At 53.9% G+C, this 57,671-nt stretch carries 49 protein-coding genes (2 of these 49 cut by a window edge); 20 read left to right on the plus strand and 29 right to left on the minus strand.

Going from position 1 to position 57,671, the window contains the following annotated elements; genetic code table 11:
- Positions 1-109: the end of a peptide-methionine (R)-S-oxide reductase MsrB gene (gene msrB, locus HY913_23605; protein MBI4966285.1), read on the plus strand. Its footprint begins 947 nt before the window's first position; the window shows 109 of its 1,056 coding nt (coding positions 948-1,056); its start codon lies beyond the left edge, outside the window; the stop codon is at positions 107-109.
- On the opposite strand, the gene HY913_23610 is transcribed toward msrB, so the two are convergent.
- Complete coding sequence (locus HY913_23610) at positions 95-1,585, minus strand: hypothetical protein (protein ID MBI4966286.1); 1,491 nt, start codon at positions 1,583-1,585, stop codon at positions 95-97. The two genes, msrB and HY913_23610, sit on opposite strands and share 15 nt — an antisense overlap.
- Before the next feature lie 429 nt (positions 1,586-2,014).
- Between HY913_23610 and HY913_23615 the strand changes: the two genes are divergently transcribed.
- The 4 genes from HY913_23615 to HY913_23630 all read left to right on the plus strand — a co-directional run bounded on the left by HY913_23615 (position 2,015) and on the right by HY913_23630 (position 10,665).
- Positions 2,015-4,834: a PAS domain S-box protein gene (locus tag HY913_23615; GenBank protein ID MBI4966287.1), complete on the plus strand. Its 2,820-nt coding sequence runs from the start codon at positions 2,015-2,017 to the stop codon at positions 4,832-4,834.
- Between the two features lie 474 nt (positions 4,835-5,308).
- The gene (locus tag HY913_23620) at positions 5,309-6,649 is read left to right on the plus strand and encodes a hypothetical protein (protein ID MBI4966288.1); all 1,341 of its coding nucleotides are present in this window, start codon (positions 5,309-5,311) and stop codon (positions 6,647-6,649) included.
- A 660-nt stretch (positions 6,650-7,309) separates the two neighbouring features.
- Complete coding sequence (locus HY913_23625; protein ID MBI4966289.1) at positions 7,310-9,607, plus strand: magnesium chelatase subunit D family protein; 2,298 nt, start codon at positions 7,310-7,312, stop codon at positions 9,605-9,607.
- Positions 9,607-10,665: an ATP-binding protein gene (locus tag HY913_23630; protein ID MBI4966290.1), complete on the plus strand. Its 1,059-nt coding sequence runs from the start codon at positions 9,607-9,609 to the stop codon at positions 10,663-10,665. The genes HY913_23625 and HY913_23630 overlap by 1 nt, the downstream gene beginning before the upstream one ends.
- A 173-nt stretch (positions 10,666-10,838) precedes the next feature.
- On the opposite strand, the gene HY913_23635 is transcribed toward HY913_23630, so the two are convergent.
- The 4 genes from HY913_23635 to mazG form a co-directional block, all read right to left on the minus strand.
- Entirely contained in the window at positions 10,839-11,720 is an 882-nt protein-coding gene (locus HY913_23635; protein MBI4966291.1) for a hypothetical protein, read from the minus strand.
- A 448-nt stretch (positions 11,721-12,168) separates the two neighbouring features.
- Positions 12,169-12,339: a hypothetical protein gene (locus HY913_23640; protein MBI4966292.1), complete on the minus strand. Its 171-nt coding sequence runs from the start codon at positions 12,337-12,339 to the stop codon at positions 12,169-12,171.
- A 54-nt stretch (positions 12,340-12,393) separates the two neighbouring features.
- A complete protein-coding gene (locus tag HY913_23645; protein ID MBI4966293.1) occupies positions 12,394-12,771 on the minus strand; it encodes a hypothetical protein in 378 nt (125 codons plus the stop codon).
- A 73-nt stretch (positions 12,772-12,844) separates the two neighbouring features.
- Positions 12,845-13,693 carry a nucleoside triphosphate pyrophosphohydrolase gene (mazG, locus tag HY913_23650; GenBank protein MBI4966294.1) on the minus strand — a complete coding sequence of 283 codons (849 nt, stop codon included), beginning with the start codon at positions 13,691-13,693 and terminating at the stop codon, positions 12,845-12,847.
- Between the two features lie 240 nt (positions 13,694-13,933).
- On the opposite strand from mazG, the gene HY913_23655 reads away from it, so the two are divergent.
- From HY913_23655 to ybeY, 3 genes are read left to right on the plus strand one after another with little or no spacing between them, the layout of a single operon-like run.
- Positions 13,934-14,938, plus strand: a complete 1,005-nt coding sequence (locus HY913_23655; protein ID MBI4966295.1) for a PhoH family protein — start codon at positions 13,934-13,936, stop codon at positions 14,936-14,938.
- Positions 14,939-14,944: 6 nt separating this feature from the next.
- Positions 14,945-17,437 carry an HDIG domain-containing protein gene (locus tag HY913_23660; protein ID MBI4966296.1) on the plus strand — a complete coding sequence of 831 codons (2,493 nt, stop codon included), beginning with the start codon at positions 14,945-14,947 and terminating at the stop codon, positions 17,435-17,437.
- Positions 17,427-17,777: an rRNA maturation RNase YbeY gene (ybeY, locus tag HY913_23665; GenBank protein MBI4966297.1), complete on the plus strand. Its 351-nt coding sequence runs from the start codon at positions 17,427-17,429 to the stop codon at positions 17,775-17,777. The genes HY913_23660 and ybeY overlap by 11 nt, the downstream gene beginning before the upstream one ends.
- A 41-nt stretch (positions 17,778-17,818) precedes the next feature.
- Here ybeY and HY913_23670 read toward each other — a convergent pair whose 3' ends face one another.
- Positions 17,819-18,028: a hypothetical protein gene (locus HY913_23670; protein ID MBI4966298.1), complete on the minus strand. Its 210-nt coding sequence runs from the start codon at positions 18,026-18,028 to the stop codon at positions 17,819-17,821.
- Between the two features lie 545 nt (positions 18,029-18,573).
- Between HY913_23670 and HY913_23675 the strand changes: the two genes are divergently transcribed.
- Complete coding sequence (locus tag HY913_23675) at positions 18,574-18,807, plus strand: hypothetical protein (protein MBI4966299.1); 234 nt, start codon at positions 18,574-18,576, stop codon at positions 18,805-18,807.
- Positions 18,808-19,013: 206 nt separating this feature from the next.
- Positions 19,014-19,247, plus strand: coding sequence for a hypothetical protein (locus tag HY913_23680; protein MBI4966300.1), 234 nt, complete (start codon positions 19,014-19,016; stop codon positions 19,245-19,247).
- A gap of 245 nt (positions 19,248-19,492) precedes the next feature.
- On the opposite strand, the gene HY913_23685 is transcribed toward HY913_23680, so the two are convergent.
- From HY913_23685 to HY913_23695, 3 genes are all read right to left on the minus strand, one after another.
- On the minus strand, positions 19,493-20,002 hold the full coding sequence (locus tag HY913_23685; protein ID MBI4966301.1) for a ferritin family protein: 510 nt from the start codon (positions 20,000-20,002) through the stop codon (positions 19,493-19,495).
- A 98-nt stretch (positions 20,003-20,100) separates the two neighbouring features.
- Positions 20,101-21,084 (minus strand): hypothetical protein, encoded by a 984-nt coding sequence (locus HY913_23690; protein MBI4966302.1) that lies wholly within the window; start codon positions 21,082-21,084, stop codon positions 20,101-20,103.
- 142 nt (positions 21,085-21,226) lie between these two features.
- Positions 21,227-21,712, minus strand: a complete 486-nt coding sequence (locus tag HY913_23695; GenBank protein MBI4966303.1) for a rhodanese-like domain-containing protein — start codon at positions 21,710-21,712, stop codon at positions 21,227-21,229.
- A 231-nt stretch (positions 21,713-21,943) separates the two neighbouring features.
- Between HY913_23695 and HY913_23700 the strand changes: the two genes are divergently transcribed.
- From HY913_23700 to HY913_23715, 4 genes are read left to right on the plus strand one after another with little or no spacing between them, the layout of a single operon-like run.
- Positions 21,944-23,095, plus strand: a complete 1,152-nt coding sequence (locus HY913_23700) for an acyl-CoA dehydrogenase (GenBank protein MBI4966304.1) — start codon at positions 21,944-21,946, stop codon at positions 23,093-23,095.
- Between the two features lie 21 nt (positions 23,096-23,116).
- Positions 23,117-24,088: a methylmalonyl Co-A mutase-associated GTPase MeaB gene (gene meaB / locus HY913_23705; GenBank protein MBI4966305.1), complete on the plus strand. Its 972-nt coding sequence runs from the start codon at positions 23,117-23,119 to the stop codon at positions 24,086-24,088.
- Positions 24,085-26,517, plus strand: a complete 2,433-nt coding sequence (locus HY913_23710; GenBank protein ID MBI4966306.1) for a penicillin acylase family protein — start codon at positions 24,085-24,087, stop codon at positions 26,515-26,517. Before meaB ends, HY913_23710 begins: the two co-directional genes overlap by 4 nt.
- Positions 26,518-26,544: 27 nt before the next feature.
- Positions 26,545-27,171 (plus strand): XTP/dITP diphosphatase, encoded by a 627-nt coding sequence (locus HY913_23715; GenBank protein ID MBI4966307.1) that lies wholly within the window; start codon positions 26,545-26,547, stop codon positions 27,169-27,171.
- 402 nt (positions 27,172-27,573) lie between these two features.
- Here the strand turns inward: HY913_23715 and HY913_23720 are convergent, their stop codons facing one another.
- From HY913_23720 to tatC, 13 genes are all read right to left on the minus strand, one after another.
- Complete coding sequence (locus HY913_23720) at positions 27,574-27,753, minus strand: hypothetical protein (protein MBI4966308.1); 180 nt, start codon at positions 27,751-27,753, stop codon at positions 27,574-27,576.
- A 212-nt stretch (positions 27,754-27,965) separates the two neighbouring features.
- A complete protein-coding gene (locus HY913_23725) occupies positions 27,966-29,000 on the minus strand; it encodes a DUF21 domain-containing protein (GenBank protein ID MBI4966309.1) in 1,035 nt (344 codons plus the stop codon).
- 229 nt (positions 29,001-29,229) lie between these two features.
- On the minus strand, positions 29,230-30,327 hold the full coding sequence (locus HY913_23730) for a hypothetical protein (GenBank protein ID MBI4966310.1): 1,098 nt from the start codon (positions 30,325-30,327) through the stop codon (positions 29,230-29,232).
- 436 nt (positions 30,328-30,763) lie between these two features.
- A complete protein-coding gene (locus tag HY913_23735) occupies positions 30,764-31,756 on the minus strand; it encodes a glycosyltransferase (GenBank protein MBI4966311.1) in 993 nt (330 codons plus the stop codon).
- The gene (locus HY913_23740; protein ID MBI4966312.1) at positions 31,753-32,511 is read right to left on the minus strand and encodes a class I SAM-dependent methyltransferase; all 759 of its coding nucleotides are present in this window, start codon (positions 32,509-32,511) and stop codon (positions 31,753-31,755) included. The genes HY913_23735 and HY913_23740 overlap by 4 nt, the downstream gene beginning before the upstream one ends.
- Entirely contained in the window at positions 32,508-33,644 is a 1,137-nt protein-coding gene (locus tag HY913_23745; GenBank protein MBI4966313.1) for a glycosyltransferase family 4 protein, read from the minus strand. Before HY913_23745 ends, HY913_23740 begins: the two co-directional genes overlap by 4 nt.
- Positions 33,641-35,656 carry a glycosyltransferase family 4 protein gene (locus tag HY913_23750; protein MBI4966314.1) on the minus strand — a complete coding sequence of 672 codons (2,016 nt, stop codon included), beginning with the start codon at positions 35,654-35,656 and terminating at the stop codon, positions 33,641-33,643. The genes HY913_23745 and HY913_23750 overlap by 4 nt, the downstream gene beginning before the upstream one ends.
- Positions 35,653-36,375 (minus strand): class I SAM-dependent methyltransferase, encoded by a 723-nt coding sequence (locus HY913_23755; GenBank protein MBI4966315.1) that lies wholly within the window; start codon positions 36,373-36,375, stop codon positions 35,653-35,655. Before HY913_23755 ends, HY913_23750 begins: the two co-directional genes overlap by 4 nt.
- Before the next feature lie 49 nt (positions 36,376-36,424).
- On the minus strand, positions 36,425-37,342 hold the full coding sequence (locus tag HY913_23760; GenBank protein MBI4966316.1) for a hypothetical protein: 918 nt from the start codon (positions 37,340-37,342) through the stop codon (positions 36,425-36,427).
- Position 37,343: 1 nt separating this feature from the next.
- On the minus strand, positions 37,344-37,979 hold the full coding sequence (locus tag HY913_23765) for a class I SAM-dependent methyltransferase (protein ID MBI4966317.1): 636 nt from the start codon (positions 37,977-37,979) through the stop codon (positions 37,344-37,346).
- Positions 37,976-39,241 carry an ABC transporter ATP-binding protein gene (locus tag HY913_23770; GenBank protein ID MBI4966318.1) on the minus strand — a complete coding sequence of 422 codons (1,266 nt, stop codon included), beginning with the start codon at positions 39,239-39,241 and terminating at the stop codon, positions 37,976-37,978. Before HY913_23770 ends, HY913_23765 begins: the two co-directional genes overlap by 4 nt.
- A gap of 7 nt (positions 39,242-39,248) precedes the next feature.
- The gene (locus tag HY913_23775) at positions 39,249-40,070 is read right to left on the minus strand and encodes an ABC transporter permease (GenBank protein MBI4966319.1); all 822 of its coding nucleotides are present in this window, start codon (positions 40,068-40,070) and stop codon (positions 39,249-39,251) included.
- Between the two features lie 202 nt (positions 40,071-40,272).
- Positions 40,273-41,085, minus strand: a complete 813-nt coding sequence (gene tatC, locus HY913_23780; GenBank protein MBI4966320.1) for a twin-arginine translocase subunit TatC — start codon at positions 41,083-41,085, stop codon at positions 40,273-40,275.
- Between the two features lie 511 nt (positions 41,086-41,596).
- On the opposite strand from tatC, the gene HY913_23785 reads away from it, so the two are divergent.
- From HY913_23785 to HY913_23805, 5 genes are all read left to right on the plus strand, one after another.
- Positions 41,597-44,197 (plus strand): MMPL family transporter, encoded by a 2,601-nt coding sequence (locus HY913_23785; GenBank protein MBI4966321.1) that lies wholly within the window; start codon positions 41,597-41,599, stop codon positions 44,195-44,197.
- A 77-nt stretch (positions 44,198-44,274) separates the two neighbouring features.
- Entirely contained in the window at positions 44,275-44,778 is a 504-nt protein-coding gene (locus tag HY913_23790) for a hypothetical protein (GenBank protein ID MBI4966322.1), read from the plus strand.
- A gap of 42 nt (positions 44,779-44,820) precedes the next feature.
- A complete protein-coding gene (locus tag HY913_23795; protein ID MBI4966323.1) occupies positions 44,821-46,335 on the plus strand; it encodes a SagB/ThcOx family dehydrogenase in 1,515 nt (504 codons plus the stop codon).
- 261 nt (positions 46,336-46,596) lie between these two features.
- On the plus strand, positions 46,597-47,061 hold the full coding sequence (locus tag HY913_23800) for a hypothetical protein (protein MBI4966324.1): 465 nt from the start codon (positions 46,597-46,599) through the stop codon (positions 47,059-47,061).
- Between the two features lie 329 nt (positions 47,062-47,390).
- The gene (locus HY913_23805) at positions 47,391-47,783 is read left to right on the plus strand and encodes a C_GCAxxG_C_C family protein (protein MBI4966325.1); all 393 of its coding nucleotides are present in this window, start codon (positions 47,391-47,393) and stop codon (positions 47,781-47,783) included.
- Positions 47,784-48,032: 249 nt separating this feature from the next.
- On the opposite strand, the gene HY913_23810 is transcribed toward HY913_23805, so the two are convergent.
- From HY913_23810 to HY913_23840, 7 genes are all read right to left on the minus strand, one after another.
- Complete coding sequence (locus HY913_23810) at positions 48,033-49,538, minus strand: AAA family ATPase (protein ID MBI4966326.1); 1,506 nt, start codon at positions 49,536-49,538, stop codon at positions 48,033-48,035.
- Positions 49,539-49,871: 333 nt separating this feature from the next.
- Entirely contained in the window at positions 49,872-50,186 is a 315-nt protein-coding gene (locus HY913_23815) for a cupin domain-containing protein (protein ID MBI4966327.1), read from the minus strand.
- An 800-nt stretch (positions 50,187-50,986) separates the two neighbouring features.
- A complete protein-coding gene (locus HY913_23820; GenBank protein ID MBI4966328.1) occupies positions 50,987-51,691 on the minus strand; it encodes an ABC transporter ATP-binding protein in 705 nt (234 codons plus the stop codon).
- Complete coding sequence (locus tag HY913_23825) at positions 51,684-52,406, minus strand: ABC transporter ATP-binding protein (protein ID MBI4966329.1); 723 nt, start codon at positions 52,404-52,406, stop codon at positions 51,684-51,686. The genes HY913_23820 and HY913_23825 overlap by 8 nt, the downstream gene beginning before the upstream one ends.
- 8 nt (positions 52,407-52,414) lie before the next feature.
- Positions 52,415-53,422, minus strand: coding sequence for a branched-chain amino acid ABC transporter permease (locus HY913_23830; protein ID MBI4966330.1), 1,008 nt, complete (start codon positions 53,420-53,422; stop codon positions 52,415-52,417).
- Between the two features lie 6 nt (positions 53,423-53,428).
- Positions 53,429-54,304 (minus strand): branched-chain amino acid ABC transporter permease, encoded by an 876-nt coding sequence (locus tag HY913_23835; protein ID MBI4966331.1) that lies wholly within the window; start codon positions 54,302-54,304, stop codon positions 53,429-53,431.
- Positions 54,305-54,559: 255 nt separating this feature from the next.
- A complete protein-coding gene (locus HY913_23840) occupies positions 54,560-55,753 on the minus strand; it encodes an ABC transporter substrate-binding protein (GenBank protein ID MBI4966332.1) in 1,194 nt (397 codons plus the stop codon).
- Positions 55,754-56,790: 1,037 nt separating this feature from the next.
- Here HY913_23840 and HY913_23845 point away from each other — a divergent pair.
- Positions 56,791-57,671: the 5' end (the start) of a GAF domain-containing protein gene (locus HY913_23845; GenBank protein MBI4966333.1), read on the plus strand. 2,281 nt of this gene lie beyond the right edge of the window; the window shows 881 of its 3,162 coding nt (coding positions 1-881); its start codon is at positions 56,791-56,793; the stop codon falls past the right edge of the window.

A 57,671-nucleotide genomic window follows, 5' to 3' on the forward strand; every position in this document is an offset into this window, starting at 1 on the left:
GCCCACGGGCCTACGGTATTGTATGAATTCCGCGTCGCTTCGTTTCATTCACAAAGACAACCTCGAAAAGGAGGGTTACGGGCAATACAGTAAGCTATTTGAAAAATAATCCTTGTTCGTCCATGGAGTTCTTCACTGCAACTGGATGGACCAGGAATCGCCTACCGGCAACGGATTGCGATTCCCCTACAGAATCCCGGGAGAGATGTGCCGCATCAAAAATGCTCCGCACAAGCACTTCCATGAAGTCCTCACACTCTTGCCTGGTCAACAGAGCCGCGGACGAGGTCAATACCAGGTGGAGGCGCCTTCGATAGATGTATGCGTACACATTTACGGACGCGTTACCGGCTATTTTGTAACCGGTGCCATGGACGTCGATGATGTTTGCGTCGCCCAATTTGACCAGGCAGGAATCTTCCCCCAGAGTTCCTTCTTTGAATTCAGGCCAGACAACCCCGAGGAACCCGATAGAGAAAGAATAGCGCTGATGCTGCATGAACTTGTGAGCAATCCGGCGTCTTATCCAAAGCGGGAACACAGCAAGGAAACGAGCTGCCCGGGAGATTGACTTTCGCACAGTCAGATCGACTCGCCTACTTAGCTGCCTGTGCCGAGCCTGCGCCAACTGACGGACGAATGTCGTATGACTCTCTCTGTCTCCAGGGTTGGAGCGAAAGAAGATAACGGAGCTATAATTCTTTTCCGATGTCCCGCCGAATCTTTCCCTCATATTTACGGTTACCGCAGTGGTGATGAGTCCGGGCGAAATGTTCCGATCTGCGTTCCATTTGTCCAAAGACATGTTTGCGCAAGCAATCAGATGGTCCACAAAGCGAGCGTCGTTTTGCGCAAAACTCCCCATGACTCTGTCGGTTCCTTCGAGAGACAGGACCCTTTTCACATGCCACTCGCTGGGGTCCTTTTTGTTGCCTGTTCCATGAGGCTGCTGTGGCTTTTGTTTCCGATTGGCCAAATCCCGCCGTAATTGTGACCAGAAATCTTTCCATCCGAACTTCCGAGTGACCGGCTCTCTTCTTTTGCGAGAAGTGGAGAACACGTGCGGGATGCTCAGGCAAGTCGGCGTCTCTCCCTTAACGATCTTGTGATACCGAACCAGTATTTCCGTTATAATCCGTAAGGCCATTGCCGCATCGGCGACGACGTGATGTATGAGGAATGCCATTACAAAGTGCTCGTTTGCCGCTCGCAATACGTGTATTTCGATCGGCGGCTCCTTCCAAAGGTCCCAATTCCTGTCCAGTCGAGGGGCCAGATGGAACATAAGGAGGTTCAGCCCTGCCTGAAACCCGTTCCAGTCCGGGATCTCGGACATAAATACAGGAATCTCCAGAGCCGGGCGGTATTCTCTGGACAGATAAAACCTGCGACCGTTGCGGGTCTGACTCAGGACACTCGTGAGTTCCGGGAACCGCTCGCATGCTTCCTTCACTGCCGCCTTGAATGCTGCCTCGTCAAAACCTCCGACCATCTCGGCAGCCATCAAGATGATGTTCTTGGTATTATTGAGACTGGTCAGTGCCATTGTGTCGGATATGATATCGATTGGTTGTTGTTCCGGCATGACACGCCATACCTCCGGTAAACCGAACTTTTCGGTCAGGAAATTGTTATTGCTCAAACAATAATCATTGATTTCCGGAACCGGCAGTTTTCGAGACAAGGCAGCTCCTGGTGCTGTGCACTTATTTCCTCAACCAGTCCGTCCTTTGACTTGGTTTTTCTCCTCTGGTATGGTCGAAGTGGGGCGGACATGTATGAAGCTTTGGCTCGCCTAATTCCTGCCTTCCTCAGAACCTCCCGGGCGGGTGGAATGTCAAAACATATCGTACGCGGGACGGTTTCGGAGGTCTTGATCTCATAGAATGGGATCATAATGGCCCAGGATGCTGCTCGAGCTTCGCCGAATGCCGGCGCTGGAGCAGCAGGCAAGGTTTAGCCGGACCGGATGAGCTCGACGGACTAATCACTTCCCTGGTGGAGACATAGGGCAATGTGCGCTCACCTTAAGGCCAATCTCGGAGGAAAAGTCGTGACCTCCGTGACGCCTGCGGCCGCGGTGCTTTCGACGGTTCTCGGTTTGGTCGTGCTGGCCGAGTGGGCGGCCGAGTCCCTGCAAATTGCCCGTGTCCAAATCCAGTTTGTGCCTATGGCTCCTGCCACGGCCCTGTGCTTTGCGTTCCTCGGCCTGGTCCTGCTCTGCCATCGGCGAGGATCCACAAACCAAGTGCTCAGGGTCGCCATGCCCCTGATGGCAGGCTTTGTGTTGATTTTCAGTGCCATTCTCTTCATCCAATTTGTATCCGAGTGGCGTCTGGACATAGAGCGATGGATCGCGCCGGAAACCACCTTTTCGCAAGGGGTGGCAGTTGGCCGGATGTCGCCGCTGACCTCGGTGCTGTTTGTCCTACTGTCCCTGGCTACTTGGCCCCCCTTTCCTCGGTTGTCGGATGCTCGTTCGCGGAACCTGGTGTCCCAAGGACTCGCTCTTCTAGTCTTTGGCGTTGCGGCTGTTCTGGCTATCGGCTACTGGTTTGGCACTCCTCTGCTCTATGGTGGAAAGCTCATCCCCGTTGCCCTGCCGACGGCCATTGGGTTTATTCTGCTTGGGGTCGGTCTGCTGTTCGATGGACCGGATTCTCTACTTTTTCGCTTAGCGGTGAGTGATTCCGTATTCGCTCGATTCACCCGAATGGCAGTACCGGGTTCCATCGCAATCATATTGGTGGGGGGCTGGTTCACTCTGACGGTAATCTCACGGGCGGATGCACCTTACAGGGTGGTCTCGGTAGGTGTCACAGCGGTCTTGACAGCAGCGCTGGTAGCTTTTCTGATGAGCGCGGTTGCGCGGCATGTCCAAGCCGCCGTTAGTAGCGCAGATTCGGCGCTACGAGAAAGTGAGCAGAAATATCGGTCCCTCGTGACGAACATTCCGGATATTGTCTGGACTACCGATAGCTACGGTAACACTACCTTCGTCAGCTCCAATGTGGAAAGCATACTGGGATTTACTTCGGAAGAGCTTTGTGAAAATGGGCGCAATTCCTGGTTGAGCAGAATAGACCCCGAGGATGCCGAAAAAGTGAAAAAGGCTTTTGACGCCCTCTTCAAGGATCGATTGCCCTTTGAAATTGAGTACAGGGTCCGGCGAAAAGATGGGACGCTGATATGGCTGCGAGACAGAGCTTTAGCCCCTTACGAAAAAGACGGGGTGTGTTTTGCCGACGGCATTTCCTCCGATGTCACCAAGCGCAAGCTCGCCGAGCTAGCACTCGGAGATAACCTCCAATTCGTGCAGAATCTCATGCAGGCAATTCCCAATCCCGTCTTTTACAAGGGCGTGGACGGTAGGTACTGGGGCTGCAATCCAGCTTGTGAGGAGTTCCTGGGCCTTCCCGCTGATTCGATTGTTGGAAAAACCGTGTACGATATTGCTCCCCCAGAAGTCGCGGATGAATATAGGCGACGAGACCAGGATCTGTTTAATAATCCGGGGGTTCAGATTTATGAGTATAAAATGATTCGTGCGGATGGGGCAGAGCGTAATGTGGTGTTCTACAAGTCGACGTTCACCGACTCATTTGGGAAAGTGGCGGGCCTTATAGCGGTCGTCATGGACATCACGGAAATGAGGAGAGCGGAAGCAGAGCGCGAGCAGTACAGGAACCAACTTCTGCAATCGCAGAAAATGGAAGCAATTGGTACCCTCACCGGTGGCATCGCTCACGATTTCAACAACATGCTTACCGTAATACTCGGTTACTCCGAGATGCTCCTTTTGGACAAGAAAGAAGGCCAGGCAGGATATGACGATCTGCAGAAGATAGCTCAGACGGCTCTTAACGGCGCGGAGTTGGTCAAGAGGCTGCTGGTATTCAGCCGGCAGGCGGAGATGAAGCCTGTCCCATTGAATCTGAACCACCAAATTGAGCAGCTCAAGAAATTGCTGTCCCGAACCTTGCCTAAGATGATTGACATAGTGGTGGACCTGGTCGATCAACCGGCGCTGATCAGCGCAGACCCTTCACAAATGGATCAGATGATGATGTACCTTGCGCTGAATTCGGCAGAGGCTATGCCGGAAGGAGGCCGTTTATCCATCGAAACGAAGAATGTCCTTTTGGACGAAGAGTACTGCCGAGCCCATGGCGAAGTGAAGCCGGGTCCTTATTTAATGTTCGGTGTTTCGGACACAGGCCAAGGAATGGACCAGGAAACCCTGGAGCGAATATTCGAGCCCTTCTTTACCACAAAGATGAGAGATTCGCGCAAAGGAACCGGCCTGGGCCTGTCCGTTGTGCGAGGCATCGTTGAGCAACACAACGGTCACGTTACGTGCGAAAGTCAAATCGGTCGGGGTACAACGTTCAGAATATACTTTTCTGCCATAGAGCCAGATGAACAGCCGGAGGATGTTGCAGAGCATGCACCACCCTTAGGTCGCAAAGAGACAATTCTGCTGGTGGACGACGAAGACCTCGTGAGAGATTTGGGACAGCGGATTCTTGAACGCTCAGGGTATCGTGTTTTTACCGCGGCCAATGGAAAAGAGGCTTTGGCGCTTTACAAGAAGGAGCAGCCCAACATCTCCCTCGTGATACTCGATCTCATCATGCCCGAAATTAGTGGAAGGCAATGTCTGCAGGAAATGCAGAAGCTGAATCCAAGCGTGAGGGTGTTGGTGGCAACAGGATTTTCACCGGATTCTCTGACGCGGGAAGCACTTGAAAAAGCCACAAAGGGTTTGGTTGCCAAGCCGTATGATATGCGACAGCTTCTGCAATCGGTCCGAGATGCTTTGGACGCGGAGTGAAATGTTGCCGCATCGGCACCCACATGAGTATCACAAATGCCGAAACAAGATGTTCTTTAACCGCTCTTACTAATTGTATCTCGATCGACCTCCAAGACCTCGTCATTCAAATCAGTCCTACGCAAATAATTGCTGCTGATACTAAACATTAATTTCAGTATGATTGAGCCAGACCATATAAATTACTTGGCTTTAATACGAAAACATGCTAAAATTCATGCCAAAATCTCCGTCAATAATGCCACTTAAATCTTAGGGTTTATTCCGTATGTAATGTCGGGTGTGGAGTCCTCAATGCCTTCAGCGCAAATCCGTGTTCTGATAGTTGTGCTATCAGCATGCCTCGGTTTTTGCTTACCGGTTTTTTCTGCTGATCTCCCACAATCCCCAATGGGACCATCTGAACTTCGCAGTGTAATTGATACGCCGCGGCCGAACCCGCCTGGTTCAGGACAAATCGCCGAGTTGGATTCCGTGCCGTTCTCCAGTTCGATGTTCCCCTGGCTGACTTCTCTAGTCCCGAATCTCCAGCTTGGTTTTCTGTACAATATTGGGCCAAACATAAGGACAGGCAGGTTTACAGCGGATTATTTGCTCCCTGTCAATGCGGGCAAAGGCTCTATATTGTTCGGTGAGGCCCATTTCGAAAACCAGGACTTCTGGCGTCGCCCGAATGCCGCGGCGGAGTACAGAATAGATATTTCGCTTGGCGGCGGGTTCAGAAAATTGGTGAACGGCAATACATTTTTGGGCCTGAACGGTTTCTACGATTCCACGAAAGTGTTTGGTCAATGGTATTCCTCCGGCGGCCTTGGTCTGGAAATGGCCGCTGTTCTTGGAGGTGATTCGGCCGTTGACCTGAATTTTAATTATTACGGCGACATTTTCAATCGCGATGTGCTCGTCAATGTCTTCCGGAATGGCCGCGGAAGCTACGATGTGGAAGCAGGCTATTCTCAATCTTTATTCAACCAGGCTTTTGACCTGAGATTGAAGGCGGTAGGCTATCAGTTCGACATTGGCGAGAAAGTTTACGGTTGGCGCACGGGCGGAGATCTTACAACCAAAAACGGAACGTTCACCATACGATATGAGCATGGCCACGATCGCATTGCCGGATCTTATAATACCATCGGCGGTTTTGTGAATGTCGGGGTGCAATTGGACAATCTCTTGAAGCTGGAAAGCCCTTTCACAGCGCCCGAGCCTGTATTCAAGAGCCCGCGCAATCTGGAGCGGATGCTGACTCAACAGGTTCACCGAAACTGGCACCTGCCTAATTCGGTGGTGTTCGCACGCAGCGCCAACTCTATGTCCGCCGCTGCCCAAAAGCCGTTCTTCAACTTCAGTATTTCGGATCCCTTAGCGAACTCCATAGTCAGGGCCAAGACCTTAGGCGAAACCCATACGGTCATACAAATAACACCAGGCTGGGATTCCTGCCCGGCTGTGTTCGTTGCTTCCACACAGTCGCTTTCTGTCGAGAACTACAACAGCAGCGCTGCGATAAATGTGCGAGCTACGGTGGTCACCGACACTTCGGTATCCGGAGGGTGCCGCATCTTGCGCGTCCAGCTCCCTACCGGGCTTCTCCTCGGACCTGTCGGCACCTCTTTCCCCCACACCGGTACTTTCGTCCTGCCCGCCGGCGGAAGTACGTGGAGCTTTGGCCCATTCGCAGTCCTGGCGTACAATAGGGCCCCGTGCAATTGCGGCGCTTCGATAACCTCCGGGGCATTAGCCGGGACCCTGGTGCTCGAAGACCTGAGCGGGCAAATACCGACGCAGACGATTGACGTAATCACCGTGCCCTGACGGGTGATGGGGGACCTCACCGTCTGATGTCCGCCCGACTACAGGAGTTCCCTTGGCGGCCTTGCCGCTATGAACCCCCGGTCCATTCGGTGCAGCCGGCTTGTCAGGCAATGCGACTCCATCCAGACAAAAATTTTGAGATTCCCAATGTAATTTCCGATCGCCTAATGCCGTCATTCCGACGCAAGCCGGAATCCGGGAGGAGTTGGGTCCCGGCTTCCGCCGGGACGACGTAAGTCTGCCATTCCGACAAAACTTTGGAGAAATGCTACCAAAGTTGTTCCCAAGACCTCTTCCCGAATGAGGCCTTCCCGTGTTGGCAGGACACCCGCACATTAATCCGTGGTCACCTTCGAGAACTACTATAGATTCCTTTTTGAGAACAGAAGGCTATGATGTACGGTAATCCCGCGAAAATGCGTCGCGCGGCTGAGGAGACTAAGCGACGACACGGATTGCCATCTTGTGATACCAGGTCGCGTTCAAGCACTGAAGGATCGGGTAGATCCCGCACGGACCTGAGTGACCTCAGGTCCGTGGCACCCGAAGGCCGATGCTGGTTGGCTGTTGGGTGCCACTGACCTGGGATCCAGGTCAGTGCTGATTTTGGATCAAACAATCGTCACCGTTTGGAGGCGAATCCGTATGACAGCATGAACAATGGAGCAGGAATTGGCCGAACCCGAAAAGTCCCAACCCATCTATCCTTTTTCAGCCATAGTGGGACAGGATGCGATGAAGCTGGCTCTGATCCTCAATGCCATAAACCCGAGTGTCGGAGGGCTGCTGATCAGGGGAGAAAGAGGAACCGCGAAATCCACGGCTGTTCGGGCCCTGAAGAGTGTCCTTCCGGAAATCGAAGTTGTGGCTGATTGTCCGTATTCCTGCGATCCAAAAGATACACCAGACCAGTGCCGATCTTGTCGGAACGACCTCGGCAACTCTCGAAGCGGTTTCAAAACCGCGGAACTGGAATTAGACACCGAGGCCTCCCAAACGACACCATTGTCGCTGTTTTCGACAATGGTGCAAAATCATGGGAGTCCCGCGCGGAACGCGGGATTGGGGAGGGGTCCGGGGCCACTCGGCGTGGGGCCATATCTAACTTCGATTGACTCCTCGATTCATGAAGGCCTCGGCGGCGTAAAGGAGGGTTATCGCCCTGCGCGCAGCAGTTTTTGCAAAAAGGGCCTCCCCGGAAACTCTGTCCAGGAACTGGCAGATTTTGACACCGTTTCCAAGCGTCGAAAAGTGCGCGTGGTGGAGCTGCCTCTCAATGCCACGGAAGAAATGATAGTTGGTGGGCTGGACTTTTCCGCGTCGATTCGTGACGGGAAAAGAGTCTTTCAGCCGGGGCTTATGGCGCGTGCCAACCGCGGAATTATGTACATAGACGAAGTGAATCTCCTGCCCGATCATTTGGTGGATGTGATTTTGGATGTCTGCGCTTCCGGGGAAAACGTGGTTCAGCGTGAAGGGGTATCGCATCGCCATCCGGCTCGATTCATCCTCATCGGCACTATGAATCCGGAGGAAGGCGAACTCAGACCTCAGCTGTTGGACCGTTTCGGGTTGTGTGTGGATGTGAGCGGTGAAAGCGACCTGGAATCGCGAGTCGAAGTGCTCCGACGCAGGGACACCTTCGACCGGACCTCGCGAGATTTTTTGAAGGCCTTTGAGCGCGAAGAGAAGAACCTGGGCCGGAAGATTGCACACGCTCGGAAGATTTTACCGAGAATTACTTTATCTCCGCTCCTGGAAGGATCGATCGTGGAGATTTGCGTTCAGCACAATGTAGCCGGCCACAGGGCTGACATCGTGATCGCAAATGCCGCCCGGGCCCTGGCCGCGTATGAAGGCCGTGGCGAGGTGACCTTGGAGGATGTTCGGCACGCGGCAATCCTGGCCCTCCCGCACCGGTCTCGTGAACGCACTGCCGCGACGGATTCCGCGCAATCCGGTCCTGCGTACAACCCCGGTCGTGTGAGGACAATATGGGATCATTTTGAGGAATATCCGGAACAAGAGCCTTCACAAGGTCCTTCGCGCGATTCGCGAATGGATACCATTGAATTCGGCCCGGTTCGAAAACCAATCCGGCGATACGATTATCCGGAAGCGTTCTTTGACATTGGCCCGACCTTCAAAGTCAGGGAGATCGGCCACCGTCCGGACAAGCTTTGCAGGCAAGGATCAGGAAAGCGGTCTCGAACACGAACCAGACACAAGCAGGGGAGATACGTCGGGTGCACCTCGGCCAGGCTTACCAACGACATCTCTTTGGATGCAACCCTTCGTGCGGCCGCTCCCCATCAGTTGACACGAGACAGCACAAACGGTCTTTTGGTAACTATCCGGGATGAGGACATCAGAGAAAAGCTTCGGGAGACCCGAACGGGAAACTTTCTCCTTTTCATCGTAGACGCGAGCGGCTCCATGGCCGCGAAGGGACGCATGGTGGCATCCAAGGGCGCGATTATGTCTCTGCTGAAGGACGCTTACCAGAAGCGGGACCGGGTGGCTATGATATCCTTTCGCCAGCAGGAGGCGTTTGTGAATCTGCCGCCTACTGCGTCCATATATCTGGCCGGCAAGCTCTTGAAGGAGCTTCCTGTCGGTGGCAAGACCCCGTTGGCCGCAGGGCTTCACAAGGGCCAGGCCCTGCTGCGCAATGTGCTGCTCAAAGATCCCGCGTGCAAGCCGATACTGATAATCCTTACCGACGGAAAGGCCAATGAGAGCGTCGGCAAGGGAGATCCATTCTGGGAAGCTCTCTCGGTGGCCAAGGGGATTGCCTTGGACAAACGGGTCAAATCCATCGTAGTCGACGCTGAAGAAGACCGCGGCTTTCGGTACGGATTATCCGCGAGGCTAGCGGAAGTCCTGCACGCGGACTACTTCACAATCAAGGACTTGAGGGCCGATACTTTACTCCAAATAGTGAGGAGCGGTGTCTGATGTCTAACCGGTTTTTGTATCCTTTCGCTGCAATCGTGGGCCAGGAAAAGGTGAAACTGGCGCTCATATTGAATATTATCGACCCGACCATAGGCGGCGTGCTCATAAGAGGTGAAAAGGGCACGGCAAAATCCACTGCTGTGCGTGGTCTTGCAGACATTCTGCCAGTGATTGAAGTGGTCGAAAACTGCCCGTTTCAATTGCCGGCTCGGGATGGACATTTCTTGTGCGATCATTGCATGGACCACCTCTGCTTGAACGGCAACCCCGCCACGGAAGCGCCGCCCCAAATAAAGAGAAAAATCAACGTGGTCGAACTGCCGCTGGGCGCTACTGAAGACAGGCTGGTCGGAACTCTCAACCTGGAGCACGCTTTGAAGACCGGTCAAAAAAGGTTTGAACCCGGCATCCTGGCTCAGGCGAACAGGGGCATACTATACGTGGACGAAGTAAACCTGCTGGACGATCATCTGGTGGACGTGTTGTTGGATTCCGCGGCTATGGGAACCAATACCGTTGAGCGGGAAGGGGTATCGTTCGTGCATCCTGCACGGTTCACGCTGGTTGGCACCATGAACCCCGAAGAAGGTGAACTCCGGCCCCAGTTGCTCGATCGGTTCGGCCTGTGCGTGAATATCTCAGGCATTCGTGACGCGGAAGCCCGAGTCCAAATCATGGAGCGCCGCCTCAAGTTCGATCGCGATCCCGCAGCGTTCACCGAGGACTGGATCGCGGAATCAGCGGAAATATCTAAGCGAATTCAGCTCGCACAAATGCGATCCGTTGAAACAATAGCGGACAGGCCAATACTGGAAATAATCGCGGCCGCGTGCCTGAAGCTCGGCGTGGACGGCCACAGGGCCGACATCGTGACCCTTAAAACCGCTCGGGCTTTGGCCGCGTACGAAGGCCGAACCAAAGTCACATCCGAAGATGTCTTGGCCGCGGCAGAGCTGGCTTTGCCCCACCGCCTCCGGCGAACACCCTTCGAGGGCGTTGCAGGAGACGTGGGCGCAGAAATAAGGGCAGCGCTGTCCGTAGCGCGGGTGGGCGGTTGACCTCGCTTCTTGTTCAATTGATGAGCGCGTAGGATGCGGTGACCAGCGGGAACCGCATCGTTTAAGTGGCTCGGTTTTTTCTGCGCAACCGATGCGGTTCGCCTCGCTCACCGCATCCTACGGGGGATTGCTGCAAGCGCTGTAATTCGCAGGGGTTCAGGTACGAGGATAAATCAGTATAGATCGGGATAAAGTCTTTGTTGACAATCCGGACAGATGCTGTGGCTGAATTCTGCATCGGAATGATCGCGAATATAAGACTCAATTTGGTTCCAATACCCTTTGTCGTCCCGGATTCGCTTGCATGCCGAGCAAATGGGGATCAAGCCACTCAGAGTTTTGACTTCGCTAAGGGCATGCTCAAGCTGAATAATTAAATTATCCTTTTCAATCCGGGCGCGTAAGCGTTCTTCGCTTTCGGTCTTAATCCTTTCATGAGCTGCTTCGATTTCCAGATTTCGCAATCGCAAACGTCGCCTGATATCCGAGACAAATCCCCCGAAAAAGGCAAACCATGTCAGAAGAATGCCAAACAACACGAACAGAAAGATTTGGTACTGTATCCTAAATCCCCCACGATTTTGAAGATACTCCACCACGAGGAGTGACCCGTAAAGTCCCATCACGCAAGCCGCCACCCTGAGATATTGTCGCCGGTTGAGACGCAGCATTCCAAAACTGAAAGCGGGCAGGTAGAACATCAACAACATCGGCCGGGCTTCGGGTAAGGAATGTATCGCCACAAGACCCCAAAAAGCGGAGTAGACGATCTGCCCCCGAGTCAAGGAGGGATCTGAAAAGCGCAAGTTCGCGCCCGTCAGGAACAAAACAAAGAAGACGATGTTTCCAATCAGTGCAAGGCCTATGAAAGTTGCCCACTGAGCAAAAGTCATTTGGCCGAGCCCAAGCCGGGTAGTGAGAAACGCCGCGAGAATCACTACCACGTAGGTGGCCACGGCCATGCCGAAACGCCTCATACGGAGCGATTGTGCCCTGCGCGCAACCTCATCTGGCGCTACAATGGGTCCCGGTACGCTGTTTGGCACAGTGATCACCGAGGGGTCTCCTGCATGAGGAATCAAGGACGGGGTAAGATCTTAAGAAAGCGGGCCTCAACCCTGGTTTCTGGTTGAAAACGGGTTGCTTCTAGTACTGTAGTGGATTCTAGGGTAATCCGCAATCCCCTTGAGAGCGAGGTTGTAATCATTCACTTACGCGGGAGGTTGCAGAGAACTATTCCACCGCAGAGCGCACGAAGAAGGGGTAGGGGCGCACGGCCGTGCGCGCCGTACACTCCGCGATCTCCGCGGCATCTGCGGTGACCCCGCGCGGGACGCGGGGTTATTTGCATGGGTGAAGTCGCGCAAATCCAAAGATCGTGCTTTGAATAATTTCGGTCCCTATCGCCATTTGAGCCGCATTGAAATATGCGCCACGCATTCTTCGTCCCTTCCTGCGATCCTCTCTTGCATGTTCTTCTGACCAGAAGAAAACGCTCTCGCTTCAGAACGCGTTGATAATGCTCTCGTCCTGGATCTTGAACAGGTCCACGTGCGGAACAAAGACAAAGGGCTCACAGCCCTCGTTCTTCACGGTGCAGCGAAGATCGCTGTCGATTTCGATTTCCATTGGTTTGGAGCAGTGGGCGCATTCGGTTCTGACCGTGACCGACACGTATTCTTTCCTCAATCGCCCTTGCACGAAGGGCGTTGCAAATGCATCCGCGGCTCAAGCCGCATATAGTTGCTCGCCGGTGCTAAACGTCACATGATGCGGGGTTTTCTCAACAGTCACGGGGTAGGCCCAAACAACCGCACCCTGGCTGTTTCTGAACAGGAATGTCATGTGCTCCTGAAGGTCGTTCAAAATGACATTCACCCGGTTCACAGGCAGGCCCAATTTGTCTGCAACAAATTCCGGCGATAACGGCTGGCCGGCATACGGGAGTTCCCTCACCACGAAATGGTGCACCAGGCGATGCTCTTGGGACATGAAACCGAGCATGCCCTCAAATTTTGCTTTGGTTTTGAAAACCTTCTTGCCCCATAAGGACGGCGGCAGATCGATCATGCACCGCCAGAGCCCTATCATGACTTTGTTTTTCACGAGGTATGCCTCCTTTGAAAGAGTTCAGCCGGCGCCCCCGGCAACAGGCATACCCTGAGCTATGAAGCTATAGTCACGTCAAGCTTCTTTTTTCCAGTGCCTTTGCTTCATCCCAAAGGCGGTCCATTTCCTGGAGGTCCGCGTCTTCCAGGGATTTGCCCGATGCTTTCAACCGCGCCTCGATGTAACGGAAGCGCCGCTCGAATTTGTCTGAAGTCTCGTTCAAAGCGGCTTCGCTGTTTACTTCCAGGTGGCGGGCCGCGTTGGTTACCACAAACAGCAAGTCTCCGAGTTCTTCGCGGATTTCGGCCTGTGACCCCGAGGAAATGGCCTGTCGCAGCTCCGCCAATTCCTCGTCGATCTTGAGCAAGACCTCATCAGCCTTTGTCCAGTCAAACCCGGCCTTCGCTGCCCTCCTGGCGAGTTTCTGCGCCCTATTGAGCGCAGGAAGCGATCGGGGAACACCGTCCAGCAGCGACTCTCTCTCTTGAATGTTTTTCTCGGATGCCTTGATCTTGGCCCAGTTGTCGATCACGTCCTCCGCGTCTTTGACTTGAACTTCGCCGAAAACGTGCGGATGCCTGCGGATCATCTTGGAAATTACGCCCTGCAAGACCTCAGGCAGAGTGGCGATCCCTTCCTGCTCGAACATGTAAGCCACAAAGACCACAAGAAAGATCAAATCTCCCGTCTCGTCGGCAATCTCTTCCGAGTTCCCTTCGTTCATGGCATGGACCAGCTCGTGATACTCCTCGAGAATATAGTGATGAAAGGTCTGCGGTGTCTGCTTCTTGTCCCACGGGCATCCGTGCTCCGAGCGAAGCTTTCTTATGAGTTTCACCAAGTCAGTGAAGGCTTCGGCAACCTCGGGTGACCCGCTGGAATGGCCCATATCTCTTCGATCGTTCTGGATGTCCGGCATTCGGCGCAACTCCCGGTCAATGTGAATGCGTCACTCTATACCCGAGGGTTCCGACATTCAACCGGTTGAAGTTGATTCCTTGCTGGGAAAGGTATATTATTCTCAACGGAGAGCGATATCCCGGCTTTCGGGCCGAACCATCGCGGAGCGATCCGGCCTTTATAATGGCGCCCGTGAGAATGATCAGACGAGGCCGGACCACTGCCAAGAATTCATTGCTGAGGAGCAACTGAGCCCTTCTTGAGGACACCTACAGCACAACAGGGCGAGAAGTCGTCTCGTAAGGTCAGTTTTGACAATATCGGGGCATTTCAAGCCCTCGTCGGGGAATTGAGCAAGAATATCAAATACATTGAGAAATCCCTCGGCGTAAGCATCTCTATTAAAGGCAATACTGTCAGCATTACCGGAGACCCTCCCGGCGATGATGTGGCGGAGAGGCTCCTGAAGCAACTCTACCCGCTGGCTCGTGACGGCTATCCCATTCATCCCGTGGACATCGATCAAGGCGTCAGGATGCTGCGAAACAATTCCGAGGCCAAGATCAGGGACCTTCTACTGCACACAGTTTTCACTTCTCCGGGAAAAAGACCCATTACTCCGAAGACTCCTCAGCAAAAAAAGTATATAGAAGCTATTCAGACTCACGACATTGTCTTCGGGATAGGGCCGGCGGGAACCGGAAAGACATACCTGGCCATGGCCATGGCAATGGCGTCTTTCGCGAAGAAGGAACTCAGGAGGATTATTTTGACCCGGCCCGCTGTGGAAGCCGGCGAGAAGTTAGGATTTTTGCCGGGGGACCTTTACGAGAAGGTCAACCCTTACCTGAGGCCGCTTTATGACGCGCTGCACGACATGATTGACTTTGAGAAAGCGTCGCGCATGATTGAACGCGGGGACATCGAAGTGGCACCCCTTGCGTTTATGAGAGGCCGGACTCTGAACGATTCGTTTGTCATCCTGGATGAAGCGCAGAACACCACATCGGAGCAGATGAAAATGTTCCTGACCCGGCTCGGATACTCTTCCAAGGCCCTGATTACCGGTGATATAACTCAGATCGATCTCCCGGACGACACCATGTCCGGGCTTGTGGAAGCCCGAGAGATACTCAGCGATATAGAAGGCATAGAAGTCGTTATGTTTACCGAACAGGATGTGGTTCGCCACCCGCTGGTTCAAGAGATCATAAAGGCCTACGAGAGCAAGTCTTTCAGCCGAGAGAGACGCATGCGGAGATAGCGCAGAATGCCCACGTCCTCTGAAAAAAACAAAAACTCCGAAAAAATCAGTCCCACGGGCAAGATTAAGGGCTGGACTGCGTCTCTGAATCGAATCGCGGCGAAGACCATGCCCAGTTGGCTATACAACCTTACCGAGCCCAAGTGGCAGCGATGGGCCCTTATTGTTGGGGCCGCTTTAATTGCCGCTTTCGTGACAGCCCCCCGGTCTTTTCAGTACTACAACCTTACCGTTGGAGAGCCCGCGCAGGAAAAGATAGTCTCACCTATCACGTTTCAGGTGGTTGACGACTCAGCGACCAACAAGAACCGGGACGAGAGCCTGAAGTCCGTACTGCCTGTTTACGATTTCGATGATGAAATGGTTCACGACGTTCAGTCCAGGATCATTTCGGCATTCAACTACATGAGGGACTACCTCGCGGCTGAGAACGCATTCCGGGAGAAGGAAGCCAGCGGGCCCAAGGAAGGGCAGCCGCCGGCGGATGCCAAACCCACGAGCCAACCGCCTTTTCGGGTCCTGGACGACCACACGCTCCGGACAAGATACGAAAATCTTCTGGGGGCCAACATCACGTTGTCGAGCTTTGCCATGCTGAAGTCCGTGGGGTTCAGCCCGCACGTAGAGAGAGATTTGCGATCTCTGGTGGTCACGGTCCTTAGGAAAGGGGTGATCCAGAGTCGCGAACAGGTCATGAGGGACGGCAAGCGCGGTATCCTCCTCCACACCAAGTCAAAAGACAAATTGGAGCCTCTCAAAGACCTCTCCAACATCGTCGACTTACAGGAAGCGTTCAACTCCATAAATGTTGAAGAGAAGGACCCTTCCCGGGATTCGGCTCTCGATCGGGCCATCCGCCGTATCGGCATGGATCTGGTCAATGTGAACATCACTTACAATAGAGAAAAGAGCGCATCCTTGCGAAAAGAGGCGCTCGACTCGGTCAAGCCGGTCTATTTCCAGGTGGCCAAGGGTGAGCCCATTATCAAGAAAGGGGAAGTGGTCACCGAAGGGCATTTGAGAAAGCTTTCCGGGCTGAACAAGGCTAACCCGGCTTACAGCCGCTATGCAATTTTTGCGGGCATTGCGTTGATTTTGATTCTCCTGCTTCGGCTGTGTTTCTACTTTTCGGAAAACCATTTGGGCCGGGCTCACAGCGCGACGGAAGATCTCTTGCTTTTCTGTATTTTGCTGATCGGGACTATCATCGTTGTACGCTTCATCGTATCCTTCTCGCCGCTCCTTACCGCGCCGGAAAAAGAGGCGGCCCTGAATCCGGTGCTCTTCGCTGCGCCTCTAGCGACTGGCTCAATGCTAATGGCCTTGATGGTCGATGCCAGGATCGCCTTCATATTTTCCGCGCTGGCTGCGCTTGCGGCCACCCTCGCTGTGGAAGGCAACATTTACCTGTTCGCCTTTTACTTCATTTCGGGGATCGTAGGGCTCCACGGGATGACCCGCATAACCGACCGCACATCCGTGCTTCGAGCGGGGCTTGTGGTCGGGCTGGTGAACATGGTTTCGGTCCTCGCGATAAAGATGGCCCTGGGGCAACTTACCGCGCGGGCGGATTTCTATGAGATAGGGCTAGGATTCCTCGGCGGTGTCGTGTCGGGCCTGTTGGTCTCCGGATTGGCTCCGTTGTTGGAGCCGCTGGGTTACACCACCAACGTGAAGCTGCTGGAAATCGCCAACCTGAACCATCCGGTGCTCAAGGAAATGTCCATGCAGGCTCCCGGCACTTATCATCATTCGATCACCGTCGGGAACCTTGCCGAAACAGCAGCTGAATCAATCGGCGCGAATCCGCTCCTCGCGCGAGTCGGGGCCTTGTACCACGACATTGGAAAAGTGGGGAGAAAGACCAAGCCGACTTATTTCATCGAAAATCAGTTGAGGGGCGTCAATCCGCACGATAGGCTCGAACCCAGCATGAGTTCCCTCATTTTGATATCCCATGTAAAAAACGGAGTCGAAAAGGCCAGAGAACATAGGCTCGGCGCGCCGATCATAGATATCATTCAGCAGCATCACGGATCCAGTCTAATCAAGTTCTTTTATAACAAGGCCCTGGAAAAGGCTGAGAAGACGCATCAGGTGGTGTCGGAGGACAAGTATCATTATCCCGGACCTCGGCCCAGAACCAAGGAGGCCGCTCTGGTCATGCTGGCAGACGTTGCGGAAGCTGCGTGCAGGACCCTTGCGGACCCCACTCCCGCGCGTATTCAGAAACGGGTCCAGACTCTGATAATGGGCCTGTTCAGTGAGGGGCAACTGGATGAATCCACCCTCACGCTAAAAGACCTTCATGCCATAACCAAGTCGTTCGTCCGAACCTTACAGGGCATTCTACATACCCGTATCGACTACCCAAGCGAATTGGCCGCACAGGATAAGCCTAATGGAGATCTTAATAGACAACCGGCAGAAAAGGATCGGAATAGACCCGGACGAGTTGCGGAAGAAAACGGAACGAGTATTAGAAGGCTTGGGATGTAAGTCGACTGTAATGCTGTCCATATCGCTCGTGGATTCCCACGAAATGGCCGAACTCAATCAGAAATATCGAGGGAAAGAGGGGCCGACCAACGTCTTGTCCTTTTCGCAGCGAGAGGGGGAAGGGGCCTCAGGTCAGAAGGATCTCCTGGGCGACGTGGTCATATGCACGGATGTGGCCGCGGATGATGCCGCTCGGTTGGGCTATTCCGACGACGAAATGGTCCTGTACCTTTTGATACACGGCATTCTGCATCTGCACGGATACGACCACATGGAGCCACCGGACGCTCAGGCGATGCAGCGGGAAGTCGACCGAGTTTTTGAGGAATTGCTCGGATGACCTTGCCCCGTTGAGGCAAAGCCGGGGCGCTCCATCAGCCCTCATTCATCGGACACCTTGGAGAACTGCCTTTTCCAGAGCGGCTCTGCCGGCTGGCAGCACGCTTTCAGGTTCTCGTAGAATCGCTGAACCTCGCTGTTGCTCTTGGCCTTGTTTATGACGTAAGAACCGATCTTCCAGCCCACGGCCAACCCTACACCCGCCGCGGTCCATCCGATCATCTTGATAGGAAGCAGTACGAGATGTGACATAGATCTTGTCTCCTTTCATGACACGAAGTCATGAACATGCCAAACGTTGTTCCTCGAATAACGCGACTGCATTGTTCGTGCTAGCCCACTATCAAAGTAATACCAATATGAGCTTGGTCAAGCAACACTTTCGCCACAGGCATGAGCAGTTGAAATTATTGGCTCCCGTGCCAATTGGCCATGTGTTGTGCATGAGTCCTTAAGTATGCCCCGGGTTCAAAGAACTTGCGGTAAATTCTAAGTCCCAGGTCCCATCGTCAACAATGACTATCCTTGTTACTCTTTGCTAAAAGACTGCAGGGCCGGCTTATGGCAACGCGCGATTAAACGGGTAATATCGACAATGGCCGGCAGGGACACCGGCCGCTACCGCGACATGATCGCGGCGGGACGACCCACGCTACGCAATCGGCCAAAACCCTCCTTATGGCCTTTTGTAGAGCCATTACGCTAGAATCACAGAGGAAATTCCTTGACCAGAAAGGCGTTTTATGATTTAAAAGATGAACCAGGAGAGAGGGTATTAGTCATACAGAGGTTCCGGTATGAAATACCTGCTCCCCATTCTTGCCTGCGTCCTGTTGCTCGGCGGTTGCTCGACCGGCCGTCTCTCCCTGAACGATGCAATCAAAAGCCCGTTGATGAAGACGACCCGAACTCCGTCTGCCCCTGATGCGACGAGCGGCCGCTCATCGCCGAAGGAGACGACCGCGCATGCGGCCGCAGCAGAGCCAATCGAAGCATCGTTCAGCGAGACTGCTTACCTCGACAGATTTTAGTCCAACCGGATAACGCGGAGCGAAGTCTTCCGGAACATGCTATTCATTTATCTGCCTTGGCATGGTATTTCTACCTGACGCAGATCTATCTTCAAACACCAAGAACACCGCCATGACCTTGGTGAAAGGGATTTGGTTTCACAGGTCCTTTGTTTGGAGTTGCATCCGCGCATAGCTGTATATTTCAGGAGGTCGTCAGGGCACATATGCCTAAAAAGAAAGACAAGGCCACTATAGAAGGAAGGCAGCTGCTCGCCCAGGGTGATGTGATTCAAGTGATGGACAAAAGCGTTCCTGTGAAATGCCGCGTTCTTTCCTGCCTGGCAATTGAGGGCGGGGGCTGCTTGGCCGGTTTGGAAATTCTGGAGGGCGAAAGAAAAGGCGAACGAATTAGCACCAAATTAAGACCATGCGCAGAAGCGCCGCAAGAGAAAGAATAATAACAAAACGTTTCAGTTACGGCAGCTTGCCTTGCGGAAGTTAGAACAAAGACTGTTTGGCACGCCTCGATAACGCGCATGTCATTGCGAGGAGTGAAACGACGAAGCAATGTCCCTTGTTGCGGCGTCGGGGATTGCTTCGGGCCTGCGCCCTCGCAATGACAAGTTCCGGCTTTTGCAAGTCTACAGAATCTTGCTCCCGTGGGAAAACGGACACTCATAGGCCAATTAGTAGTACGCCGAAATTACACGATGGTTGCTTTTCCGCCTTCCTGAAGCCTCTTCTTGGCAAAAGTGATCATACGGTAATGGTCCATTTCTTGCGCGATCAGCTTGTCCAGCTCACTCTTACCGCTTGCGTCGGGCAAGATTTCTTTCATTCCCAGGAAAAACGCCATGGAATCTTTTTCGAACTGAAGGGCCATATCAAGGGCCTCCACAGGGGTTTTTACAGCGGCTAGTCGGGGCTTGGCAGCTTCCACTGTGAAGATGTGCGTGTCTGCTGCGGCCTGCAAGTAGCTCTCCGCCAGGCCCTCGGGGTCCCACACAGGGGCCGTCGAGGAGCCGGGGAGCTGGCTTCGCAGCGCCTTGAACGCTTGAATATGGCCCGCCTCCATTAGCGCTAGGTCTTCGAAGAGTTTCTTCACCTGCGGGTCATCCGTCTTTCCAGCCGCGCCTTCATAGAAAGCGTTGCCGTTTTCCTCGATTCGTACGGCCATTGCAAAAACATCATCTGCGGTTCCAAAAACAAACATCAAAAGCCTCCTTTTACAGGTGCAAAGCACAGTGGATTCCGTTGGTCCCACTGCGACATACTTGAACAAGGTCCGGCGAAAAGTTGGGGCCCAAGGCGCTAGTCTATTTTCCTGTAAACATTGAGGCCGATCTTTTCCTCTCGCCCGTACACCAACTGATTTCCTTCCGTGGTAGCCACCATCGTTGTCTTCCCCGATTTGGAAGGGCCAAGTTCCTTCGACAGATCCACCTTGACGGTGAGATTGTCGCCTTCTACGTCCATCTCAACGTTTTTGAACGTGCTGCGCCTACCTTTGGCAGCCTTCTTTCCGGGCTGCTTGTAGATGTTCAGCCCGATCTTTTCTGTTCTCCCCGGGACCGATTTATTCCCTTCAGAAGACGCCACAATGATGGTCTTTCCCGATTTGGACGGGCCGAACTCCTTGGACAGGTCCACCGTGATAGTAAGAATGTCCCCCTCAACACTCATTTCCGCATTTTTCATCCCCACCCTGCGTACCTTCGCTGCCGGGCGAGCGCCTTCCGGCCGGACGGGCTTTATTCGCGGAGGACCGTCCTGCGTGGCAGAAGGGACTTCTTCCCCTTCGATCCCGGTGAACAGTGGAATCACTGCGGTAGTGTCGCTCAGGAGCAGAAGCCGGACGTCCTGAGGAAGCCTCGTCAGTTCCTCCAAGGCCCTATCTGTTTCATCGCCTTGGTTCCATCCGCCTTCCTGGAGTCCAAGCCTCACAGCGCGCAAATTCGGCTTGGATTGGTCACCCATCATTTTAAGGGCATCCCTCAAGAAGGCCCTAGCTTTCGCAAAATCTTGAAACTCTCCCTCTAAAGAATGGATCATTTCCATTACCTTTGAGATCTTGCCTGCTTCGATCATGCCCGTTTCAGGTTCTGTGACAAAGGGCAGCCAGCGCGGTGGAGTGGGGCCACCCTCGGGCCGATAATAGTGCCTGAAGTCCTCTGCGCTGATTGAAAATTCAAAACCGCTCTCGGCCCTTACCACATAAGGTGAACCGGAATCATCTATGAGTTCCACCACAATCCCCGGCCTCGATCCCAGGAATTGTACGTAGCGTCCGCTCATTTGCCTTCCTTTCACATAGGTACGGTGGACAATAATATAAGAACGCGCGATCAAGGTCCAGAGGTCACAGACCGGCCGTGAAATTCATGAGATCATTGACCAATGGTCGGGAGGTCCTGCAACCATTTCCAGACTATGGGGCTCATCGCTCGGTTTCGCCTTCAATGGGGTAGCCTGCCTGGTCCCAGGCTCTAAAGCCGGCCGTCATTATCATCATCTGTTTGTAGCCCAATTGAGACAGGAAGCGAGCCACCTCCTCGGCCATGTCGCATTGAGGGCCATAGCAATAAAATATCAGCCGCGCATCTTCAGGGAGCAGCGGCTGAACCAATACAAACCGCTCCTCCTTGTCGTCCTGAGGCAGGAAGATCGCGCCTTTAACGCGCTTTTTGTCGTAGTCGTCTTTGTGTCTGGTATCCACAAAGATAGTCCCTTCCTTGTCCATCAGCTTCCGGGCCTCTTTTTCATCTATAAGAGGAACTTTGAGGCCCGAAATTTCTATTTCGTTCGGGGGGGCGTAGATCCAGGGCACGGGTTTGGACGACACGTGGTTCAGGCCCAGCCCAATCAGCGAGGCCGCTACAGCAATGAGCAGGGCCCGAAAGAAGATTCCCAAGGACTTTTTCATGGGCAATAATTAACACCGGTCGGCCTGCCGTTCAACCCCTACAGGTTGCAAAAGCATCGCGGAGCCCGTGTTTTTTTCAAGTCGAGAGACAAATTCCGTTGGTAACATGCCATTTCCTGTTGACAATACAGCCCACGGCTTCTACCAATAGTCCGGTGCGGCCACATTGTGTGTACCCTTCCGGGAGGGGTAACGGCAAGAACGAACTCGATGAGGACTCAGGAGCAATATATGGATTATTTCCTTACCGAAGAGCAAAAGATGGCACGCGATATGGCTCGAAAGTTTTCCGATAAGGAACTCAAACCGATCGCGGATCGCCTGGACCGTGAACACACACATTCCCCTGAAGTGCTCAAGGCACTGGGAGAGATGGGCGTGATGGGCGTTGCCGTGCCGGTGGAGTACGGCGGCGGGGGCATGGATTACATTTCCTACGCGATGATCGTTTCGGAAATCTCGCGCGGTTGTGGCGGAACAGGCACCCTCGTCGCGGCTCACAACTCGCTTTACTGCTATCCGATGCTGAAATTTGGGACTGAGGAACAGAAGCAACGATATCTTACTCCCGCCGCGTCAGGCGAGTCCGTGGGCTGCTATGCGCTCACCGAGGCGGATGCGGGCAGTGACCCTGCGTCCATGAGGACCACGGCTCGTCTTGACGGGAATACCTGGATCATAAACGGCGAGAAGAAGTTCATCAGCAATGGAAACATTGCAGATTACTGCGTGTTTGCAGCGAGCACCGACAAGTCCAAGGGCTACAAGGGTATCAGCCAGTTTGTGTGCGATGTTCGGGAAACTCCGGGATTCAAGGTAGGTCGCGTCGAGGAGAAACTCGGGATCAACGCATCAGGAACAGCTGAACTGATATTCGAAGACGCACGGGTACCGAAGGAAAACATTCTGGGTCAGCCCGGCGCGGGACTGAGACAGATGCTGGAAACCCTCGACAGCGGACGTATAAGCATAGCTGCCCAGGCGCTAGGTATTGGCCGCGCGGTTCTCGAGGAGTCAATCGAATACGCACAGGCCCGGACACAGTTCGGCAAGCCTATATCGGAATTCCAGGCAATTCAGTGGAAACTGGCCGATATGGCCACACAGCTCGACGCGGCCGAGTTGCTCATATGGCGAGCAGCCTGGCTGGAAGATCATGGAATGCCGTTTGAGAAAGAAGCGGCCATGGCCAAGATGTTCACTTCGGACGTAGCCATGCAAGCGGCCATCGAGGGAGTTCAGGTCTTGGGCGGTTACGGGTATTGTAAGGATTACCCAATGGAGAGGCACATGCGTGATGTTAAGGTCACGCAGATCTACGAGGGCACTAACGAGATTCAGCGGCTCGTTATAGCCCGAAACCTGCTCGGAAAGCGCAAGTGACTATAGTGGCCGCTTGAAGGAATCAGATCATTGTCTGCCAAAAAGATAATACAAGGTGACGTCAGGGCCGTTGCCCGTCTGATCCGCCGTATCGACGACGGGGATCGTAAAGTTTTTTCGGACCTCGCGGAGCTTTACAAGCATTCAGGACGATCCTACATCGTAGGGTTTACCGGCTCTCCCGGAGTAGGGAAGTCAACATTGGTGGATCGTATTGTGTCGCGATTCCGCGGAGACGGGAAGACCGTCGGAGTCCTGGCCGTAGATCCGACCAGTCCTTTCACGGGTGGAGCGATTCTCGGCGACCGCATCAGAATGCAGAAACACTTCCTCGACGAGGGCGTCTTCATCCGGTCTATGGCGACGCGCGGCAAGTTCGGCGGACTGACTCGTTCCACCGCGGACGCTATAGTTGTATTGGACGCTATGGGGAAGGACGTGATTATCGTGGAAACAGTGGGAGTGGGGCAGGACGAAGTTGACATCGTCCACAGCGCTCACACGACCGTCCTGGTGACCATTCCGGGCATGGGCGACGACATTCAGGCCATTAAGGCCGGGTTAATGGAGATAGGCGACATCTTTGTCGTTAACAAGGCCGACCGCGAAGGTGTGACCAAGACTACGAGCGAATTGCGGTCCATGTTACAGATGTCCGATAAGCGCTACCAGGCGGAAGGATGGATGCCGCCTGTGGTGCCTACGGTGGCCGCTCAGGACCAGGGTATCGACGAACTCTACCAGACCATTCTAGACCACAGAAAGCACTTGCTGGAACACGCGGAAGAAAGACTTAAGAAGCGCGAAGAAATACGGGTGAAAAACCAAATTCTGGACCTTCTCAAGGAAAGACTGATCGAAACCGCGCTGGATAAACTCGGAGGAATTCAGGCGCTGGATGGAGTTGCGGGGGAAATCGTAGCTAGAAAGAAAGACCCTTACGGCGTGAGTTCCGATCTGGTTGAAATTCTGTTCGGAGGCGCTCCTCGTTGAGTTTCCTGAGGTCACTCTCAAAAGTTGACATTGATCCCGTCTGGCTGATGAGGATCTTTACCGTGATACCCGCGGTTCTGATCCTTCTGGCCGGCGCGGGGGCACTCTGGATGTACTTCTTCGTACATTCCTTGCTTCCCGAAAGCCATGCCCGGGTGGATACCCCCGGTATCGCGGCGGATGTTCGGGTGGTCAGGGATGCCAACGGGGTCCCGGGTATTCTTGCTGAAAAGGAAGAAGATCTTGCGTTTGTGCTGGGTTACGTCATGGCCCAGGACCGGCTTTGGCAGATGGACTACATGCGAAGGGCCGGGCAGGGGAGGCTGGCGGAGATTCTTGGCGCAGACTATCTTGAAGGCGACCACCTTATGCGAACCATCAACGGGGGCCGCAAGAAGGAAGGCTACTACGAGCGACTCGGCGATTCAGAGCGAAAATGGCTGCAGAAATTCATTCAAGGAATTAACAAATATATATCGAGCCACGCCGGAAAAATGCCGGTGGAGTTTTCCCTTTTGGAATACCGGCCGGAGGCTTTTTCTCCTGATGACGTAAACGCCATATTGCTCGCGTTGGCTTGGGAAAGTTCCGTGGCCTGCCGAATAGACCCCCTCATGACAAGGATTGTAGGCCACCTGGGAAAGGAAATTGGGACAGAGCTGTTACCCACCGATCCGGCCGCTCCTTCGGGGGTCTTCGCCGGGTACCTGGCAGGATGGAGCGTCAAAGGGGTGCTATTTTCCAGGCTGACAGAAGGCCGAGTTCTGGGACGCCTGCCCGGATTGCGCGGGGGTTGTGCCTGGGCTATGGGGCCCGGCAAGACCCGCAGCGGGAATCCCATGGCTAGCAGCACGGTTTATCAGTCCTTGGCAGCGCCGGACTTCTGGTACCGAGCGCGATTGGTTGCGGGAGACTTCCATCTTGCAGGGGCTTTTATCGCGGGCATTCCCGTGGCCCTGGCGGGAACCAATGCCCGGACATCGTGGGGCTGTGTGTCTGCTCTCGCGGATGATGCCGACTTGTTCATCGAGGCGCTTGATCCCGATTCTCACCGGGACTACTGGCGCGTGGATCGCTGGCGCAAACTGGAAGAGCGTAAAGAAACTTACCGCGTCCGAGGGGGATCGCGAGTCTCCAGGACAATCCAATTCACGGAGACCGGCCCTCTGGTTTCCGAGATAGACCGAGATCGAGCCATTTCTTTGCGGTGGACGGGACGGGACGGCACAGGACTGTTCTCAAGCTTTTACGCCATAAACCGAGCCCAAAACGGCAAGGAAGTGGCTGTAGCGTTGAAGGCCCTGATAACGCCGGCCCTCAACGTGGTCTGGTGCGACCGAGAAGGGAATTTTGGTACACAGTCCGGCGGCAGAATCCCGGTGCGTTCGTCCGACAGCGACGGAGTTCTCCCCGTACCGGCATGGACGGGAGTCCATGATTGGAGCGGATTCATCCCATTCGATGAACTCCCGTCCACCATCAATCCTTCCCAGGAATTCGCGATTTCAGCCGACGGAAGGCCGGGAGGCCCGAACTACCCCCTCCTGGTTAGCTGTTACTGGAACGACTATGCCAGGCATGAACGGATCAAGGAATTGCTCGGAGCAAGCAACGAACACTTCCGGGAAAGTTTCCAGGCCATCCAGAACGACAACCTGTCTCCGCTGGGACGGAGTTTGACCCCTGCCATTCTGGAGTCAATGAACGGCAAGCCCCAGAAAAGCCGCCTCGAAGAAGAAGCCTTGAACACGCTGGCGTCCTGGGACTTTCAGATGAATGAGGACTCAGCCGGCGCCGCTGTTTTCGGACTCGCTTACAAGTCGCTGCTCGATGAGCTTTTTCTAAAGCCGCTAGGGGAGCCGTTATATGAAGGGTTCACCAGTTATTTTGCTTTGCCTTCAAGAGCAGTGAAGAGGATCTTTCTGGACAACGCCCAGGGCTGGATAAAGTCGGCCCGGCCGGAAGCAATTTTGGCAAAGGCGTTCGAGAAAGCTGCCGAGCAGGGCAAATCATTGATGGCCTCGGATCCCAAGAAGTGGAAATGGGGACGGATCCATAAAACGGAATTCCGGCACCCCCTGACAGCGAAATCAAGATTTCTCGAAGCGTTGTACAACATTGGCCCAGTGTCTCTAGCCGGCTCAGATGACACCATAAATCTTGCCGGATGGTCTGCTGTCCACCCATTTCAGGTTGTGGACGGAGTTTCATTGAGGCAGATCGCGGACATGACCGAGCCCCCGCAGGTTTTTGGAATCAGTCCGCTGGGAAGTTCGTCTCATTTTTTCTCAGCGCATTACAAGGATCAGACCGGAGCGTGGCGTAAAGGCCGTTCTTACCCGGACCCCATTCAGAGCCTGGACATACGCAAGAACGGGTTTAATGCAGTGCTGTTCAAGTCAACGACCGGCGCGGTCTCGCTCAAGTGACCCGTTTCGCCTGCGGCATGGGAACGGATGGAAAACCTGCCTAAAAGAATTCTCATTGCCACGAGCAACCAGGGTAAGGTCGAGGAAATCCGCGACCTGGTGAAGGGCCTCCCCGTTGAGTTTTTGTCGCTTTCGGATGTGGCGGACATTCCTGAAGTGATCGAGGATGGCTTGACCTTCGAAGAAAACGCTTTGAAAAAAGCTCGCACCTTTGCAGCCGCAACCGGGGTGGTGACCCTGGCAGACGACTCCGGGCTTTGCATCGACGCTTTGGATGGGCGTCCGGGGGTCCATTCTGCGCGATACTCAGGGGAAGGGGCATCCGATGCGGAAAAATGCGCCCGCATTCTCCAGGAACTGGAAAATATCCCGGAAGAACGTCGTACAGCCAGGTTTGTCTGCGCTATGGCTCTGGTTACCCCGAAGGGAGAAGAACAGTTGTTTGGAGGTTCCTGTGAAGGGCGGATAACCCGCGAGCCTCGCGGGACCGGAGGATTCGGCTACGACCCGATCTTCTACTTTGAAGAGGCGGGGTGCACCTTTGCCGAGATGGACCGCGAATCCAAAAACAAGGTGAGCCACCGCGGCCGGGCCCTTCGAGCATTTGCCCGCTTTCTGGAAGAAGTTCTGCGGAAGAAATCCACAGTGGCCTAGCGTGTGAACGATTCGTCCGCGGATTGGCGAAAGACATCTGGAAGCACGCCTGGCTTTTGTGCGTCACATATGCCCAGCCGAGTCCCTTGCACCAAATTATAGCCGTTCCCGAAAGTAATGACGGATTGACTCATGGGTGCCACTGCTGGCTTGCCCAGCAGTGCGGGTCCATTCAGAAAGAACTTTCGAGAATCACTATACCAAAACAAATGTCCGAAAACGCGGCACGGCCCTGCCTACAATTTGTCTATGCGATTTCTGTAGGAAGGGCCGTGCCCGCCATTGTTACTTCTGCGAAGGAAATCTCGTTCCACTCGGCCGGATTTGCCGAATCCAAGCGCAGGGGTGAGGGTGCCCTCAAGGCCGGCAAGTGCGACCTTGGGACTTCTTGAGCTTACTCCCTCACTTGCATTTCTTGCAGTCCGAGACCACCTTACCCTTAAGCTTCGTACAGTCGGCTTTGGTAGCCTTCTCTTCACATTGGCCCTTGATACAGCATTTGACGGGTTTCTTGGCAGCCATAGCGAAAGGAGCCGCGACCACGAAGGCCATCAGGGTCATCATCACGAAAAGCTTTTTCATCCTCTGCCTCCTCGATATCATAGGGGATCTGCCCCCCCGTTCTGTGCGGATCCTGGGGGAGGATCGAGGCATCCTATCCTTGATTATTCATAAGTTGCAAGCCTTTTGCTCAAAATCCGAAAAGTTTTTTCAACAACTGGGACCGGAGCCTCGCGGACGGCGCGACCTACCAAGGTCCGGCCTGGATCCCAATCTTGCAAGTGGTGCCGGCATCACATGGAAGGATGCTGCCGTTTGAGCTGCCTGGCCCTTTCTTGAAGGTCCACCACCAGGTCGGTTTCGTCCACAATCTCGTCACCCAGAACTGTTTCGATGAGATCCTCCAGGGTCACCAGCCCGGCAACTCCCCCGTATTCATCCACCGCGACGGCTATATGTCTGCGCTGTTTCAAGAAAATGGTGAGAAGCGCCAGAGCATTCTTTGTTTCAGGAACAAATGAGATAGCCTTGGCGAGGGACTTTATCGGGGTGTCGGGATCGCTCAACGTTCGGGCGGAAAACAGATCGTGAATGATCATGTAACCAATTATATTTTCAGGTTCTTTTTCGTAGATGGGTATTCTGGTAAATCCCTTTCGGTCAACCGCTTGGACAGCTTCACCCACGGTCATGGAAGCCTCCAGGGAAAAAATCACCGTGCGGGGCGTCATGATCTCCCGAATCTGCTTGTCTTCAAGGCTTATGATATTGTGGACGAGTACGCTTTCTCCAGGGGTTATCTGCCCTTCCAGCGCACCCAAGCGTACTGTGGCCAGGATTTCCTCCTCTGTGACACTCGGCGCTTTGTGGCCTCTAGTGAGCAGATTGGAAAACCTCTGAGTGACTATAACCGCCGGGTAAAGTAAATATTTCATGGTCCTGAGCGGCCAAACTATGGACGGCCACCAGGTTCGCCAATAGACCACGCCCAGAGTTTTAGGGACTATCTCCCCCAGAAACAAAATCATCAGTACCAATGCGACGGAAAAGACCGGCAACATGGAAGGCCCCAAGGCCTCGGCAGCGACTATACCTGCAACTGCCGATCCGGCAGTATCTGCGACAACAGTCAAAATCAGAATCGAGGCTATGGTCCCGCTGATTTTCTTTTTCATCTCAATTAGCCCCTGAGCCAGTGCCGGTCGCTTTCCCGCAGCTTTGGCGGCTTCAAGGGTCCCGAGTCGAGTCGATAGGAGGATGGCTTCATAGAAGGCGCAATGGAATCTAATGATGATTGTAAGGATTACAACCACAACCAGTAATGTCATTTTCAGCTCCTTGCACTCGGGGTCTGTGTGAGATGGGGCGGGAAAGCGGCGCGGGGAGGACTCTGGAACCCGAGCAATTCCATCGGAAAGGGGTGTCTAAATACTTGGCCAAACAACTCGAAAAGCCGTTCCCGCGTGCAAAGAGGATTTGAACAAGGCCTGAGTAGGCCCAATCGCGAACACGCGGCCCTGCCAGCCAAGGCAGGGCTGGAAAAAGCGGGGGCCGAGCTTAGGACAAAGTCCTGGGGCACAATTTTTCGAGCCTCAAGCTGAGATTGAGCAGTTCATTGCACTCTTCAGCCGACTTTAGGCGAATCACTCCATATCCTTTTTGCCGGTATCGTTCATCATCATGCATCACAATAGCTTTGGGTATGAATTTCAATTGAAAACCCGCGTCGAACAATCGCCTTGAGAACGACACGTCCTCTCCCTGATAGAACCCCAAATTATCATTCCAAGAGTGTTCCAGGAATATGAAGTCCTTGTAAATGCCGTATCCGCCGGTGACATACTGACACTTGTCGAATGTCTCGTGATATGCACGAAGAAAGGTATAGTTTTCGATAATATTCACCCAATCACAATATCTTGAGAGGTCCGGGTTCACTATAATACTGGTTGCCACATCGAAATCACCTTTGACTTCTTCGACCGCGTCCGCCCAATTGGGGTGGAGCAGGAAATCATCGTCAAGGCTCACGAATTTGTTGAAAGAAGCGGCCCTGGCCAAGACGTTACGCATCGCGCCCAGTCTGCCTTCGGACGCGGCGTCCTGCATGGCAAAGGTCCTGATCCCTTCCATGCTTGCAATTTCGTCCACGCATCCTGCAACAAGGACCTCATACGAATCGTGGGGGATGTTCTGGACCCTGATTGACCTGATGAGTTTTACCAATTTGTCGTTACGCTGACCGTTGGTAATTATTCCGAAGCTGTACCCATGCGGCTTCAAAGACTTTCTCGTCCTGCCGGCAATTGTCGGTGGCAGTTCCTTACCGAAATCTGTCAGAAGATTGATTCGGCGGTTGAGCGTCAGTATCTCCAGACGATGAATTGCGGCTATATTCTCCTGCGTTTCGTTCCGAAGGATTTCAATTTCTTGCTTCATCACCGCGAGGTCGCGGTCGTCCGCGTCCTCCAAGTCACTTCTCACAGCCTCAATTTCCCGCGCGAGGAAGCCTCTGTCCACGCATTGTACGGCCTCAAGCTGCGCGCGGAGACCTTCAATTTCTTTTGTCAGATCTGCAATCTCTTTCTTCCCGTTTGACGGGAAGAGCCTGGTCAGGAAAGACCCCAACTTGTGCCTCCAATTCAAGGATGACATAGGCACTCCTCCACGAACCATTGTTCTTTCGGAAATTTAGATGTGCGGTCGGTACCGGGTTTTTGCTCCAATATTTGCGAACTCTTTTCCCGGTGGCCTCAAAACTCGGCCAGCCGGGCCCTCAAATTCGAGAGGCCTCGATATTGTGTCACAGCCCCATCTTAAACATATTATGATATGCCACAATGCTGTGGAATTCAATAACATTTTGAATGGAGGCGCATCCCTTCACTTACGCGGTGGGAAAGATGGTCGTTGCGAGCGTAGCGAAGCAATCTCAGCGTTTGAAGGCAGAGATTGCTTCGTCGCTTCACTCTTCGCAATGACACAGGACGGCAAACCGCCCCGCGTAACTGAATGGTTACATGCAGGCGTAATTGCCCGGTTACCGGGGGCAAGTGACCTCCGTCCCGCTTCGGTGAATAGTTACACCCAGCTACCAGTTGGAGAGCACTTGCCCATATTTCTTCAGATCTGCGACCGCCTTTTGCCATTCTTCGGACATGGTGAGGCCTATCTGGTCAAGTTCGCCCAACGTATCCCGGATAACTTGCCTGATAAGGGCGGATTTCTCTTGGCCTTCAATCCCGAAGCGCCTGCAAAAGCCTTCCAGAGTGGCCGGCAATAACTCAATTCCCCTCGGTGAAACGGAGTCCAGTTGGAACTTCCAATACAGGGCCCGCACCTCCTCGCAGTCTGCCTCAGTGAGGCCCGGATTGCAGGCCGTCAGACTCCTGTTACTGATGAGTATGGCATTTCTCAATTGCAGGTCATAGTTTGCTACAGAAGCCTGGCTGCCCTGGCTTACCATCCGGTAACTATACAGAGCTTCGGGAATTACCTTGGTATTGGACTTTGTGGAAAGTCGCGACCAGAGATCGAAGTCCTGGGCATACCGCAGGTTTTCGTCATACATGCCGGCATCAATCACGGCCTTTTTTTTCAACATTACCGACCCATGCCCGTAATTGTTGTGAAACCGAAGCCTCCAAAGCCTGTAAATTGGATCTGTGATCAATTCCTTTCTCTCAATCAAATCGCCATGCTCGTCCACAACGTCGAAAAAACAACCAACGAGGTCCAGATTTGCATCGGCTTCCATCGCGGCTACTTGGGCCTGCAATCGGGTGGGGAGGCTTATATCGTCCGAGTCCATCCTGGCCACGTACGCGCCCCTGGCCAAAGCCAGACCTTTATTGAGCGATCGGGTCAAGCCTGCGTTTTCCTGATTGACCAAAACGATCCTGGCATCGCGGTAAGAAGTGATAACCTGCTCCACAGGTTCGGTCGATCCATCGTTGATGATGAGAAACTCGAAATCGCGGAAAGTCTGATCGAGGATGCTCTCAACGGCCTTGGCGAGGTATTTCCGCCCGTTGTAAACGGACATGAGGACAGTTACTTTGGGAGACTTCGAGCCAGATATCATATTGGCACAGCCTCAGCCCAGATTTCCCCCCAGCGGACTTCTTGATGGGTCACCTTCAGATCGGCTTCTTCCATTTCAGCGGCAAAGCTTTCAAGGGTGTATTCCGTGCAATGCGTCGAGTCCAGCCGCCAGTCAATACCGAGTTCCTGTTTCAGCGGCACTCTCCAGTCGCGCTCAAAAACAGGAACGCGCAACAGCACGCGCTCCGGCCTGATCTCACGGATCGCGCCGCGCAGAAACTTGGCGCGTGCCTCCAGGTGTTCAACCACGTTGGACAGAATCACGGCATCGAATTTCCCCTTAAGCGGAATTTGCAGAACATCGCCCACGAGATAGCTTACAGCAGGGTGAGAGTATTTCTGAACCGCGGTCCGGATGTTGTCGCTGCTCAGGTCCACACCGACTACCTCGGCGCCGGCCTTCTCGGCAACATCAAATGCCAGAGCGCCGATGCCACAACCCACATCCAGCACTCTTTCCCCTTTTCCTATCCGATTAACAAAGAAATCATGATAACGGGTGTGGCGATGCTTGGTGTGAGTCCCCCTTCCATAAGCCACTGCGAGCCATCCTTCCAGCGGGTAAAGTGACGCGTCCAGTTCCAAAAGGAATTTCAGACCCTCCTTGGGAGTCAAGGATTCGGACCGGTCTTTAGCAGCCTGAACCAACAAACTCCGGATCTCAACCTCGGGCAGTTTGGTGAAAAACCGACGGGCCAGGGCCGCGCCCCATCGACGCAGAATTCCGGGCATCATGGAGCGATGACCTTCTTGAGGAGGGTCAGTTCCATCTCTCCTATCTTTTCCAGCGAGAAGTTCTCCACGGCGTATTGTCGAGCTTTACTTGCCAAATGAGCCGCCAAACTTGGGCTCGACATTATCCGCTCGATGGCCCCACGTATGGCTACAGGGTCGGTCCCGCACAACCAGCCCGTGTTTCCATGATTAATCAATTCCCTTATCCCCGGTGAATCAGCTCCGATTACCGGCATTCCGCAAGCCATGGCTTCGATCAACACTTTGGGGTGCCCTTCGTACAGGGATGGGAGCAAAAAGAAACCCGCCTGATTCAAATATTCAGGAAGCCGGGAATTGGACACATTGCCTTCCCAGCGAACTCTGCCATCCAAGTCGGCAAAATGCTGACGAAGCTCAGGGCGAAGCTTCCCTTCGCCAATGAGGATAAGATCCACATCGAGGGGGCGGATGGCTTCCAGTAGGGCGGCAAGATTCTTTTCAGGCGCGATGCGGCCGATAAATATGCCGGTCCTCGGGTCTTTCGCCGACCGGTCCGGCCGGAACAACTTAGTGTCCACATAATTGGGGATGACCGTGACCTTTGGCGCCACGTCCGCGATGCGTTCCACAAGCTCCTGCAGCATGGCAGGCGTTGTCACAATTACCCTGTCCGCGGCGCGAAATACCTTTTCCTCCACTCGCCGCGCTTCCGAAGCCTCGGGGGAAATCGGTCCGTGTTCTCGTGCCGCGTTTTGCGACCACATGTATCCGCATCTTGCCACGAACCGCTTCCGAAAAGCCCGGGCAGCTTCCAAGGCCAACTCGGCCCCGTACGTCTGATTGGTTTTAATGATGTGGCAACCAGACAGCGCATCTTCGTGCAATGAAAACAAGGACCTCTCGTAATCCTCCAGCGCCATGCCGGATTCATTACACAGTATTCGAATCCCTCCGAGTTCGTCGGCATAGTCGAGGTCGGAGCCGTCCCCATATGTCACGAAGCTTACTTCGAAGCCATGCTCCACAAGATGTAGGTACAGAGCCACTTCTCTGGCGAGCATGCCGACCGTAGCCCAGGTTCCCAGAGACACCCCGCGAGTAAAAAAAAGAACGAGATGAGGAGCAAATTCCCTGTTCGTATGGGTGCTCACCGGACGATTTCCCTGATGATGGACAGGTATTTTTCGGCCACCTGTTCCAAAGATGAAACGGTTATCAAGCGCTGGAAGGACTCGTAATTGTCTACAAGCTTTTCCAATTGAGGCAGGATTTCTTCCTCGTGTTCGAAGGGCAGCCCACCGGCTCCCACCAGTTCGGGGTGACCGCCGTCATTGAGGTACAGTACGGGCAGTCCGCAGGCCAGGGCCTCGATCACCGCGTTGGAGCACGGGTCATTGCGGCTCGCTGTTATATAAATGTCGTGCTCTCGCAGCAGGACGGCCAACTCTTCCGACGACACCGGTGGAATATGTCGGACGCGCTCGAATTTCTCCGACGCGTTACCGACGAAGGTATACTCGAAGCGATCCCAGTCGAGATGGTCTTCTATCCACTTGTACGTAGGCCCACCTTTGCGGGGATTGTTGGACCAACTAGTCGAAATGAGTTTTACCTTGCGGTCCGGATCAAAGCGCGCGCGGCCTTTTGAATTGAATATGTCCGAATCCACTGCATTGTGAATGATCACCGGCTCCACGGGACTGTATCCCATTTCAACGATCCGTTGATAGGTCCAGGCGGATTGCAGGACAGTAGCCGAGGCAAACTGCGCGTTCAGTCGATAGCAAAGTTCATCCTTCTCTATGTCGTACCCGCGGATCAAATGAATTGGTCCGTCTATACGATGCACTACATTCAGTCTGTGCTTGCGGCTGAAGTCCAGAAAACGATCCACGTCAAAATGAATGGAATTGAGCACGTAAGCGTCTATTCCCTTTGTCAGCTCATTTTCCCGCACGTCCACACGCCGCTTGGAAAGGCCTTTGCGCAATGCCATCATGAACTGGTTGCCCCCGCCGTACGGTGGTTTAAAGAAAGTGTGCCAAAGGCCTACAGTAAGCTTGTCAGGCTCCAGGGCACGGCTGTTTTTGTCCACAATGGCCTCCTCGGCAGACTTCCCACTCTGACCGCGAACGGGCTTCAGACCCGTGAACACAGGCACTGACGCCAGCTTATCATAGAGGCTGCGAAAGAGCGGCGCCGCGTTTTCAGGACGATGACGTTCATGAACCCGCTCATAATGTGTACGGACAAACTGTCCGAGGGTGTCCTGGGCGATGTCGTTCTCGATTATCGTTGACGCGTCCGCGGGACAAGTGAAGATGCATCCCGGATCGAGCACCTCCGGGGCCATTCCAACCGGCGTGCTCACTATTTTGCACTGGGATGCCGCTGCTTCGAGGATGGCGTGAGGCCCGCCTTCGGAACGGCTCGAGACAATGCACAGGTCGATGAGATTATAGAGGATGTTCAGGGTAGGTCTCGACAGAGAATTGATATCGAGGTCATCCCCTTCAATCATCCGGCCTATGTACGTGAAGGGAATGTGCTCAGCCTGAAATCTACGAATCAACCAATGCCGTCGAGGCCCCGCAAGCACCACGTGAACGTTGAGGCCGCGTCGTTTGAGGCCCAGGATTATCTCCAGCAGGACATCAGGCCCCTTGACCAACTTGGGACTTTGCAGGTCCGATCCTTCCGTGTCCCGCTGAAAACTGCCGATCAGATATGCATTTGAGGGTAAATTCCAACGATTCCGAAAGGCCGTAGTTTCACGGTCGTCCTTGGGCAGAGGCCTGAACGTAGCGGTATCGACGAGATAAGGAATGATGTCGCTTTCAAGGCCCAAGCCTTTCAATTGAAGGGCCGCCTGCCGAGTTCGAGTAATCCAACGGCCCACCAGCCTGATCGCTTGACGATGTTCCGGCACAGTGAAGTACCGGAAAGGTTCACCAGGCACATGGCAGAGAACGCGTTTGCCGCTCAGACTTTCAGGAGGTATCGGCAGCAGGTCCCACCACCACATGGAGTGGACCACCTCGCATTCAACCAGGGCTACGAGGTCCACAAAGTCTTCGACGGCCTCCTTGGTGAGCCTCAGGTCTTCATCCACGGCCCAACCTATTCCGTCTCCGCCGGTAAGAAATACTTTCGGTCTGCTCATTCTTTTATCGCCCTGATGCCGAATCCAGTGGAATAGCCTTCCGGGACCGAGACCTTGCATGAATCGGGCGAACGATCCCACTCTACAGCTTTTTGTTTTGCCTTGCCCAGGGCGCGTGAGATCAGCCGCCTCACCCATTCTCGCCCTAATAGGGAACTGTTTTCATTAAGATACGCCAGGTCGCGCGCCATGTCCACCAGCACGCTCCAGAAGCTCCCCTGATGCTCGATGGCAATATCGGTGAATCCTACAGCCCGTAGTTTCTCCGACCAATAATAGTCCGTGTACCGCCCGAAATCGTAGGGATCGCCGTGGATACGGGCCAGGAACGGTACGCAAACCAGTAAGGTCCCGCGGCCGCGCAGGACACGGTGCGCTTCTCCCAGGACTGCGAGCGGGTCCGGCACGTGCTCCAACAACTCCGAACAAACCACCGCGTCGAAGCTCTCCTCACGCAGGGGTAACCAAGCCGCTTCAGCTTGCACATGAGGCTGTTTCGCGGTGGAGAGATTGGCATAGACCACGTTCAAGTTATATTTCTCTATGTCGAACAGCCCTCTTTTCCCGACCCTGTTGCCGCCGAGATCGAGCACGAGTGAACCGGCTCCCAGAGCTGCCACATGTCGTATGTGGAAATCGTCCACATAGTGCCGTCGCAGCGAGTAAGACAGGTTCCGGGCCTGTGCCAGGGCAATATCGGAGTGGGGTTGTTCTCTCATAGCAATCAATTAACAGGGCGGGCGGGACCAATTTTGCAGCTTAGTCGGTCTAGGACAACAAATAATTGTCCACAAAATCGATCCAGGCCTCGGCTGTGATTCCTTTGCGATGCTCGCCTGATGACCTCCTGAGTCCGCGGCCCAAATGCAGGAATATCACGTTTCCTCCGTCGTCGAACGAGCGGTCCACAGGAAGTTCTCTCAGGGGAGAAGATTGAGGTATTTCCGATATCAGTTCAGGCTCCCAGAAGGTGTTGGGGCATGCGAACACCCTGTAGCCCGCGTCTCTCAGCTTAATTGTCACATCGTCGCCGACGTCGAGCCGTGGCAATTCCGGAAAGAAGCTAAGATTGAGCCTCTGGAACAGTTGAAAGTCAACCATGTAACCCAACACATGCAGGACCCCTTCCGGCGTACGGGTCGTGTCCATACGGACACCTGCCGCGGCAATTCCGTTTGAAAGCCTTGATTGCAGGAAGGAGAGCCATCCTGCCCGGCAGGGCAGGGCGTCCATGTGCAGAGACATAAAATAACGCGAACGCGGGTTTATGAGACGAGCCGCCAGCTCCAGTCCCACAGCGTTTGCATAACTGCCCCAGTTTAGCTGGCTGGCGGACGCAGCTTCGCTGCCTTCGAGGTGTCTGCCTTCCGGCGGCAGTGGCTCTGTCCGGTTCAACGCCACATTGACGCCGTCCAGTAGCAGGAGGCCGTCGAGGTTTTCCATGGGCGAGTTATTGTCCACAACCCACAATTCGTAGGGCTCGGGCGTGAAACGGCGGATCGCGGCCAGGCATACTCGAAGCAGTTCTTTTGCAGTCGAATTCCGCACGTGTGACACTACAACAAGGCGAGGCGCTTCCGGTGGAAGGTCAATGTCCCGCGCCTGCTCAATGCGGTACACAAGCCCATCCAGAGGGATTTCCAACGGCACTCGCGTTTTGGTCGGTTTGCACTGGGATGGAGCCATTTCAAGATCTCTTGCGCCCGATAGCCATTATGCTGTCACACCAGTCCACCCGGAACTCCTTGCAGACCGTTTGCACTACCCAGCGCCGCAGGGGATTCTTTGTGAGGGGAAACTTGTTGTATCTGGTCATGGAAACCAGTTCAAAGCCTGCGCTGCGCATGAGGCTGTACAGATCGTTCGCAGGCCAGGGGGTGATGTGCGTGCAATCCCTCTGCCGCACGGGATGCGCCGCGTTTGGGACGGTGGCCAGGAGACTGGCCCCGTCGCCAAGATGCTCGTACGAAGAACGCACAACCGCAAAAGCTTCATCAACCGACATGTGCTCCAGGACCTGGTTGGCGATGACAAGGTCAAAGGAGAGATCCTCGGATATCTCGCCGAAAGAGCGAAAATCAAATTCACCTTCCGGGTCCGTGTCGAGTGAATAATAGACCGCGGCAGCCCGCAAGACAGCCCCCCTGAACGGCATGTGGGCCCCTGCGCCCACATCGAGAACGCGCTTTTGCGCGGCCAGCAGGCCGGGAAGCTCCTCGTGAGGCGAACGAATCGGGAAATCCAGGACATTGCCAAACCGCTGCCAGCACTCGCTGCGCCAGCTCATCAGGCGGCTCCACGAATCCTGAACCGAGTCGGTCATGATCCCATTCCTTGGTTCGAGCGTTCTACCCGATCTCCCGGCCGCGATTCCGCATCTTTATGCGGCACGAGTTCCCATCGGCAAGGGCCTGCGACAATGCCTCGCGAGCGACTTGACCCTATAACTGCGAAGCTCACTATTCCGGCAATCCGTTCGAGGGTCTCAAAAGAGGCTGCTTCTCTGGCCGCAAAGTGCGCTTCATAGGCCCCGGTGGACAAATGGTTCTCCGGATACCAAACTGTCAACAGGTAATGATCGCTACGGCCCTCAGAAGAAAGACCGTCCTCTTCGGAGATATTCCACTTGCACAGGATTCCGGCCGCGTTCAAAATTCCCATGGAAAACATGGGGCGCTCCAAAGGCCGGTTCAAGCGAAGATCGACTTCGATGCCAAAGGGCTCGCCGGCCGGCACCTCGGTCAGCGATTGCCCATCTTTGCCGTACACCCTAGCGGAATAGATGTTGACATCCTCCGACGATATCCTGTTGCGAACCCGATGTTCCAGACGCTTCTGTTCGGATCGGAAAACAAGCTTCTCGTATTCGTTGATGGCTTCAAGCGCGGAACCGCTGGCCAACAATACGCCTTGTTCGAGCAAGATTCCTCGCCGAGCGACAAATTGGAGGGTCTCAAGGCTGTGGCTCACGAGAAGCACCGTGGCGCCGCTCTCTCTCATTTCTTTGACTCGGGCCAGGCTCTTGTTCTGGAATTTCAGGTCTCCCACTGCGAATGTCTCGTCAATGAGGACCACGTCGCTTTCTATATTGACCGCCACCCCGAATCCGAGCCGGCCCAGCATGCCGCTGGAATACATTCGTACCGGACGGTCAAACCATTCTCCGAGTTCCGTAAAATCTTCGATCTCAGGCAGCTTTGACTCTATTTCGCGATGAGGAAGTCCCATCACGGCGCCCAGAAGTCGAACGTTCTCACGGCCGGTAAGCTCCATGTGCAATCCGGCATTGAGTTCTATCATGGGGAAGATCCGGCCGCGAATCTCCACACGCCCCCTGGTGGGGCCGGTCACTCCGGCAAGGACTTTGAGGAGGGTGCTCTTTCCAGCGCCGTTCCTGCCCACGATCCCGACCGTCTCCCCTCTGCGGACTTCGAGGCTCACGTCCCTGAGCGCCCAGGGGCCGCCGTCGTTGTCGGAGTTCTTCCGCTTTCTTATATAGTTCAATCCTTTGTGTATGAAAGCGGGCAGAGGAAGGCCGTATCGTTTCCAAAGCCCTTCAATGCGTATGGTCACGTCGTCGGACATCAATTCCTCACAGCACGTCTGCAAAATAACCGGAAAGCTTGCGAAAGACCGGCCACGAAATTGCCAGCATGACCGCCGTCATGATAACGGACCAGCCGAGCGCGTCCGCAGGAGGGGCCGTGGCCTTCAAGAGCACGTTGCGGAACCCCTCTATGACTCCGACCATAGGATTGAGCATGTACACTGATCGAGCCGCTTCCGGGACGGAACTCAACGGATATATCACTGGTGTCGCAAACAGCCACGCTTGCGTAAGAAACGGGGTCGCAAAAATAAAGTCTTTCCTGAAGGTGCCCAGTCCGGCCAGCAGTATGCCCACGGAAAAGGCTACCCCTGTCATCAGAATTATCAGCACCGGCAGCCACAGAAGCGCCAGGCTCACATGGACCTTGAACCAGATCATCATCCCGACCAGGACTATCCCGGACATGGCGAAATCAAACAGCGTCGCGGACACTGCTGCCAGCGGGAAGACCTCCCTGGGCAGAGCAATTTTCTTTATCACTTCGGCGTTGGCTGTAATGCTGGGTCCGCAAGCTGCTACCGCGTTGCTGAAAAATGTCCAGGGAACCAACCCTGCGTAACTGAAGAGAATATAGGGCAATCCGTCGCTGGGAATGTTTACGAATCCCCGCAACATGTTGAAAAGCAACATGAGAATCACGGGCTGCAGAAAAGCCCACCACATGCCGAGAGACGAGCGACGATACCTGCTCGTGACGTCTCGTATTACAAGCGCCTTCAACAGAGTAAAAAATCGCGACACCCGTTCGCTTCCCGGGGAGGAATTAATGTATACTCCGCGGTTGTCAAGGCTGGCCCTAATCAAGTCAGATCTCCTAATTTCGTCTTTTTCAAACGTTCTCCAAAAAAACAAGGACTCGACAAGAACAGCAGAACGAGCCCTGTAGAAGTCATCGCGACACTGTAAGCGCCTTGGCGCGGGGTTGCCTAAGGCTCCGTCAGTTCGGAACGCCGGTCCCCGACACTGGTAAGAATTGTCCGAGAAAAAGCTCCCTCTTGTCAAGGTATCAATCCGCTGATGCGGAAGGTGTGTCTTCCTCCTCCTCCTCTTCTTCCCTTCTTTTCCTCTTCCTTTCAAATATGGCCAGCAAATGGATTCCGACCTCGTAAAACAGCATGAGAGGCACTGCCATGAGCGTCTGATTGAGCACGTCCGGGGTCGGGGTCAGTACGGCGGCTATTACAAAGGCAATGACAATAAAATACCTTCGGCCTTTCTTCAATGTGTCGCTGCTGAATATGCCTAGAAGTCCCAGAAACAGAATTATTATGGGCGTCTCGAAAATAGCCCCAAAGGCCAGCATGAGCAGCATCACCAGGGAGACGAACTCCTTGATCGCAAGCATGGGCTTCAATTCAGGGGTGGTGTAGCTTAAGAAAAATTTGAACGCGGCGGGAAAAACCAGAAAGTAGGCAAACATCCCACCCAAGTAAAAGAGCAACGTGGCAACCATAATGAACGGCGCGGCCAGCTTGCGTTCGTGCGTGTGAAGTCCCGGCCTGACGAACAGCCATATCTGGTACAAGACGAACGGGAGCGCGAGAAACAGCCCTGCAATAAATGCGACCTTGAGGTACACGAAAAACGGGTCCGTAAGTGCCGTGAACACCAGCGAGGCATCTTTGGGGAGAAGTTTCATGATCGGAGCCGCGAGCAGACTAAACAGCCTTTCCCCAAAGTAAATGCACACGCCGAAGCCGATAGCTATGGCAATAGCCGCCCGAACGAGACGAACTCGGAGTTCCCCAAGGTGGTCGAGAAAGGACATCCGTCCTTCTTCACCGTTCACTTCTGATTCCCTTGTTTCCGTTTCTTCCATTACCCTTTGGCGCCTCGGCAACCTATATTCTGAGAAGTTCGGGCGCCACACGCGCCGCAACACTCGGTATGCGTTCTGTTCCCACCCTTGCGGCGGGGGCTGAGGCCGTAACACAATTCGCGCTCAAACGGGAAAAACTATTAGAGACCGCCAGGGACGCCGGGCGCTACCAAGTTTCGGTGGTGCCCCGTCGGACGCGGAGCCCGCCGTTCTTATCCATGAAGGCGAATTGGCAGAGACCTCGATTGTTTCCTTTTCGACTCACACGCCGACGTGTTCTCAGTCATCACTTCCTAGCATGGGGAGGATGTTTTCCGCAATGGCCATTATCGGTTCTTTCCGGGCATTGAGGGGCGTTCTTAGCTTGGTTATTGGCCTGACGGCTCCACGTCCGATCATGCGGAACGTGTCGGTTGTTTGTCAGTACATATAATGCTATTACTCTCTGGATTGCGCCGACAGATTGATATCCTTGAATTTCGCCAGACCTGGCCGCGGGGAGACCTGCCATATGCAATTGATAGTCAGAATATTGCTACTAATTTGCCGGATTTCTACGAACCATCCTCGACTGGTAATGGCATTCTTTCTTGTGCTGAGCGTTGCAGGTTTCGCCACAATGCCTTGGATAACTATGAGCAGCGACCCATTGGCGGGCATTGGCGAAACAAACCGCCTGATCAGGCTTGCAGCGGAGAACTATGAAAAGTTCGGCGAACAGGACTCACTTATCCTCGTGGTGGAATTCCCGGAACCGCCGGGAGAAGAGCGCCTTCCGTTCATAAAGGAATTGGCGGAAACGGTTGAGAAGCTCCCTGACATTCGCAGAGTGCGCTACCGCTTTCTCGATCCCGATGATTCAGAGCAGGTGGCCTTGCTTTTCAAGCATTTCTTGCTTGGGATGAATCAAAGAGAGCGTCAGGAAATTCAAAGGATCTTCACCCCGGAAGGGATGAGCGACGCGTTCAGGAGGACGACTAATCGGCTAGTGCTCGCTGCGAGTCCCTATATGCAGAAAAGGCTGCTGGAAGATCCTCTGGAATTGGGGCAGTTTGTTTCCGAGTCCATGAGAAAGAGGGTTGGATCGGTAAGCTTTGGAGATCTCTATCTCCTGATTGCCAGCCCCGACAGCACCCTTTATCTGATTCAAATCACACCGTCCTTTCCAAGCACTGATGTTGCGCGCGGAAAAGCGCTCATCGGGCGGTTGCACGAAGTCATTCCCGAAAAAATCACTTCGGTGCTTCAAACCATGCCCACCCTAAGGGAGAAATCAAAGGATCTCCGTTGGTACATTACAGGGAAGACGGCTTTCCACTATGAGTCAGACATAATCTTCGATCGCGAGACCATGACGATCCTTTGTTTTTCCTTCAGCATGGTGTTGGCGCTTCTCATCGTTGTTTATCGAAGCCTCTGGTCGGGGCTCCTGTTCATGATACCAATAGCCGCGGGAGTCGGGCCGAACTACGGCTTGATCTGGTTGAGCTATAGCGACGTTAACCCGGTGGTCATGGGGGCCAGTGGGGTGCTCTTCGGCCTAGGAACGGATTACGGAGTGCATTTGTGGGGGAGTCTGAGGCAAGAGATAGATCAAGGGACATCGCCCATTGAAGCGGTCGCTAAGGTCTATCAGCATACGGGGCCTCCGGTAATGTTGGGGGCCCTCGTAGGAATTCTGGCGTTCTTGTGCCTGTGTCTCTCAAAGCAGCCGGCCATGAATCAGTTCGGGTACGTGGGAGCGACAGGCCTGTTTCTAACCCTGCTTTCCACGCTTTTTCTTTTTCCGGCATTGGTGCAGTTTACGTCCGAGAGAAAGAGGGACTATGTTCCTCGAATGCGAGTCTCATTCAAAATCTTCTCAAGACTTTACGAGAAACATCCTGCCAGGATTGTCACGGTATCCGCGGTTGTCATCCTGGTATGTCTGTTCTCTGCATCCCGTGTTTCGCATGAGAAAGACCTGTTCAAAGTCTTTCTCGCACGAGATATGAGTTCAATGGCCTCGTCGGAAAGAATTTCGAAGAAGTTCCAGTCCAATTTCTCTCAACCCACACTGCTTTCTTTCGAGGTGGATGACGTGCAGCAAGGACTGCACGTTCAGCGGCAACTCGACGGCATTCTAGCCCACCTCATGGAAAGAGATGACTCGATAGCCTCCTTTGACTCGATTTCCTATCTGTTGTCGCCGGACTCCGTTAGAGCAGATAACATCAAGGGCCTTTCAGACGTTGTGGCGTCGTGGCCTGAATTGGCAGAGCGTTTCAGAGAAAAGGTGAAGGACTCCACCCTCTCGGCCAGCTCCGTTGAAACCATCGGCAATTCTTTTAACGAGACGGGAAAGATCCTGCAATCCATCGAGAACGGGGCAGAAGTGGACCAAGGCGCCCTCGCAGAGGTAGAGCGCGGCTGGTACCTGGCGCGGATAAACGGCAAGTACCGATTTTTGACCCAGATCAGGTATTCGGACAGAATGACGGACATAGCTGAACTTCGTAAGGCCGATGACAAGATTCTCGATGCAATGAAGGTTTTGCCGGTCAAGGTCCAGATTTCCGGACCACGTCAGATTATGCAGGAAGTCCTCTCTACCCTTATATCGGAATTGGTTACTCTGGGTCTCTACGTGATGATCGCTGTCATTGTCTTTTTCTTTGCTCTGTTCGGCCACCCCCTTGGAGTCTTTCTGAGCTTAATACCGATGGTGGGCGCGTTCGCAATAACCCTCGGGGTCATGGGGTTTTTAGGTCTCGGCCTACCTTTCTCCATCGTGGGGGTAGCGCCGTTGATTTTTGGCTTGGGAATGGACAATGGCGTTCACGTTGTCATGGGCGCTCTTCAGGAGGTAAACGCATCGGTCTCGGCGACAATGGACCGCGTGACGCGACCGATCATCTTTACCTCGCTGACCAATGTCCTGGGCTTCGTCGCCATGCTCGCATCCAAGCATTATTCGCTCGAATTTCTGGGATGGGCCATGGTCATAGGCATGGGCTCGGCCGTCACCTTGACTTTGACGACCCTGCCCGCCCTGTTGCTGATTCTCGAGAAACGACGGAAGCGCTTATCCACGCAGGTGGGACAGGTTGGGTGCGTTCCGGGTAAGTGCTGAAGTGCGCACAAACGATTTGACGGAATTGTTCAGTCAAAGCATTCTATGAGCAACGCCACGGGAGGAGGTGCCGGCCTGTGAATCGGAAAGTAATAAAGATCTTTGAGTATGCCCTGAACCAGGAAAAGACCGGGTTGAGCTTTTTTGAGGCTTCGCTGGAGCGTTTGGGCGTCGGCGCGGCAATCACCGCGTTCAAGAAATTGATCGCGGAAGAGAAAAAGCATATCGATTTCATAGACAGGATACTGAAAGATCTCAAAGAAGATCGCGAAATAGACTTGCAACAGGTCCGAGACATAATTTTAGAGCCTTCAAACTACTTCGACGAACGCGCTCACTCGGAATTCCTTGACCAGTGCATCGAAGGTTCCATGATTCCCGATGTCACGGTCTTCAGCACTGCATGGCTCATAGAGAAAGACCTGAGCGAATACTACGCTAGGATGGCTTCGCAGACCGATGGCAAGGCGGCCCAGGCGTTAAGAATGCTCGCTGACTGGGAAAAGGAGCATGAGAGGTTCTTCCGAGAATACAGAGACAAGCTCTCGACAGTTTACGCCAACATGCCGTGGGGCGGATGATTTCCTGAACTCCGCGCAAAACGTCAGTTCAAGAAAAGAAACATGGTTGAATCCGCGCGGGAATATCACGAGTTCACAAGCTACACTCGCCACGACATGGGCGGGGGCCGGTTGGACTGGGGCAACCAGCCGGGCGTCTTCAAGACGTACCCGGGGCTAGGAACCATAAGCCTTCCCGAGGTCACAGCCTGGCCTGCGGGCAATCTTTCCGCGGTTCTCGGAACGATTACGGACCCCGCCGATTTTGATCTAGACCTCGAAAGCCTTTCACGCGTGCTTCTCCTGACACACTCGCTGACAGCCAAAACCCGGCACGCGGGCGCGGATTTTTATTATCGGAACGTGGCGTCGGCAGGGGCGCTCTACCCTTTCGAACTCTATGTGGCTGCAATCAACGTAGCGGGCCTGGACCAAGGGCTGTACCATCAAAATGTGAAAGACCGCGGGCTTACTATGATTCGCTCGGGAGATATCAGCCCTCAGCTATCACTCGCCGTGCCCCTGGAAGAAGGAACACGGCCCGTCCTGGTCTTCTTCCTCACTTCCATATTTTTTCGGAGTTCCTGGAAATATAGGGACCGCGGATATCGTTACAATCTGCTCGACACGGGACACCTGGCGGAAAACCTGTGCTTGGCTGCGAACGCGGAGCACCTTCCTTTCAGGCTGATTTACGATTTTGACGACAGCGAGTTGGCCGATATTCTGAGAGTTGATTCAACGCGCGAGGCTTGCCTGGCGATCGGCTTGGTAGAAAGCGGAGAGGCGTCTGAAGGAATGGAGAGCCGGACATGCCAGGACGCCTCGGACGATCTGGCCGGCCAAAGCTGGGTATCGACACGAGAGGCAGATTATCCGGTCATACACCGCCTTCATTCCCTGTCATGCCGAATAGTCAAGCCCGCGGTGGATGCTCAAAATATGTGGAACAGCCTCGGAGTAAGGCTGAACAAATGGGAGAAAATAGAAATTCCTCAACGACCCCCGGAAGTAATGAGCTACGCGGAAGCTGTTTTCAAGCGCAGATCCATGCGAAATTTTGTGAGGAGCCAATTGCCGTCGGAACACCTGGGGAACTTCCTCCGCATTCTGTGTGCGGATCCCTTGTCTTCGGGGGGCGTTCTTTCCCCCGGGCAAGACTCAATATGCGTCGGCTTCCTGGCGGGAAACGTGCAAGGGATGGAACCCGGATTTTACATCCTGGACACGAAAGGTGAGACTATAAGCCTCGTGGCTTCAGGTTTTTTAATGGACCAAATGGCAAGTGCGTGCCTGGGACAGGCGTGGCTGGCCAATTGTTCATTGCATTTCCTCTTCATGAGCAACCTGGCGCTTCTCGAAAGGACAGCGGGGCCGAGAGGGTACCGGCACGCCATGCTCGCCGCGGGCCGGCTCGGACAAAGGATCTATCTCGCTGCTACTTCAATGAAAATGGGCTGTTGCGGCATCGGCGCATTTTACGACGCCGAGGCTTCCGGCTTGCTGGGCCTCAATGAAGAGAGTGTGCTCTTGTACCTTGTAGCCACAGGCCCGGTAAAAAGATGGTCCGCGGAATAGCCCTCCCTGTTGGCTTTCAGCCGCAGGGGTAAGCAAAGGACGAGACAGGGGGCAGGGAGGATTGTCCCGCGTACCTGAACGCTTGCGCCCGCCTGTCCCGACGGTCTTGACATCTTCCGCTGCTTAAGTACTTTAGTGGGTCACGCCAGCGGCGCACGCAAAACATTGGAGGTCTGCGATGAGCGGCCGGTACGGCCATTCTCGTGGCACCCTGCATGGAGTTTTGGGGTCGCTGCTGGAGCACAAGCTTTTGGAGGTTGCATGGCTAGTGTTTCGCTCGGCCCCGGGGATGATGTGGAAGCGTGGTGCACACGCTGCCGAATGAATCTCAACCACCGGGTTGTAGCAGTTATCGGGAACAGGGTACAAAGGGTTCAGTGCCTCACCTGCGGAGGGGACCACAAGTATTATCCGCCAAAATTTGGGACAAAAGACGAACCGGAAAAACGCCACCTTAAAATAGCGCCCGCGGAGAAGGGTCGCAAATCGGTCGACAGAGTCGCAGCCAAGGCTCAGAGTGAGTGGTCTACGTTCATGAAGGACATGCCCCCGGACTATGAACCTCGGCCTTACAAGGTGTCAGGTTCCTACAAACAAGCTGAATTCATCGAGCATCCGGTCTTCGGAATAGGAAGGGTCCTTGACCTGGTCGGCGCGGAGAAGATGCAAGTCATCTTCAAGGACGGGCGAAAAATCCTGATTTGTAACAAAAGTGAGCCCCGGTAATGACTCGTCGGAATTATGCACTTGGCAGAGAAGAGACTGCTTAGCCTGTCATCGTCCGGACCTGCATCTCCTGATCCTGTACGGCGCGCATGGCGTGCGCCCGCATTAGGGCGACCACCGGTCGCGCCGTACAGGAGCCAGGGGATGAGAACAAGAGCGGACATCCTGTGACCAGCGTGATGATCTCCACGGAAGCGGGGCATTCTTTGTAAAGTGAACAATTCCGTCACTCGTAAACACCCTAATCGCAGCGGAGGTGGAACATGATAGACAAGACATCGCAACGGAGTCTGGAACTGTTTGACTCGGGTATGTATTGAGCCGAGAGCGTGCTGCTCGCCGTGTGCGAGGCTTATGGCATCCAATCCGAGTTGATACCCAAGATCGCTACCGGTTTCTGCGGTGGCATTTCAAGGAGTTGCGGCATGTGTGGGGCAGTAAGCGGCGGAATCATGGCGCTCGGTCTGTTTACAGGGAGAACCGCGCCGGACCAGTCGGTTATGGAAAGTTATACCGCTTCCCAAAAGTTGATGAAGAATTTTGAGGGCACATTCGGCTCGACAAATTGCAGGGACCTGACCGGCGTGGACCTGGGCACTGACGAAGGGCAAAAAAAATTCAAAGAAGATAACATCAAGGAGCGATGCAAGGTCTACACCGGAGAGGCCACCAAGATGGCAGTGGGTTTGCTGGAAGAAAGACGTAAAGCCGGGAGGCTGTGAGACCTATACCAACTTCCATGGCGGCGAGCGCCGCAACGAATTGTGAAAACGCCTGTAGCGCCGGCATCTTGCCGGTTGCCTTCGAGGCGTTTTCATAAGAATGCGCGATCAAAGAAGTGACATTAGCAATGGCCGGCAGGGACCCCGGATCGCGGTCCGGGGCAGGCTCTGGCCGCTACCATAATGCGGTGGCGGCGGGCCTCCGCGCCCGCCATGTTCCCTTGTACGAAAGCGCATGGGTATGAGCCATTAATTCCCACCGGCTTTTAAGGCGCGATTGAATGCCCATCTCTCCAGCAATTTGATCTGTTCTTTCATGGTGGTGGAAAGCGGGACAATGCTTTCCAGGGCTATGAAAAGGTCGTTTTGCTCGATCTCACGGTGTTCGCTGAACGCTCGGAAGAGCGCGCCTAGCACGCCTTGCTCGATCTCCGCGCCGTTGAACCCCTCGGAGACTTTGACCAAGTCCGGGTATGTGAACTTGTTCAGGGGAACATTTCTTTTCGCCAAATGGATTCGGATTATCTCCGCCCTCTCATCTTCTTGAGGCAACTCCACGTAGAAGAGTTCATCAAAGCGGCCTTTTCGGAGTATTTCCGGTGGAAGCAATTCAATGTTGTTTGCAGTCGCGCCTATGAAGACCGGCGCGGTTTTTTCCTGCATCCAGGTCAGAAAACTTGCGAGAACTCTTGACGCGGAGCCACCTAGAGTCTTCTGCCCGGCATTGGCGATCCCGGCCTCTATTTCGTCTATCCAAAGCACGCAAGGCGCGGTCGCTTCGCAGGTTTTGATTACCTTTCGGAGACACTCTTCGGGCGTTCCGTGTGTCCCGTCGTACACCCGGCCCATGTCGAGACGCAAGAGAGGCATTTGCCAGAAGGCCGCGATGGCTTTAACTGCAAGGCTCTTGCCGCAGCCGCTGATCCCCATAAGCAGGACGCCCTTGGGCAAGCTTAACCCGTAATCCCGTGCCCTCTTGGAGAAGATGTCCTGTCTCATTTTGAGCCATTTCTTGAGAGTGCCGAACCCTCCCAGGTCCTCGAAGGCCATATTCTGCGGGACAAGCTCCAAGAGTCCACTTTTGCGGACTATCTGCTTTTTTTCCTCGAAGAGCATCTCCAACTCGCGCTCTGTGATCGCCTTCTTGCCGGCAAGCACTTTGCGGAATGCCTGAACTACCTGTTGGCTCGTGAGCCCCGCTCCGGCCTTGAGGAATAGGTCCTTGACGTCTTCGTTTAAAGATTCCTTAAGACCGTCCGCGTGCCTCTCCTTGGCGATTACCTGGTCCAGCAGTCGGTCGATATCTTCGACCCTTGGCAGCGGGACATCGACCAGCACCACTTCACTGTTTATTTCTATGGGAATTTCCAGCACAGGTGCCATGAGAAAGATGGTCTTGTATCCCTGGTCGATCCTCTTCGCAGCGTCCTTGAACTTGCGAATGACCGGTGGATTATCTTTGAGAAACACGTGTACGTCGTTGACAATCAAAAAAGCGGTTTCCTGAATGTCCATGAACCAGTCAAGAGCCGCCATGATGGAAGGATTCGGCAGCACGGCCTCGTCCCCAAGAGTCACGCCTGTCGTGCATGTCCAGACGTAGACCCTGAAAGGCGGTTTGAACGCTGACGCGAGCGTCTTGACCTCTGCTTCGACGCGCCGGTCCTCATCTGTCAGGAGATAGACTAACGATGTCCTCGCAATCACCATGTCTTTGAGAATGGAGCGTAAGCCTTGAGTCTCTTGTTCAGCCATTTCACTTTCCCGAGAATCTATGTATTTCTCTCGGACAATCCGATTTAGCGGCACTCTCGGTATAGGAATGGTCGAGAGGCTTGTCCGAGATAGTTTTCAGATATATGGATTTTACCTGACTTTGCGCGGAAATGGAATGAAACAGGATGGGTAATTATGGCTGTTGTCGGAAATTTTGTTTTTGTCCATTCGGCAACCGGCAGGCAAGGACCCAGGGGTTGTGCGCCACTGCAAAGTGACTTGTCGGCAATGGGACGATGCGGTGAAATGAGGCGGTCCTCTTCAACCTTAATCAAACATTGTTCCCGGGAGTTTTTAGGTCTCCGGACACCATTAAGGCTCTTCCACCAGAATCACTTTTGCAACGTCCGTGATGGCCCTTGCCTTGTGTTGATGGAGTTCGCCCGCCGGAATGAAGACCCCATCGCCCTTGCTGAATGAGATCAGTTGTCCGCTGAAGTCGATTTCAAGTTCCCCCTCCAGAACATATCCAATGTGCCCTCGCTGACACCAATCCACCTCGACGAACTCCCGATAGAACTCCACGAATCGGAGTTGCTTTCCTTCATCTTTGTGAGCCTTGAAACGGACACCTTGAGCCGGTGTTTCCCAGGCAATAGACTTGAAATCAACCTTATACATAGTCATCTTTTCGACTCCCGCATTTGATGCCAACCGCCATGCCGAAAACTATCACAGCGAATGATGAAAATGCATCGCAGATTTGGTGCCACGGACGCGTCCCGCGCCTCGGGGGACTCGTCCGTGCACGGATGAGCTTCGCACATCCGTGGCATCATTAAAAGGCGCCTCTCTTTTGAGAGTAGCGGATTTTCACAGGGACAGGCGATCAAGCAGACGACATACACCGAGTGCCAAAATTTTTCTCTGAATGCGGCTAGTCCGGGTAGGGGCAGGCCCCCGTGCCTGCCCTAGGCCCAACGAGACGGCCGGGCAAGGGCGGACTCGGGGGTCCGCGCCGTACAAGAGACCGAAGCCTGTCTTTTCACCTGGGCCCTACGGTCGCACACAGTTTCGAGACACAAATCGAACAGAAATTTTGGAAACCACCATAAGCAATGGGGGCATGCACGCCGGCCTCCACCAAAATATGGCGACAGCCGCCCCAAGGCATGGCGTTCACGATCCTACCGGCATGAAAGCGCGTTGGTACTACTGGCTCTTGTGATTGGATTTTTCAACAACAGCCGGTGGGAGCGAGTAAACATTCAGTTACGCGGGGGAATTTGCCGTTCTCTGTCATTGCGAGGAGTGAAACGGCGAAGCAATCTCTGCCTTTGAGCGCTGAGATTGCTTCCCCCGCTTTTCAGCGGGGTCGCAATGACGGTCTTTCTCCGCTGACAACTGAATGGCTACGAGAGCGACTCTTTGGAGTGGTTCAAAGTCGACGGATAGAATTTGTCGGCCAGATTAAGAAGTGAGTTCCGTCATATGCCCAGGTAAGCTTCTTTAACGTGGTCGTTGTTGAGGAACTCCTGACCTGTGCCTGACAGTGTGATGCGCCCATTCTCGAGCACGTATGCACGATTACACATGCCGAGGGTATGCTTCACGTTCTGCTCCACAAGAAGGATCGTTACGCCTTCTTTGTTGATTCGTTTCACGATCCTAAAAATGTCTGAAACCAGGATCGGCGCCAGTCCCAATGAAGGCTCATCGAACATAAGCAATTTCGGCAAAGACATTAACCCGCGGCCGATCGCGGCCATTTGCTGCTCCCCGCCTGACAGAGTGCCGGCTGGCTGCCTCTTTCTCTCTGCCAGTCGGGGAAATAATTCGTAAACCCAAGACATGGTCTGTTTTCGCTTGGCCTTTGCTTCACCGGTCAACGCTCCCACAATCAGGTTTTCCTCCACGGTCATGTCCGAAAAAAGCCGCCTGGCCTCAGGAACGTGCGCCAATCCGTATTGGATGATCTTGTGAGCGGGCAACTCGTCCAAACGGGTCCCTTCAAAAGTCACGGTCCCTTTCAAGGGTTTCAGGAGAGATGATACGGTTTTGAGGGTAGTGGATTTGCCGGCGCCGTTGGCTCCAAGCAACACAACTATTTCTCCCTGCCGCACCTCGAAGGAGACATCCCACAGGACCTGCAAATCACCGTAGAACACATCTATGTGTTCGACCTTAAGCACGGTAGTCTTCTCCCAGATAGGCCGCAATGACTTCACTATCAGCGGCGACTTCGGCCGGAGTGCCTTCAGCGATGACCATTCCGTGATTAATGGCCAGAATTCTGTCGGAGATCGTCATAATGACCCTCATGATGTGTTCAACGATAACGATGGTCACGCCGGAGTCCCGGATTTTCTTGATAAGCTCGATGGCTTGTTCCACTTCAGACGGATTCAGCCCTGCGGCCGTCTCGTCGAGCAGCAGCAGCTTAGGCTTGGTCGCGAGCGCTCGGGTGATTTCCAGCCTCTTTCGGGAGGCAATTGGCAGGCTCTTGGCCAGCTTGTCTTTAAGGGGAGTCAGTTCGCAAAATTCGATAGTCTCTTCAGCAAGCCGGACGGCCTCGGCTTTTGTTCGCGTCCTTAGAAAAGCTGAAGCCACCACATTGTCGAGCACGGTCATCCTCTTGAGAGGCTTTACCACCTGAAAAGTTCGGCCTACGCCTTTCTGGCAAATCTGGTAGGTTTTCAGGCCCGAAATCTTTTCACCTTCAAAAAGTATCTCGCCTTTGGTCAACGGAAAATATGCATTAATGAGGTTAAAAATGGTGGTTTTTCCGGAGCCGTTCGGGCCGATCAAGCCATAGATCTGCCCCTTCTCCACCTTGAAACTCACGCCGTTGACAGCGGCAAGTCCTCCGAAAAATTTGACCACGTTCTTGGTTTCAAAGTAGGCCATATTCACCCTCAATCTGCTGATCGTTTCCAAAAAGTGAGGGCCTTCTTCATCTTAGGCCAGTCTCCAACCACACCGTTCGGTAGGAACAGTATGACAAATACCACCAGCAAACCGAAGCTCAACACGTGAGCTTCTCTGACATATTTGGTGATGACTGCCAGTACCGGTGACCCCGTCGCCTTTGTTAGGCTGTCCAGCAGGCCGAAGCCGCCAGTCCTGAATATCTCCGATACAGCAACCATAATGAAAGCCCCGACCGCGGGTCCGTACACCGTGCTCACGCCTCCCACGATTCCGACCAGGATGGCCATGATCGAGATGTCATGGAGGGAGAAAACCACCTTCGGGTCGATGAATCCCATATAGTTCGTGTAAAGCGACCCGGCTAAACCCGTCAGGTAAGCGGCCAGACTCAAAGAAACCATCTTGTAATAGTGAGTGTTTATGCCCATGCTCTCGGCCGCGTCCTGATCTTCGCGTATGGACACAAAATAGTACCCCCAGCGGGAGTGCACCACCACTTGTATAGTCACGAGAGACAAGACGGCTATGGCCAGCGCAATGTAATAGTAAGGGACCTTGGACACGAAGGTCTGCATCACCAAGATGCCTACCATTCCTTCTGTCAGCGACTCCCAAATAGTCGCGATGTGCCGCATGACTTCGTTCAAGGCCAGGGTTGCCAGGGCGAAATAGGCTCCCCTCAACCGAAAGCATATCCAACCGAAAGGAAACGCCACAACTACCGCTGCGAGGCCGCCCAGAGGAAGCCCCCACCATGCCGATATGTCCAGCTTGTGTGCCAAGAGGGCTGCCGTGTACGCTCCAGTACCAAAAAACGCAGCGTCTCCGAAGGACACTTGGCCCGTGTACCCTGCAATAAGGTTCCAACCTGATCCAATGGCAACCCATATGAGAACCAGTATCATGAGATGCTGGTAGTATGGATCGCTTACCACCCATGGGAACGCAATCAGGATCGCCAAGACGATTAGAGGGCCGTAATGGTCTTTCATGAAACCTTAAACCTTGGTCCAGCGCTTGAATCCGCCGGGAATGAACAAGAGCACAAGAATAAACATGATCAGGCCGATCATGTCCTCGTAATCCATCCCGATGTAGGTAGCTCCAAATGCCTCGGCAAGCCCCAGGGTGACACCACCGAAAATTGCACCCACCGTTGAGCCTAGGCCTCCCAGAATGGTGATCACGAATGCCTTTCGGGTGAACGGCCCGCCGATATCAGGGAACAAATAATAAACCGGCAATAACAAGTTTCCCGCGGCGGCCACCAGGGCTGAACCGAGTCCCATGGTTATGACTTTGATACGGTCGGCATCGATCCCCATTAATTGGGCGGCTTCAGGGTCTTGGGCTACCGCCCTGATGGAACGGCCGAGGTCGGTCTTCAGAAGAAACCAAAATAGTGAGACCGTCAGGACGCACGCGAACAAGAAAGCAATACATAGGGCCACGGAAAACGAGACGCCGCCCACAAAAACTGCGGCTGTCGAATACCATGTCTGTACCGACAGATAATTCGACGTGAAAATAAATCGGATGATCTCAGTGAGAACCATCCCTATACCCACCGTCATCAGCACCTGGTTTTCCGGCAGGATGGATTCGACCCTTATCAGGGGATTTAGCAGGAATTTCTGTATGAATATTCCAAGCATAAAAAGGGAGGGCATGCTGATCAGCAGGGTGAAGTAGGGATCAAAGCCCATGTAATGAAAAAAGACATACGTCACATACATGGCCACCATCATCAACTGACCATGCGCTAAGTTTATGATCCCCATGACCCCCATGATCAGGGTCATGCCTATCCCTATGAGGGCATAGAGCCCACCTTTTAAAATTCCTGCTACCAGCGTTTGCAGAAAGACGTCCATCTCGTTCCAGACCATCGCCATTTAGGGTGGGGCCATTCCCCTTGCGGGGGCTAGTCAGACCAATGTTTTTCGGTAATCGCGACGATATTGCAGCGAACGGCGGTGAGATCGTTCACCTGTCCAACCCGGCTTCACGTATCAAGACAAATAGGGACGGGCCCAACTCAAGATCCGCCAGAGTGACAGGCTCATGCCGCCTGCGGGCCGCAGAGCGAAAAGGGGCCTCGGCGGCCTGGCGGCGGCCATGATAAACACCTATCTTTTCGTCCACTCAGGCACCGGGAACACATAGGGCTTGGTCGCCAAATCCTTGGGCCACACGGTCTCGAGCACTCCCTTCTGCCATTGCACCAAGTAAGTCGGAAGAGAATTCTGCTGCTTCTTTTTGCCGTAGGATACAAATTTGACCGGGCCGAAGACGGTCATCATGTCCGTGGTCAAGAGCGCCTCTCGAATTGCTGCTGGGGTCGTGTCTTTTGCCCGCTTCAGAACATCAGCCACCACTTGCAGGGACGCGTAAGCCTCCGCGCCGTGATATTCGGTGGGTTGACCGAATTTTTTGACGTAATTGTCAAAGTATTCTCTGGCCCCTTTATACGGGACATTAGGGGTCCACAGGTCAGCCGAGAAAACGTATTGAGCGGCTTCGGCCGCGTTCTTGACGAATTCCGGGAGAGTGAAGCCCGCGGCCCCGCCAACGAACATCTTGGGGTTAAAATCCAGTTCCTTCGACTGGCGCATCAAGAGCGCCGCGTCCATGATGTACGATATCATGTAAACAAAATCCGGCTTGGCTGCTTTTGCCTTGACCAATAGGGGTTTGAAGTCTATAGCGCCATGTTCGTAGCCCTCTTTCATGAGAACCTTTACCCCCATGGCTTCACACAACTTTACGAACTCTTTCGAGCCGGATTGCCCGAATAATGTATTCTCATGGAGAATGACCACGGTTTGCGGTTTGGCCACCTCTTTCAGAAAGGTCTCCAATGCCTTGGGGTACTCGCTGACCGGGGGGTTGATGCGGAACACATAGTCCCACCCCTTCTCGGTTATGTCATCGGCGGAGCCTGTAGTGACCAGGAAGGGCACTTTGCGCTGCTGTGCCACGGCACAGACGGCATAGGTCACTGAAGAAGAGTATCCGCCCGTCACCATCACGACGTTATCCCGGGAGATCAATTTCTCCACCGCAGACCGGCCGACATCCGGCTTGCCGGTATCGTCCTCAATAATAAGTTCAATAGGTCTGCCCTTTATTCCGCCTGCTTTATTGACCTCCTCCAGGCACATCAGGAACGAGTTTTTCTCTATCTCTCCAAACTTGGCCTGCTCGCCGGTTAGAGGAAGAACGACTCCGACCTTGATCGGGGGGTCTGCCGAAAACACCGGGCCCGAGGCCACCAAGGCTAAGGCCAACGCCACGAAGAGACAAATGTTCATTTTTTTCATTTGATCAATCCTTGATTCCTGCGAAGGTTATAAAGGCTATGGAAAAAGGTACAGTATTCCGAACTTAGATGGAAGGATTCCAAGCTGTCAAGAAAAAAAGTGCTCTGCGTCGCGGCAATTGACTTCAACTTGTCCTCACAAAGCTCAGGAACAATCCAAAACGCTCCCCTTTCAGTGTCAGCCAGTCATAAAGGGTGGGGGAGAGCGAACTTGCCCCTTGCGCTTCCTGTTAGCAACAAGAGTGCCACATGATTTCTGCCGGCAGACGCGGGTAGTCAATCAGTGCCGGGGAGGGCAGTGTTTAGGACGTGAACGCTTTGCGAAAGCAAGGATGACGCCTGCCGGTATTACCTTGGCATACCATTCGTCGTGTCCCGAGAGTGGCCAGGATTCGCCAATTACGGTAAAATCCAGCTTGCTCTTGTGACAGTTGGACCGCCAGATGACGTGATTGAGGGGTGGCGAAAGTTCGCCGGCCAGTGGCCGAATTTAGCCGTTTTCGATGGCACGTGACATTGCCGGCCAGTGGCCTGACGTTGACTATCCACTGCCCGGATGCTAAGGACAAACTGATGCAATTCTTTGTTCAGGGATGTGCCAATTGATTCAGCAGCACGGGCTGCTGGAACAGGTCCCTGGTACGCGGCATTCGAGGACTATGAAGAGACAGAGTGCCACTGACTTAGCAAGTGAGGGCTGTGCCCGATGAGGGACCGTCTGATTTTCATTGCAGGACCGGATGAAAACTGCGCTACGTAAGTATCTCGACGACTAATTCGCACATTATTGCGTGCTGGTTCCGTGGCTTGTACTCGGAGACTCTGCTTCTTGTTAGAAACATTCCTTCGTAAACCTACTTTTTGGGCTTACTCTTGCAAAGACTTTCCGCGGAGTGTCCGTACGGGGGCGGACGAGCGAAGATACGATGCCTCCGGACCGACCATCCGGGCCGCAATCTGCTTGATTCCAGACCCTGTTAGGAACACGGGAGTTATCAGCGCATTAGGCGAATTGGGCATGACGGGAGATTGAAATAAATGTTACCCCGCTTTTCCATTGTTAAGAAATTCGTGCTGGTATTCCTTATAGTGTCCATTATTCCTCTGTGTGCGCTGGGTGTCAGTACCCTCTGGAATTTGCGAGCAATCGGCCAAGGGGCCATTGACAACACTACGCTGCAAATGGAAAAGCGGGCAAAGGAATCTTTGGAACTGCGAGCGGTAGAACTGGCTGATCGAGTGACCCAGTTGCTCCATTCCTGTGAAGGGGACCTATTCACCCTTGCCATGCTCCCGCGAACGGCTGAAATCTACGGGCGTTTCTCGCTCAATCACCGCAAAACCATATGGGCGCGAGAGGGAACCAACGAGGACCCGGTCGAGGTTCACAAGGAAATACCCCTCTATCGGGAAATCGTTTTCATCGGCCCTGGCGGAATGGAGGAGATCCGCATCACGGAAGATCGCATCGCGGAGGCGGCAGAATTACGCGACGTGAGCAAACCCGAAAACACGACGTACAAATCCGAGAAATACTTTCAGGAGACAAGGAAGCTCAAGAAGGGCGACCTCTATGTCTCTCATGTAACCGGCTGGTTCGTCTCCCGTGACGAACAACTCCAGGGGGCGGGCAGTGTCGAGGAGGCATTAGAAGGGAAAAAATTTGAGGGAGTGGTCAGAATAGCAACTCCTTGTTTCACGGAAACCGGCAAATTTGAAGGCATTGTAATGGTGTCACTCGACCATCGCCATCTGATGGAGTTGACGCTGCACATTCTTCCTACTGACGAGCGATTCGTGGTCTTTCCCAGCTATTCCAGCGGCAACTACGCGTTCATGTTCGATGACGAGGGTTGGATCATCGCTCATCCGAAGTTCTACGACATTCGCGGGATCTACCCCGATGGCAGCGAATGTGA

Origin of the sequence: Desulfomonile tiedjei (assembly GCA_016212925.1) — a bacterium.
Lineage (GTDB): Bacteria > Desulfobacterota > Desulfomonilia > Desulfomonilales > Desulfomonilaceae > JACRDF01.

What these genes read in the sequence shown, in the direction of transcription:
- HY913_23840 (MBI4966332.1), bottom strand. Translation starts at nt 55,753, where the DNA reads ATGAAAAAAATGAACATTTGTCTCTTCGTGGCGTTGGCCTTAGCCTTG.
- HY913_23675 (MBI4966299.1), top strand. Translation starts at nt 18,574, where the DNA reads ATGAAATACCTGCTCCCCATTCTTGCCTGCGTCCTGTTGCTCGGCGGT.
- HY913_23835 (MBI4966331.1), bottom strand. Translation starts at nt 54,304, where the DNA reads ATGGACGTCTTTCTGCAAACGCTGGTAGCAGGAATTTTAAAAGGTGGG.
- HY913_23750 (MBI4966314.1), bottom strand. Translation starts at nt 35,656, where the DNA reads ATGAGCAGACCGAAAGTATTTCTTACCGGCGGAGACGGAATAGGTTGG.
- HY913_23735 (MBI4966311.1), bottom strand. Translation starts at nt 31,756, where the DNA reads ATGATATCTGGCTCGAAGTCTCCCAAAGTAACTGTCCTCATGTCCGTT.
- HY913_23740 (MBI4966312.1), bottom strand. Translation starts at nt 32,511, where the DNA reads ATGATGCCCGGAATTCTGCGTCGATGGGGCGCGGCCCTGGCCCGTCGG.
- HY913_23610 (MBI4966286.1), bottom strand. Translation starts at nt 1,585, where the DNA reads ATGCCGGAACAACAACCAATCGATATCATATCCGACACAATGGCACTG.
- HY913_23690 (MBI4966302.1), bottom strand. Translation starts at nt 21,084, where the DNA reads ATGAGCGGACGCTACGTACAATTCCTGGGATCGAGGCCGGGGATTGTG.
- HY913_23680 (MBI4966300.1), top strand. Translation starts at nt 19,014, where the DNA reads ATGCCTAAAAAGAAAGACAAGGCCACTATAGAAGGAAGGCAGCTGCTC.
- HY913_23660 (MBI4966296.1), top strand. Translation starts at nt 14,945, where the DNA reads ATGCCCACGTCCTCTGAAAAAAACAAAAACTCCGAAAAAATCAGTCCC.
- HY913_23830 (MBI4966330.1), bottom strand. Translation starts at nt 53,422, where the DNA reads ATGAAAGACCATTACGGCCCTCTAATCGTCTTGGCGATCCTGATTGCG.
- HY913_23785 (MBI4966321.1), top strand. Translation starts at nt 41,597, where the DNA reads ATGCAATTGATAGTCAGAATATTGCTACTAATTTGCCGGATTTCTACG.
- HY913_23630 (MBI4966290.1), top strand. Translation starts at nt 9,607, where the DNA reads ATGTCTAACCGGTTTTTGTATCCTTTCGCTGCAATCGTGGGCCAGGAA.
- HY913_23815 (MBI4966327.1), bottom strand. Translation starts at nt 50,186, where the DNA reads ATGACTATGTATAAGGTTGATTTCAAGTCTATTGCCTGGGAAACACCG.
- HY913_23800 (MBI4966324.1), top strand. Translation starts at nt 46,597, where the DNA reads ATGGCTAGTGTTTCGCTCGGCCCCGGGGATGATGTGGAAGCGTGGTGC.
- HY913_23670 (MBI4966298.1), bottom strand. Translation starts at nt 18,028, where the DNA reads ATGTCACATCTCGTACTGCTTCCTATCAAGATGATCGGATGGACCGCG.
- HY913_23755 (MBI4966315.1), bottom strand. Translation starts at nt 36,375, where the DNA reads ATGAGAGAACAACCCCACTCCGATATTGCCCTGGCACAGGCCCGGAAC.
- HY913_23615 (MBI4966287.1), top strand. Translation starts at nt 2,015, where the DNA reads ATGTGCGCTCACCTTAAGGCCAATCTCGGAGGAAAAGTCGTGACCTCC.
- HY913_23720 (MBI4966308.1), bottom strand. Translation starts at nt 27,753, where the DNA reads ATGAAAAAGCTTTTCGTGATGATGACCCTGATGGCCTTCGTGGTCGCG.
- HY913_23795 (MBI4966323.1), top strand. Translation starts at nt 44,821, where the DNA reads ATGGTTGAATCCGCGCGGGAATATCACGAGTTCACAAGCTACACTCGC.
- tatC (MBI4966320.1), bottom strand. Translation starts at nt 41,085, where the DNA reads ATGGAAGAAACGGAAACAAGGGAATCAGAAGTGAACGGTGAAGAAGGA.
- HY913_23730 (MBI4966310.1), bottom strand. Translation starts at nt 30,327, where the DNA reads ATGTCATCCTTGAATTGGAGGCACAAGTTGGGGTCTTTCCTGACCAGG.
- HY913_23725 (MBI4966309.1), bottom strand. Translation starts at nt 29,000, where the DNA reads ATGACATTACTGGTTGTGGTTGTAATCCTTACAATCATCATTAGATTC.
- HY913_23825 (MBI4966329.1), bottom strand. Translation starts at nt 52,406, where the DNA reads ATGGCCTACTTTGAAACCAAGAACGTGGTCAAATTTTTCGGAGGACTT.
- mazG (MBI4966294.1), bottom strand. Translation starts at nt 13,693, where the DNA reads ATGCCGGACATCCAGAACGATCGAAGAGATATGGGCCATTCCAGCGGG.
- HY913_23625 (MBI4966289.1), top strand. Translation starts at nt 7,310, where the DNA reads ATGGAGCAGGAATTGGCCGAACCCGAAAAGTCCCAACCCATCTATCCT.
- HY913_23685 (MBI4966301.1), bottom strand. Translation starts at nt 20,002, where the DNA reads ATGTTTGTTTTTGGAACCGCAGATGATGTTTTTGCAATGGCCGTACGA.
- HY913_23695 (MBI4966303.1), bottom strand. Translation starts at nt 21,712, where the DNA reads ATGAAAAAGTCCTTGGGAATCTTCTTTCGGGCCCTGCTCATTGCTGTA.
- HY913_23700 (MBI4966304.1), top strand. Translation starts at nt 21,944, where the DNA reads ATGGATTATTTCCTTACCGAAGAGCAAAAGATGGCACGCGATATGGCT.
- HY913_23810 (MBI4966326.1), bottom strand. Translation starts at nt 49,538, where the DNA reads ATGGCTGAACAAGAGACTCAAGGCTTACGCTCCATTCTCAAAGACATG.
- HY913_23715 (MBI4966307.1), top strand. Translation starts at nt 26,545, where the DNA reads ATGGAAAACCTGCCTAAAAGAATTCTCATTGCCACGAGCAACCAGGGT.
- HY913_23770 (MBI4966318.1), bottom strand. Translation starts at nt 39,241, where the DNA reads ATGTCCGACGACGTGACCATACGCATTGAAGGGCTTTGGAAACGATAC.
- HY913_23765 (MBI4966317.1), bottom strand. Translation starts at nt 37,979, where the DNA reads ATGACCGACTCGGTTCAGGATTCGTGGAGCCGCCTGATGAGCTGGCGC.
- HY913_23760 (MBI4966316.1), bottom strand. Translation starts at nt 37,342, where the DNA reads ATGGCTCCATCCCAGTGCAAACCGACCAAAACGCGAGTGCCGTTGGAA.